General features: G+C 69.9%; 53 protein-coding genes and 2 pseudogenes (2 of these 55 running past the window's edge). 24 read left to right on the forward strand and 31 right to left on the reverse strand.

Annotated elements, in window-relative coordinates:
- Positions 1-470 carry the final stretch of an alpha-lytic protease prodomain-containing protein gene (locus BLR21_RS01095; RefSeq protein WP_090003746.1) on the forward strand. Its footprint begins 844 nt before the window's first position, so the window shows 470 of its 1314 coding nt (coding positions 845-1314); the start codon falls outside the window, past its left edge; its stop codon occupies positions 468-470.
- 226 nt (positions 471-696) lie between these two features.
- Here the strand turns inward: BLR21_RS01095 and BLR21_RS01100 are convergent, their stop codons facing one another.
- Positions 697-2148 carry a hypothetical protein gene (locus BLR21_RS01100; RefSeq protein WP_143027567.1) on the reverse strand — a complete coding sequence of 484 codons (1452 nt, stop codon included), beginning with the start codon at positions 2146-2148 and terminating at the stop codon, positions 697-699.
- Positions 2149-2265: 117 nt separating this feature from the next.
- Between BLR21_RS01100 and BLR21_RS01105 the strand changes: the two genes are divergently transcribed.
- On the forward strand, positions 2266-2874 hold the full coding sequence (locus BLR21_RS01105) for a hypothetical protein (RefSeq protein ID WP_256334366.1): 609 nt from the start codon (positions 2266-2268) through the stop codon (positions 2872-2874).
- 21 nt (positions 2875-2895) lie between these two features.
- A complete protein-coding gene (locus BLR21_RS01110; protein ID WP_176929396.1) occupies positions 2896-5136 on the forward strand; it encodes a GH92 family glycosyl hydrolase in 2241 nt (746 codons plus the stop codon).
- Here BLR21_RS01110 and BLR21_RS01115 read toward each other — a convergent pair.
- Complete coding sequence (locus tag BLR21_RS01115) at positions 5133-5594, reverse strand: hypothetical protein (protein WP_090003749.1); 462 nt, start codon at positions 5592-5594, stop codon at positions 5133-5135. The two genes, BLR21_RS01110 and BLR21_RS01115, sit on opposite strands and share 4 nt — an antisense overlap.
- Positions 5594-7849, reverse strand: a complete 2256-nt coding sequence (locus BLR21_RS01120; RefSeq protein ID WP_090003750.1) for a molybdopterin oxidoreductase family protein — start codon at positions 7847-7849, stop codon at positions 5594-5596. Before BLR21_RS01120 ends, BLR21_RS01115 begins: the two co-directional genes overlap by 1 nt.
- A gap of 96 nt (positions 7850-7945) precedes the next feature.
- Here BLR21_RS01120 and BLR21_RS01125 point away from each other — a divergent pair, with 96 nt between their 5' ends.
- Both BLR21_RS01125 and BLR21_RS44585 read left to right on the forward strand, forming a co-directional pair.
- The gene (locus BLR21_RS01125; RefSeq protein ID WP_090003751.1) at positions 7946-8953 is read left to right on the forward strand and encodes an NAD-dependent epimerase/dehydratase family protein; all 1008 of its coding nucleotides are present in this window, start codon (positions 7946-7948) and stop codon (positions 8951-8953) included.
- Between the two features lie 194 nt (positions 8954-9147).
- A pseudogene (locus BLR21_RS44585) lies at positions 9148-9408 on the forward strand (phosphatase PAP2 family protein); the annotation flags it as partial.
- A 202-nt stretch (positions 9409-9610) separates the two neighbouring features.
- On the opposite strand, the gene BLR21_RS01135 reads toward BLR21_RS44585, so the two are convergent.
- The 3 genes from BLR21_RS01135 to BLR21_RS01145 are packed head-to-tail and all read right to left on the reverse strand — an operon-like array spanning position 9611 to position 12182.
- Positions 9611-10207 (reverse strand): flavodoxin family protein, encoded by a 597-nt coding sequence (locus BLR21_RS01135; RefSeq protein WP_090004424.1) that lies wholly within the window; start codon positions 10205-10207, stop codon positions 9611-9613.
- Entirely contained in the window at positions 10207-11001 is a 795-nt protein-coding gene (locus BLR21_RS01140) for an SDR family oxidoreductase (RefSeq protein ID WP_090003753.1), read from the reverse strand. The genes BLR21_RS01135 and BLR21_RS01140 overlap by 1 nt, the downstream gene beginning before the upstream one ends.
- Positions 10998-12182, reverse strand: coding sequence for a cytochrome P450 (locus BLR21_RS01145; protein WP_090003754.1), 1185 nt, complete (start codon positions 12180-12182; stop codon positions 10998-11000). The genes BLR21_RS01140 and BLR21_RS01145 overlap by 4 nt, the downstream gene beginning before the upstream one ends.
- A gap of 81 nt (positions 12183-12263) precedes the next feature.
- Here BLR21_RS01145 and BLR21_RS01150 point away from each other — a divergent pair, with 81 nt between their 5' ends.
- From BLR21_RS01150 to BLR21_RS01160, 3 genes are read left to right on the forward strand one after another with little or no spacing between them, the layout of a single operon-like run.
- Positions 12264-12590: a plasmid stabilization protein gene (locus tag BLR21_RS01150; protein WP_090003755.1), complete on the forward strand. Its 327-nt coding sequence runs from the start codon at positions 12264-12266 to the stop codon at positions 12588-12590.
- A gap of 1 nt (position 12591) precedes the next feature.
- Positions 12592-13254 carry a hypothetical protein gene (locus BLR21_RS01155; RefSeq protein ID WP_090003756.1) on the forward strand — a complete coding sequence of 221 codons (663 nt, stop codon included), beginning with the start codon at positions 12592-12594 and terminating at the stop codon, positions 13252-13254.
- 12 nt (positions 13255-13266) lie between these two features.
- Positions 13267-13821, forward strand: a complete 555-nt coding sequence (locus tag BLR21_RS01160) for a hemerythrin domain-containing protein (protein ID WP_090003757.1) — start codon at positions 13267-13269, stop codon at positions 13819-13821.
- Positions 13822-13909: 88 nt separating this feature from the next.
- Here the strand turns inward: BLR21_RS01160 and BLR21_RS01165 are convergent.
- Positions 13910-14400, reverse strand: a pseudogene (locus BLR21_RS01165) (MFS transporter); the annotation flags it as partial.
- Positions 14401-14458: 58 nt separating this feature from the next.
- Here BLR21_RS01165 and BLR21_RS01170 point away from each other — a divergent pair.
- Complete coding sequence (locus BLR21_RS01170) at positions 14459-14803, forward strand: PALP domain-containing protein (RefSeq protein WP_090003758.1); 345 nt, start codon at positions 14459-14461, stop codon at positions 14801-14803.
- Here BLR21_RS01170 and BLR21_RS01175 read toward each other — a convergent pair.
- A complete protein-coding gene (locus BLR21_RS01175; protein WP_143027568.1) occupies positions 14775-14954 on the reverse strand; it encodes a DUF3040 domain-containing protein in 180 nt (59 codons plus the stop codon). The genes BLR21_RS01170 and BLR21_RS01175 overlap by 29 nt on opposite strands.
- A gap of 378 nt (positions 14955-15332) precedes the next feature.
- On the opposite strand from BLR21_RS01175, the gene BLR21_RS01185 reads away from it, so the two are divergent.
- Positions 15333-17927 carry an ABC transporter substrate-binding protein gene (locus BLR21_RS01185; protein ID WP_090003761.1) on the forward strand — a complete coding sequence of 865 codons (2595 nt, stop codon included), beginning with the start codon at positions 15333-15335 and terminating at the stop codon, positions 17925-17927.
- Between the two features lies 1 nt (position 17928).
- Here BLR21_RS01185 and tsaA read toward each other — a convergent pair whose 3' ends face one another.
- Positions 17929-18324, reverse strand: coding sequence for a tRNA (N6-threonylcarbamoyladenosine(37)-N6)-methyltransferase TrmO (gene tsaA / locus BLR21_RS01190; RefSeq protein ID WP_090003762.1), 396 nt, complete (start codon positions 18322-18324; stop codon positions 17929-17931).
- Complete coding sequence (locus BLR21_RS01195; RefSeq protein WP_256334367.1) at positions 18324-19721, reverse strand: protein adenylyltransferase SelO; 1398 nt, start codon at positions 19719-19721, stop codon at positions 18324-18326. Before BLR21_RS01195 ends, tsaA begins: the two co-directional genes overlap by 1 nt.
- Before the next feature lie 262 nt (positions 19722-19983).
- Here BLR21_RS01195 and BLR21_RS01200 point away from each other — a divergent pair, with 262 nt between their 5' ends.
- A complete protein-coding gene (locus BLR21_RS01200) occupies positions 19984-20430 on the forward strand; it encodes a hypothetical protein (RefSeq protein WP_143027569.1) in 447 nt (148 codons plus the stop codon).
- A gap of 19 nt (positions 20431-20449) precedes the next feature.
- Here the strand turns inward: BLR21_RS01200 and BLR21_RS01205 are convergent, their stop codons facing one another.
- Both BLR21_RS01205 and BLR21_RS01210 read right to left on the reverse strand, forming a co-directional pair.
- The gene (locus tag BLR21_RS01205; RefSeq protein ID WP_218130703.1) at positions 20450-20830 is read right to left on the reverse strand and encodes an HNH endonuclease; all 381 of its coding nucleotides are present in this window, start codon (positions 20828-20830) and stop codon (positions 20450-20452) included.
- Complete coding sequence (locus BLR21_RS01210; protein WP_090003764.1) at positions 20814-21743, reverse strand: LysR family transcriptional regulator; 930 nt, start codon at positions 21741-21743, stop codon at positions 20814-20816. Before BLR21_RS01210 ends, BLR21_RS01205 begins: the two co-directional genes overlap by 17 nt.
- A 109-nt stretch (positions 21744-21852) precedes the next feature.
- Between BLR21_RS01210 and BLR21_RS01215 the strand changes: the two genes are divergently transcribed.
- The 5 genes from BLR21_RS01215 (at position 21853) to BLR21_RS01235 (ending at position 26199) form a co-directional block, all read left to right on the forward strand.
- Positions 21853-22836 carry a TDT family transporter gene (locus tag BLR21_RS01215; RefSeq protein ID WP_256334368.1) on the forward strand — a complete coding sequence of 328 codons (984 nt, stop codon included), beginning with the start codon at positions 21853-21855 and terminating at the stop codon, positions 22834-22836.
- Between the two features lie 12 nt (positions 22837-22848).
- Positions 22849-24195: a hypothetical protein gene (locus tag BLR21_RS01220; protein ID WP_090003765.1), complete on the forward strand. Its 1347-nt coding sequence runs from the start codon at positions 22849-22851 to the stop codon at positions 24193-24195.
- Positions 24196-24347: 152 nt separating this feature from the next.
- Complete coding sequence (locus tag BLR21_RS01225; protein WP_420843846.1) at positions 24348-25409, forward strand: MFS transporter; 1062 nt, start codon at positions 24348-24350, stop codon at positions 25407-25409.
- Positions 25406-25825: a Dabb family protein gene (locus tag BLR21_RS01230; protein WP_090003767.1), complete on the forward strand. Its 420-nt coding sequence runs from the start codon at positions 25406-25408 to the stop codon at positions 25823-25825. Before BLR21_RS01225 ends, BLR21_RS01230 begins: the two co-directional genes overlap by 4 nt.
- On the forward strand, positions 25825-26199 hold the full coding sequence (locus tag BLR21_RS01235; RefSeq protein WP_090003768.1) for an ester cyclase: 375 nt from the start codon (positions 25825-25827) through the stop codon (positions 26197-26199). The genes BLR21_RS01230 and BLR21_RS01235 overlap by 1 nt, the downstream gene beginning before the upstream one ends.
- On the opposite strand, the gene BLR21_RS01240 is transcribed toward BLR21_RS01235, so the two are convergent.
- Positions 26186-28810 (reverse strand): AAA family ATPase, encoded by a 2625-nt coding sequence (locus BLR21_RS01240; RefSeq protein ID WP_090004428.1) that lies wholly within the window; start codon positions 28808-28810, stop codon positions 26186-26188. The genes BLR21_RS01235 and BLR21_RS01240 overlap by 14 nt on opposite strands.
- Before the next feature lie 179 nt (positions 28811-28989).
- Between BLR21_RS01240 and BLR21_RS01245 the strand changes: the two genes are divergently transcribed.
- On the forward strand, positions 28990-29439 hold the full coding sequence (locus BLR21_RS01245) for a DUF6292 family protein (protein ID WP_090003769.1): 450 nt from the start codon (positions 28990-28992) through the stop codon (positions 29437-29439).
- 39 nt (positions 29440-29478) lie between these two features.
- Here BLR21_RS01245 and BLR21_RS42195 read toward each other — a convergent pair whose 3' ends face one another.
- Genes BLR21_RS42195 through BLR21_RS01260 form a run of 4 tightly spaced genes read right to left on the reverse strand, consistent with a single transcriptional unit; the run spans position 29479 to position 33699 of the window.
- A complete protein-coding gene (locus tag BLR21_RS42195; protein ID WP_176929397.1) occupies positions 29479-29637 on the reverse strand; it encodes a hypothetical protein in 159 nt (52 codons plus the stop codon).
- Positions 29634-29951, reverse strand: a complete 318-nt coding sequence (locus BLR21_RS01250) for a hypothetical protein (RefSeq protein ID WP_090003770.1) — start codon at positions 29949-29951, stop codon at positions 29634-29636. The genes BLR21_RS42195 and BLR21_RS01250 overlap by 4 nt, the downstream gene beginning before the upstream one ends.
- A gap of 45 nt (positions 29952-29996) precedes the next feature.
- On the reverse strand, positions 29997-31802 hold the full coding sequence (locus BLR21_RS01255) for a ricin-type beta-trefoil lectin domain protein (protein WP_090003771.1): 1806 nt from the start codon (positions 31800-31802) through the stop codon (positions 29997-29999).
- Between the two features lie 40 nt (positions 31803-31842).
- Positions 31843-33699, reverse strand: a complete 1857-nt coding sequence (locus tag BLR21_RS01260) for a discoidin domain-containing protein (protein WP_090003772.1) — start codon at positions 33697-33699, stop codon at positions 31843-31845.
- Positions 33700-33798: 99 nt separating this feature from the next.
- On the opposite strand from BLR21_RS01260, the gene BLR21_RS01265 reads away from it, so the two are divergent.
- Positions 33799-34800, forward strand: coding sequence for a LacI family DNA-binding transcriptional regulator (locus tag BLR21_RS01265; protein ID WP_218130704.1), 1002 nt, complete (start codon positions 33799-33801; stop codon positions 34798-34800).
- Here the strand turns inward: BLR21_RS01265 and BLR21_RS01270 are convergent.
- Genes BLR21_RS01270 through BLR21_RS01280 form a run of 3 tightly spaced genes read right to left on the reverse strand, consistent with a single transcriptional unit; the run spans position 34797 to position 37309 of the window.
- Entirely contained in the window at positions 34797-35252 is a 456-nt protein-coding gene (locus BLR21_RS01270; protein ID WP_090003774.1) for a hypothetical protein, read from the reverse strand. The two genes, BLR21_RS01265 and BLR21_RS01270, sit on opposite strands and share 4 nt — an antisense overlap.
- Positions 35253-35284: 32 nt before the next feature.
- Positions 35285-35770, reverse strand: coding sequence for a universal stress protein (locus BLR21_RS01275; protein WP_090003775.1), 486 nt, complete (start codon positions 35768-35770; stop codon positions 35285-35287).
- A 15-nt stretch (positions 35771-35785) separates the two neighbouring features.
- Positions 35786-37309, reverse strand: a complete 1524-nt coding sequence (locus BLR21_RS01280; RefSeq protein WP_090004429.1) for an MDR family MFS transporter — start codon at positions 37307-37309, stop codon at positions 35786-35788.
- 102 nt (positions 37310-37411) lie between these two features.
- On the opposite strand from BLR21_RS01280, the gene BLR21_RS01285 reads away from it, so the two are divergent.
- Positions 37412-37993, forward strand: a complete 582-nt coding sequence (locus BLR21_RS01285; RefSeq protein WP_090003776.1) for a TetR/AcrR family transcriptional regulator — start codon at positions 37412-37414, stop codon at positions 37991-37993.
- On the opposite strand, the gene BLR21_RS01290 is transcribed toward BLR21_RS01285, so the two are convergent.
- From BLR21_RS01290 to BLR21_RS01330, 9 genes are all read right to left on the reverse strand, one after another.
- Entirely contained in the window at positions 37981-39582 is a 1602-nt protein-coding gene (locus BLR21_RS01290) for a PucR family transcriptional regulator (protein WP_090003777.1), read from the reverse strand. The two genes, BLR21_RS01285 and BLR21_RS01290, sit on opposite strands and share 13 nt — an antisense overlap.
- Positions 39579-39836, reverse strand: a complete 258-nt coding sequence (locus tag BLR21_RS01295; RefSeq protein ID WP_218130705.1) for a hypothetical protein — start codon at positions 39834-39836, stop codon at positions 39579-39581. Before BLR21_RS01295 ends, BLR21_RS01290 begins: the two co-directional genes overlap by 4 nt.
- A 136-nt stretch (positions 39837-39972) precedes the next feature.
- Positions 39973-41484 (reverse strand): RICIN domain-containing protein, encoded by a 1512-nt coding sequence (locus BLR21_RS01300; RefSeq protein WP_090003778.1) that lies wholly within the window; start codon positions 41482-41484, stop codon positions 39973-39975.
- Positions 41485-41573: 89 nt separating this feature from the next.
- The gene (locus BLR21_RS01305; RefSeq protein ID WP_090004430.1) at positions 41574-42458 is read right to left on the reverse strand and encodes an alpha/beta hydrolase family protein; all 885 of its coding nucleotides are present in this window, start codon (positions 42456-42458) and stop codon (positions 41574-41576) included.
- A 148-nt stretch (positions 42459-42606) separates the two neighbouring features.
- The gene (locus BLR21_RS01310; RefSeq protein WP_090003779.1) at positions 42607-43647 is read right to left on the reverse strand and encodes a rhamnogalacturonan acetylesterase; all 1041 of its coding nucleotides are present in this window, start codon (positions 43645-43647) and stop codon (positions 42607-42609) included.
- An 11-nt stretch (positions 43648-43658) separates the two neighbouring features.
- Complete coding sequence (locus BLR21_RS01315; RefSeq protein ID WP_090003780.1) at positions 43659-44684, reverse strand: glycosyl hydrolase 53 family protein; 1026 nt, start codon at positions 44682-44684, stop codon at positions 43659-43661.
- Positions 44685-44712: 28 nt separating this feature from the next.
- Positions 44713-46023: a poly(ethylene terephthalate) hydrolase family protein gene (locus BLR21_RS01320; RefSeq protein ID WP_090003781.1), complete on the reverse strand. Its 1311-nt coding sequence runs from the start codon at positions 46021-46023 to the stop codon at positions 44713-44715.
- 222 nt (positions 46024-46245) lie between these two features.
- A complete protein-coding gene (locus tag BLR21_RS01325; protein WP_090003782.1) occupies positions 46246-47280 on the reverse strand; it encodes a LacI family DNA-binding transcriptional regulator in 1035 nt (344 codons plus the stop codon).
- A gap of 192 nt (positions 47281-47472) precedes the next feature.
- Positions 47473-48480 carry a hydroxyacid dehydrogenase gene (locus BLR21_RS01330; protein ID WP_218130706.1) on the reverse strand — a complete coding sequence of 336 codons (1008 nt, stop codon included), beginning with the start codon at positions 48478-48480 and terminating at the stop codon, positions 47473-47475.
- Between the two features lie 168 nt (positions 48481-48648).
- Here BLR21_RS01330 and BLR21_RS44345 point away from each other — a divergent pair, with 168 nt between their 5' ends.
- The 5 genes from BLR21_RS44345 to BLR21_RS01355 all read left to right on the forward strand — a co-directional run bounded on the left by BLR21_RS44345 (position 48649) and on the right by BLR21_RS01355 (position 54842).
- Positions 48649-49620 (forward strand): ABC transporter permease, encoded by a 972-nt coding sequence (locus BLR21_RS44345; RefSeq protein ID WP_218130707.1) that lies wholly within the window; start codon positions 48649-48651, stop codon positions 49618-49620.
- The gene (locus BLR21_RS01340) at positions 49617-50495 is read left to right on the forward strand and encodes a carbohydrate ABC transporter permease (protein ID WP_090003784.1); all 879 of its coding nucleotides are present in this window, start codon (positions 49617-49619) and stop codon (positions 50493-50495) included. Before BLR21_RS44345 ends, BLR21_RS01340 begins: the two co-directional genes overlap by 4 nt.
- Positions 50496-50525: 30 nt before the next feature.
- A complete protein-coding gene (locus tag BLR21_RS01345) occupies positions 50526-52166 on the forward strand; it encodes an extracellular solute-binding protein (protein WP_090003785.1) in 1641 nt (546 codons plus the stop codon).
- A gap of 70 nt (positions 52167-52236) precedes the next feature.
- Complete coding sequence (locus BLR21_RS01350; RefSeq protein ID WP_090003786.1) at positions 52237-53304, forward strand: glycoside hydrolase family 43 protein; 1068 nt, start codon at positions 52237-52239, stop codon at positions 53302-53304.
- 227 nt (positions 53305-53531) lie between these two features.
- On the forward strand, positions 53532-54842 hold the full coding sequence (locus BLR21_RS01355) for a cellulase family glycosylhydrolase (protein ID WP_256334369.1): 1311 nt from the start codon (positions 53532-53534) through the stop codon (positions 54840-54842).
- Positions 54843-54862: 20 nt separating this feature from the next.
- Here BLR21_RS01355 and BLR21_RS01360 read toward each other — a convergent pair whose 3' ends face one another.
- Positions 54863-55876 (reverse strand): LacI family DNA-binding transcriptional regulator, encoded by a 1014-nt coding sequence (locus BLR21_RS01360; protein ID WP_256334370.1) that lies wholly within the window; start codon positions 55874-55876, stop codon positions 54863-54865.
- Between the two features lie 124 nt (positions 55877-56000).
- Positions 56001-56813, reverse strand: partial view of a DUF2264 domain-containing protein gene (locus BLR21_RS01365; RefSeq protein WP_338061027.1) — the final stretch only. Its footprint extends 1152 nt past the window's final position; only the last 813 of its 1965 coding nucleotides appear in the window; the start codon falls outside the window, past its right edge — the gene reads right to left on this strand; the stop codon is at positions 56001-56003.

A 56813-nucleotide genomic window follows, 5' to 3' on the forward strand; every position in this document is an offset into this window, starting at 1 on the left:
GCCGTTCCGGCTCCACCACCGGCTGGCGCTGCGGCACCATCCAGCAGAAGAACGCCTCGGTCACCTACCCCGAGGGCACCATCACCGGCCTGACCCGCACCAACGCCTGCGCCGAGCCCGGTGACTCCGGCGGCTCGTGGCTGACCGGCGACCAGGCCCAGGGCGTCACCTCCGGCGGATCCGGCAACTGCCAGAGCGGCGGCGTCATCTACTTCCAGCCGCTGACCGAGATCCTGCAGGTCTACAACCTGCGCCTGGTGACCTCCGGCGGCCCGACCACGACCACCCAGCCGACCGGCACGACCACGTCCACGACGACGCCGCCCAGCGGCACGTGGGCCGCGTACACGGCCTACGGCAGCGGCGCCCAGGTCACCTACGGTGGCGCGACCTACCGCATCATCCAGCCACACACGTCCGTTCCCGGATGGGAGCCGCCGAACACCCCTGCCCTCTGGCAGCGGCTCTGACGGCTACACCCTTTTCACCGCCCCCCGACGGCTGCCTCCGCCGGGGGGCGGCCCCGTGCCCGCTAGGGTCTGTATCGAAGTCTGGTCCGCGATAGCCGGGCCCGAGGCGGCCCCTGGCGGCACGGCCGGACGACCCACATACAACACCGGTATGCGGGCCGTCCGCCCGCACCACCAGGAACCACCTCAAGCTCGACTCTCATCGCACCAGACTTCGATACAGACCCTAAGGCGCCCACTCGGGTGGCAGGTCGTGGGAACACGTCGGCGCACCGGCCGCCCGCGCCCGCCGCAGGTCGAGGTACGGCCCGGCGATCTGGTCTCGCGGCAACGGTGCCAGCGCCGTGATCGCGTCGCCCGCGGCCAGCACCTGGCGCCGCATGCGGTCGTGGTCTACCGCTCGAGCGCCGAACGACGGTGCCCAGAGCGTCCACGGCCCGGAGATCATCGCCATCGTCGGGATCAGGTGCGAGTGGAAGTGCGTGCCGATGCCGCCGAACGAGCACTGCGGCGGCACCCGGCCCGGTACCGGCGGATCACTGCCCGGCAGGACGAAGGTGCGGTCGACCGAACGCCCGGCCAGCGCCGTCGCCGCCGTCCGCGTCAGCACCGGACTGCCCGCGAACCAGCCGGACGGCTCGGCCAGTCCCGTCGGCTGGAGGGAACCGTCCCGCGGCAGGAACTCCCGTGTCCCGAGGTGTTCCAGCACGAACGCGAACGCGACGGAACCCGAGTCGTACTCTGCGTCGAGCGCGCGGGCGCGGAACTCGCTGCCCTCCGCCGGGCGGTGCAGGTGGCCCGTCGCGAACACGAACTCGATGGTGCGCGGCCGGCAGCGCAAGGGCAGGCGCGCGAAGTGCTCGGCCAGTGCCAGCAGCGCGACGGTCCCGTTCTCCTGCACCCATCCCACGCCGTCGGTGTTGGTGTCGAGGACGATCCGCTCGCCGCTGCGGCCGGGCAGCGTCGCGACCAGCGAGCGCGTGACGGCCGGAACGCGCGCGGCGAGGACGCCGATGGTCGTCCGTGTGCCCGGTGCGAGTCTCGCGGCCGTGTCGGAGCCTACGAACACGCCCGGCACGCGGTAGTGGGTGCCGAGGTGCGGGTCCCAGTAGCCCTTCACCTGCTCGTGCGGGAACGGGAAGGCGACGACGAGCCCGGCGGCGCCGGCCTTGCCCGCGTCGACCATGTCCGCGTCCAGCAGCGGTTCGGCGAGGTAGCCGCGGTCGAGGGCGGGGAAGTCGCGCAGGACGATCTTTCCACCGGCGTTCGCGGCGGTGATCGGGGTGCCGGTGGGCAGGCGGACCAGTTCGCCGGAACGCAGGCCGGGAGCGGAGTAGGGGATCGCGGCGGCGACCGGCACGACGCCGCCCGCGAACAGGAGACCGGGACCTGGTCGCCAGCGCTGGATCGCGAAGGGCTCGGACCGCACGGACACGCCCGGCAGCCGGTCCACGCGGCGTTCCAGCCAGGAGATCAGGCGGCTGTGGTTCGGGCTGCCGGTGGCGCGGACACCGAAGCCGGCGACGGTGGCGTTGAGGGCGCGAAGCTGCGGAGCCGTGGCGAACGACCGCTCGTCGACCGTGGGGGAACAGCCGGCCGACGCGAGGGCCGGAGTGGTCAGTTGGAGGGAGAAAACCGTTACGACACCTATGAATGCGATGCATCTGGCGGGCTGCACGAGGCTCACTGTGAACCTGGTGGGCGGCCCTCACAATCCGCTGTCCAGGTAACCAGGTGAGACCGTGTCAACGGTGAACGGAAATGGTTTAAACCAATGTCCGCTACGGTCCGCCAGATGCGCTTGGAATCGACGTTCGGCCGCGTCGCGGTGATCGCGTGCGCGGTGCTGTTCACGCTCAGTTCGACGGCGGCGGCGAACGCCTCGCACGGCCGCGAGTGCGCCACCCCGTCCATCGACCGGTTGCAGCAGTGGATCGCCAGTGGTGAAGGTGCCACGGAGCCCGCGACCGGCAGCATCCTCGTGCCCAAGGGACGGCACGGGCACACGGCGAAGATCAGGTTCCTGGCCGACGACTGGGCTGTGATGGTCGTGTGGCTGGGGAACAGGTTCGAGGCCGAGGCGGACCTGTCCGAGTCGGCCGGTTTCTGGATGACCTACCGCGCCACCGACGACCTCCACATCCAGTTGCGGCCCGCGTCGTTCTGGAGCGGTGGCGACAAGTGGGTCACCAAGGTGCCGTCCACGGGCGGCAAGCTCGTGCAGCGGTTCTTCAGCTTCAAGACAAAGAACTGGACATATCTGCCCGCGCTCGGCAAGCCGTCCTACCCGCTCGCCGACGCGCTCGACGACGCCCGTGGCCTGGTGTTCGTCGGCAACACGAAGAACGATCTGGAGTTCCGGAGCCTGAAGATCGACGGCTACCGGCCACCCTGCGTTTACTGAGATCCGGTTATCGTCCCGGACGTGAGAGCGCTCCCGGTCTTCCTGGTCACTGTCCTCACCGCCGCGCTGGCGACTCCCGCGAGTGCGGCGGTGAGAGACGACACCCGCTACGTCGACCCGCTGATCGGCTCGGCGGGCGGCGGCAACACCTATCCCGGCGCGGTGCGGCCGTTCGGGATGATCTCGTGGAGTCCGACGTCGACCCGTGGCGACCAGACGAACACGGGCGCTGCCAACGGTTACGCCTACGACGCGACGAGGGTGCGCGGGTTCAGCCTCACGCACGTCAACGGCGCGGGCTGCCATCCCGGTGCCGCCGGGGACATCCCGATCATGCCGCACGTCGGTGACATCACCTCGTCGCCGACCGCGGACACCAGGGACCAGATCTTCGCGAGCGACTTCTCCCACGCCGACGAGAAGGCCGAGGCAGGCCGCTACCGGGTGGGTCTGAAGTCGGGTGCCACGGCCGACCTCTCCGTGACGACCCGAGCGGGCATCGGCGAGTTCACCTTTCCGGTCAACGGTTCGCTGCTGTTCCGGACGTCGAACTCGCTCAACGGCAGCGAGGACGCCGACATCATGATCGACCCGGCGACGAACTCCGTCTCGGGTTCGGTGCTCACCGGAGCGTTCTGCGGCCGGCGCGCGAACGGCGGCACGAACAACCAGAAGACCTACTACCGCCTGCACTTCACCGCGTCGTTCGACCGCCCGATCTCGGCTCACGGCACGTGGGTGAACAGCGAACTCAGGCCCGGCAGCACCACCGCGAGCGGCGGCGAGGGCTACCTGACCGGAAGTGCGCGCGCAGGCAAGGGGTCCGGCGGATACGTGTCCTTTGCGGACAAACAGGTGCGGATGCGCGTCGGCATCTCCTACACCAGTCTCGACGCGGCCAAGCGCAACCTCGCGACGGAGATCCCGAAGCGCGCGTCCGTCGCGGAGGTGGCGAAGGAAGCGAAGAAGGCCTGGGCGAAACAGTTGCGCGCGGTCGAGATCGATGGCGGCACCGCGGCCGAGCGCACGATCTTCTACACCGCGCTCTACCACACCTTCCTGCAGCCCAACGTGATCAGCGACGTGGGCCGCGAGGTGCGGTACGGCAACTTCTCCGGCTGGGACCAGTACCGCGCCCACACCCAGCTGCTCGCCCTGCTGGCACCGGACGTCGCGAGCGGCTACGCCCAGTCGTTGCTGCAGACCTCGCGCGAGAACGGCGGCGTGTGGGACCGCTGGGTCCACATCACCGGCCCGACGCACGTGATGACCGGCGACCCGTCCGCCCCGGCCATCGCGGGCATGTACGCCATGGGCGCCAAGAACTTCGACGTGCGCGCGGCCTACGACTCACTGCTGCGCCAGGCGACCGTCCCGCACCCGGACGGGCTGTCCGACAAGGGCTGCCCCGGCCAGTGCGAGGGCCAGCGCCCGAACCTCGCCGAGTACATGCGGCTCGGCTACGCCCCGCACGACACCTGCCACTGCTGGGGAGGCGCCGCCGAGACCCTCGAGGACTCCGTCGCGGACCAGGCGCTCGCCGACCTGGGCCGCAGGCTCGACCGCCCCAGCGAGGAGATGGAACAGCGCGCGGGCTGGTGGCGCAACACCTTCAACCCGGCCACCGGCTACCAGCAGGCCCGCAACGCCGACGGCACCTGGGTGACGCCGTTCAACCCGGCCTCGGATCGGGGCTTCGCGCAGGGCAGCAGCGCCACCTACACGTGGATGGTGCCGCACGACGTCCAAGGCCTGGCCGAGGCCATGGGCGGCAAGGAAGTCGCGGCTTCCAGGCTGGACGGTTTCTTCAAGCGCGCGGACGGCTCGTGGGCGACGGGCGGCGACGCGCTGCGGTACGACCCGACGAACGAACCGGGCATCCACACGCCGTGGATCTACAACGAGCTCGGGCAGCCACGCAAGACCCAGGAGACCGTGCGCGCGATGGCGAGGCTCGTCTACCGCACCGGTCCGTCCGGCCTGCCCGGCAACGACGACCTCGGCACCATGTCGGCCTGGTACGTCTTCGCTGCGCTCGGCCTGTACCCGCGCACGCCGAGCAGTGCCGAACTGCACGTCTCCAGCCCGATGTTCCCGAAGGCCCGGATCACCAAGAAGAACATCACGATCCTCGCCACCGGCACACCGGGCGTCTACGTGCAGGAGACGCGGTGGAACGGCCGCAGGATCGACCAGCCCTGGTTGCCCGAGGCGTTCGTCAAGCACGGAGGAGTGCTCGTCTCGCGTCTTGAAGGTGACTAGTCCTTCGCCACGATCAGCGCCTGCGGGGCGCTCTGCTTGATCCGCGTCTTCAACCACGCCAGCTGCCGTGCCGTGTCCTGCTCGCAGGCGCTCACGACGTCCATGAGCTCCCTGTCGCGCAGGCCCTGCGCCGCCTGGCCGACGACGGTCCAGGTGATGTCGGTGAACGACGACAGCGCGTACAGGTCCTGCAGGTCGCGCAGCAGGCCGACGCCGCCGGTGCGGGTCTGCTCGAACTCCGCGGCGTGCAGGCGTTCCGGCTCGGCCTCGCGGTGCTCGCCGTACCGGTCGACGATCGGCGAGAGCTGCTCGGCCTGGCCGTCGATCCGCGACGCGAGCACCTCGCAGGTGTGCTCGACGTCCGGCTCGTCGCCGTGGCCCTTCGCGACCTCGCGGAACGCCTCGGCGAGTGTTCCCAGCGAGGTGTGCAGCAGCCCCAGGTAGGTGGCGAGGTGCATCAGACCCTCCTGATCCGCACGGTGCTGATCTTGAACAGGGGCTGCTTGGAGACCGGGTCCCACTCCGTCGGCGTCAGCTCGTTGGCGGCCTGGAAGCCATAGTGGAACGGCAGGAACACCACGCCGTCGCGGCACCGTCCGATGCGGACCGGAACCTCGACGAAACCTCGTTCGGACTCGACCCGGACGACATCGCCCTCGCTCAGGCCGAGTTCGTCGGCATCGGCGGGGGAGAGCTCGACCCACGGATCCGGCGCCGCCTTCTGCAGTTCCGGGGCGCGACGGGTCTTGGTACGGCTGTGGAAGTGGTAGACCGAGCGGCCGGTCGTGCAGAGGAACGGGTATTCGTCGCTCGGTTGCTCCGGCGCGGGCGTGTACTCGGCGGCCTTCAGGAACGCCCGCCCGTCCGGCCGCCGGGCCTGGTAGTCGGTCGGCGTGGTCGACGCGCCGGTCAGCAGGTCGTGGCCGTAGTCCTCGCAGTAACCGGCGGCGGTGGGGAACACGCCGTCGGCGTAGAGCCTTTCGCCGCCCCAGGGGATTCCGCTGCCGCCGCGCAACCGTTCGTACGACAGTTCGCTGTAGTCGCACGGCCTGCCGCGACTGCACTCGCGCCAGGCGTCGAACGCGCCCTCCGCGTCCTTCCACTTGATCAGCGGATCGTCGTTGCGGTCGCGGAAACCCATGCGGTCCGCGTAGTCCAGGAAGATGTCGAGGTCGCTGCGGGCGCCGGCGGGCGGTGCGACGGCCTGCTCGGACAGGTGCACCACCCGCGACAGGTTCGTGAACGTGCCCTGCTTCTCGCCCCAGAGCGCGGCCGGCAGCACGACGTCCGCCAGTTCGGTCGTCTCGGTGCGGAACGCGTCCTGCGCGACGACGAACAGGTCCTCCCGGCGCAGGATCTCCCGGATGCGGCCCAGTTCCGGCAGCGAGACGGCGGGATTGGTCGCGGAGATCCAGAGGAACCTGATCGAACCCTGCTCGGCGTACCGCCAGATCTGCATCGCGTGCGTCGGCGGCGCCCAGTGCGGAATGGTCAGCGGATCGACGTTCCACAGCCGCGCGAGCTCCTCGACGTGCTCGGGGTTGTCCCAGTTGCGGAAGCCGGGCAGGTCGCCGTCGGCGCCGCACTCGCGGGTGTTCTGCGCCGTGGGCTGGCCGTTCATCTGCATCACACCGCTGCCGGGCCCGCCGATCTGGCCGCGCAGCAGGTGCAGGTTGTTGACCTGGCACGACGCCGCGGTCGCCTGATGGGACTGGTAGAAGCCCTGCAGCACGGTCGACAGCACCCGGTCCGACGTCCCGAAGATCTCGGCGGTCCGCACCAGGTCGGCGGGGGAGACGCGGCAGATCCCGGCCACGTGCTCCGGCGTGTACGGCTCGACGGTGGCCTTGAGCTCCTCGAAGCCGAGCGTGTGCTGATCGACGTAGTCGCGGTCCACCCAGCCGTTCTCGATCAGCGCGCGTACCAGGCCGTTCAGCAACGCCTGGTTCGTGCCGGGCAACGGCGCCAGGTGCACGTCGGCGGCCTCGGCGGTCGGTGTGCGCCGGGGGTCGACGACGACCAGCCGAGGCCTGCCGGGTCCCGCCATCCGATCGAGCACCCGCGCCCACAGCACGGTCTGGGTGGCGGCCATGTTGTGCCCGAACAGGAACAGGGCGTCGCACAGGTCGACGTCCGCGTGACAGGCGGGCTGGCCGTCCGAGCCGAACGACTCCTTGAGCGCCGCCGCGGCCGTCGCGGTGCAGAGCCGGGTGTTGCCGTCCATGTGCGGGGTGCCGATGCCGGCTTTCCCGATCATGCCGAGCGTGTAGTACTCCTCCAGGAACAGCTGACCGCTGGTGTAGAAGCCGTGCGACAGCGCCCCGCTCTCGGCGAGGAGGTCCTGGGAACGCCGGACGATCTCGCTCATCGCGGTGTCCCAGTCGGTTTCCCGCAGCTTGCCGTCCCGGTGGAGCAACGGCGTGGTGAGACGGTCCTTGCCATGGGCCTGCCACGAACCGTAGAGGCCTTTCGGGCCAAGCCTGCCGCGGTTGACGATGTCGTCCGCACGTCCGCGAACACCGACGATCCTGCCGTCCCTGACCGCGATGTCGCAGCCGCACCCGTTGCTGCACAGCACGCACGCCGACTGGACCCAACGGTCCACATCGGACTCCGCGATGCCGTCCGCGAGCTGCTGGTCGACCCGGACCGGCCAGTGCGTCCCACGTCCGTGCGGAGTGCGTGATCCCCATACGTCGGCGATGCGATCCACTCATCGGCAGTACCCGGCGTTGCCCGAACAAAACAGGCGGTTCTCGACGTCAGCTGAACGGGTACCCGCCTGTACAGGCCGACACTCGGAGGAACCATGCCAGCACGCAGGATCGTCGTCACCGGAGCGAGTGGCAACGTCGGAACGGCGCTGCTGCGCAGGCTGGCCGAGGTGCCGGACGTCGAGGTGCACGGCATCTCGCGGCGCCCGCCCGCGGACGCGCCGCCGTACCGTGGCGTGCCCTGGACGCCCGTCGAGATCGGCCGGGCCGGCGCGGAGGAGGTGCTGCGCGTCGCGTTCGAGCAGGCCGACGCCGTCGTGCACCTGGCATGGCTCATCCAGCCCTCGCGTGACGAGCGGCTGCTGTACCGGACGAACGTGGCGGGGTCCGCCCAGGTCTTCAGCGCGGCGGCGAAGGCCCGCGTGCCGCACCTGGTCCACATGTCGTCGGTCGGGGCGTACTCACCCGGCAGCAAGGACCGCCGGGTCGACGAGTCGTGGCCCGTCGACGGCGTGAGGACGTCCTTCTACAGCAGGCACAAGTCCGCCGTGGAGCACATGCTGAACAAGTTCGAGTCCGACCTGCTCATCTCCCGGCCGCGGCCCGGCCTGATCCTGCAGGATGACGCCGGCTCCGAGATCCGCGACTACTTCCTCGGCAGGCTGGTGCCGAAAGCCGTGTTCCGGCACCGGATTCCCGTCCTGCCGATTCCGCGCGACCTGGTGCTGCAGTTCGTGCACGCGGACGACGTCGCGGACGGGCTGGCGCGGATCCTGGAGCAGCGGCCGCACGGCGGGATCAACCTGGTCGCCGACCCCGTCATCACGCCCCGGGCACTGGCCGAGCTGCTTGGTGGTCGCCACGTCGCCGTGCCGCCGAAGCTGATGCGGTCACTGGCGAGCGTGACGTGGGGGCTGCGCCTGCAACCCACGCCGCCCGGATGGGTCGACCTGGCCCTGAAGTCACCGCTGCTCGACGCGTCGCGCGCCCGGACGGAGCTCGGCTGGCAGCCGAAGTTCGACGCGCAGGAGGCGCTCAGGGCGATCCTGCGGGGGCTGGGACAGGGGCGGGAGGTTCCGGCCAGCCCGGTTCTGGGCAGGTGAGCCGCATGACAGGTGAGGACGAACTGGACGAGGATTCTCTCCACGACAGCGACGCGTTGCCCACCAGGCGTCCGCACCCGATCATCATCGTGGCCAGCCTCACCGCACGGGGTGGTGCTCTGTGGCTGCCGGTCGCTGGGCTGCTCGCGTTGTGCGGCAAGAGGAAAACCGCGAAACGCGCGCTCACCGCGGCCATGATCGCCATGCCGCTGGGGCACCTCGTGAGCCTGGTCGTGCACCGGCGGCGGCCCCCGGCCGCGAACCTGCCGGCGCGGCGGGCCCTGCCGGAACACCCGGACTCGTCGTCGTTCCCGTCCAAGCACGCGGTGACGGCGGCCGCGTTCGGCACCGCCACCGCGCTGGCGGACCGCGAGGCCGCCTTGTTCGTGACACCGCTGGTCTTACTGGTCGCCTACAGCCGCCTCAGGACTCGTGTGCACTGGCCGACGGACGTCCTGGGCGGTCGGGGTCTGTATCGAAGTCTGGTCCGCGATAGCCGGGCCCGAGGCGGCCCCTGGCGGCACGGCCGGACGACCCACATACAACACCGGTATGCGGGCCGTCCGGCCGCACCACCAGGAACCACCTCAAGCGCGACTCTCATCGAACCAGACTTCGATACAGACCCCAGGCGATCGGCGCGCTCGTGGCGCTGGCTCAGGCCGGGATCGGGCGTTCCGCCAGGGCCAGGGCGACGGCGTGCAGGTTGGCGGCCATCGTGCGGCCGGTGTTCTCCGACCACTCGTGACCCTCGTCGGTGTCGGCGTAGCTCGGACCGGGGCCGGGGCCGCGGTTCCAGTAGGTCCACGCCTGGCCGGGGATCGTGTAGCCGATGTCGCCGAGAGCGCCGCAGATCTCGCTGATCACGTGGTGCGCGCCGTCCTCGTTGCCGGTCACCACCACGCCCGCGACCCGGTTGTAGGCGACCGGCCGGTCCTGGTCGTCGGTCTCGGAGATCATGGCGTCCATCCGTTCCAGCGCCCGTTGCGCGAGCGACGACGGATGGCCGACCCACGTCGGGGTCGCGATCACCAGGATCTCGGCGTCGAGCAGCAACTGGTGGATGTTCGGCCACTCGTCGCCGCCGCCGAGGTCGGTCACGACGCCGGGCGGGATCTCGTGGTCGGCCAGCCGGAACGAGGTGACCTCGACGTCCTTCTTGGTCAGCTCGTCGATCACCACCTGGGCGAGCAGGTCGGTGTTGGACTTCTCCGGTGACTTCTTCAAGGTGCAGTTGAGCACCACGGCACGCATCAGGTCTGCCTCCACTTCCCGTCGGTCATCAGCTGGCTCGCCTGCGGCCCCATCAGGGACATCCCGCCGTCCACGACGAACGACGCCCCGGTCACGTAACTCGCGGCCGGAGTCGCCAGGAACGCCACCACGGACGCGACCTCGTGCGCACTGCCGGGCCTGCCGAGCGGCACGCCCGGACGTGGCTGCGTGTGCGGGTCGACGTCCTCCTGGCCGGTCATCGGCGTCGAGATCTCGCCCGGTGCCACCGAGTTGACCGTGATGCCGTGCTCGGACAGTTCGAGCGCGAGCACCTCGGTGAGCGCGCCGAGCCCGGCCTTCGCGGCGCAGTACGGCGCTGCGCCCACGCGGGGCAGGTGTTCGTGGACGGACGTGATGTTGATGATCCGTCCGCCGCGACCGGCCTCGATCATGTGCCTGGCCGCACGCTGACAGCACAGGAACGCGCCGTCCAGGTCTACCGAGAGCACCGAGCGCCAGGTGTCGAACGGCATGTCCAGCGCCTTCTGGCTGCTCCCGGTGCCGGCGCAGTTCACCAGGACGTCGACGCCGCCCAGTTCGGCGGCGAGCTCGTCCACGACGCCGGCCGCGTCCGGCAGGCCGGTGAGGTCCAGTTGCCGCACCGCACAGCGCGCACCGGCCTCGCGGACCTCCTCGGCGGTCTTCTCGGCTCCGGGGGCGTCCTCGTGGTACGTGATGCCCACGTCGACGCCGCCGCCTGCCAGCGCGACGGCCACGGCCCTGCCGATGCCGGAGTCCGATCCGGTCACGACGGCGTAGCGGGGTGTGTTCATGAGACGCGAGTACCCGTCGGCTCGGCCGGTATGCGGAGGCCGAAGTGGTTCAGCGTGCCCGGCAGCGGAGCACTCAGCGTGGGGAACGCGAGGTGCTCGGAGAGCGTGTCCAGCATCGTCGCGGCGGTGGTCAGCACCAGGTCACGGCCGGGGCACTCGCCGGGCCCCGCGCTGAACGGCACGATCGCCGGGTCGCGCGGGCCGTCCCAGAGTTCGGGGGCGTACCGGTCGGCGAACGGCAGCCTGTCCGGGTCGCGGTGGAAGAACGGCGTGAACACGACGAACTCGGTGTTCTCCGGCAGCCACGTGCCGTGCCAGCGGGTGGCGATCGTGCTCTCCCGCAGGATCACCGGCGTCGTCGGCCACAACCGCGCGGACTCCAGGATGCCGTTCATGCCGCGCGCCCCGATGGCCAGCGCGCGCAGCGTGACGATCCCGGCCGCGTCGAACGCGAACAGCCAGTGCGGCACCTGACCGGACAGGTCGCCGGGCTGTGCGGCCAGACTGCCGTCCTCGCGCCGGGCCAGGTGCCCGTCGAGCCGGCGCTGGAAGCGCTCACGCAGCCCATGCTGCTTCGGGTGCAGGAAGGCCCAGTTGGCGTTCTCGCGCAGCGCCTTCAGGTCGTCGGTGAGCCGGTCGTCGGCGCGGGCGCCGTTGCCCAGGACGATCCTGCGCGCGATGCGCCACCACGCCTGGTTGAACGACTCCCACGTCAGCTCGCCGGTGCTCATCACGTGCCGGGTGAGCAGGTCGGCCTCGTCGCGCACGATCGCCTCCGCCGGCACGTTCTCCGGTCGCAGCGCGCGTTCGTTGAGCCGGCGCAGCCGGTCCCGTTCGGGCCCTTCCGAGATGAGCACCCCGTGCGGCTGGAAGTGTTTCAGGGCGGCCTTCTTCTCCTTCGTGGCCAGCGCGAACGGCTCCGGCGACCCGGCGAGCAGCCTGCCCACGTCGGTGGGGTCGACCAGCATCGCGACACTGCGACCGGTGATGCGCAGGCGCACCGGTTCCGGGCCGTAGCGGTCGCGCAGCCTCCGCATCGTGTCGATGGCCCTCGTGTCGGACTGGACCTTCTCGGCGGCCGCCATCACGCCGGGCCTGCGGACGATGACGCCCTTGGCGAGGGTGGGCAGCAGCACTGTCGCGAGCACGCGGGTGGTGTCGAGACGGGAAGAGATCGCCATGACCCTGGCTACCCGGTCGATCGGGTGTGAATCGTCCTGACCGGGGGTATTCGCGGACCAGCATCGAGTCAGGAGGTCGTGATGCCCGCGGGATCGAATGCGAAACGTGAACGCCAGTACGAGCACATCAAGGACTCGGCCGAGGACCGGGGCGCCTCGTCGAAGCGCGCGAAGGAGATCGCGGCGCGGACGGTGAACAAGAACCGTGCCCAGGCCGGTGAGTCCAAGACGGCGAGCAAGTCGTCCACCAAGGACATGTCACCGCAGAAGCGCGGCGGCCAGCGGTCGGGCACGAACCGCCCGAAGGGCCTCACCAAGGAACAGCTCTACAACGAGGCCAAGAAGAAGAACATCAAGGGCCGCTCCGCCATGACGAAGAAAGAACTCGCCAACGCGCTCGGACGCTGACGTGCAGGACGTGGACAAGGCGTCGGCGCTGACGATCCTGACGATGGAACACAACACGCTGCAGATGATCCGCACGGCGACGATCACCGACGCGACGGGACGGGCGGGCCACCTGCTGACGACGATCTCCGCGTCCATGATCGCTCTCGGGTTCGTCGCACAGGTGGTGACGCTGACGGTGCTGCTCACGTTGCTGCTGGTCGTCTTCACCGCGCTGTTCCTGATCGGGCTCGCCACCCTGTTCCGCACGGTGGAGCTGGCCATCGAGGACTTCCAGGCGGGCCTGGGGATCAACCGCATCAGGGCCGTCTACGCCGAACTCGAACCGTCCACAAGGGACGCGTTCGTGCGTCAGCTGCACGACGACACCCTCGGCGTCGAGGTCGACGGCGGCCAGACCGGCTGGCGCAAGGCCAGGCGGCCACGGCTGCTCGGCACCGCACTGGGCGTGCCCGGCCTGGTGAACCTCGTCAACGGGGTCAACGCCGGGGTCGTCGCCGGTGCGGTGGCAGGGCTCCTGAACGCCGGCCTGACGTTGGCGATCGTCATCGGGGCGGTCGTCGCGCTCGTGGTGATCTGCGGCTTCGGCGTGGCGCTCGACCGGATCGGACGGCGCGGTCTCGCGCCCATCTCCACGCGCTATCCGAGGAACCACCCGAACTGAAGGAGAACCACCATGCAGTACGACGTCGTCGACCTGATCATGCAGGACCATCGCGAGGTGGAGCGCCTGTTCGACGAGCTGAAGAACCACCCGGAGAAACGGCCGCTGCTCACCCCGGTCCTCTGCGGCCTGCTCGTCGCCCACAGCCGCGCCGAGGAGGGCGAGGTCTACCCGGCGGCCAAGGCCGCGGGCGGGGACGACGAGGTCCAGCACAGCCAGGAGGAGCACGCCGAGGCGGAGCGGTTGCTCGCGAAGCTCCTCGACACCGACTACGACTCGCCGCAGTACGAGAAGGCGCTGCAGGACGTCGTCGACTCCATCACCCACCACGTGGAGGAAGAGGAGAAGACGGTCCTGCCGGGCATGCGCAAGCGGCTCGGCGCGGAACGCCGCTACGAGCTCGGCGAGGCGTTCGCGCGCAGCCGCGCCGACCACCTCGGCGAGATGCCGGGCCAGGCCACGCGCGAGGAACTGCTCCTGCAGGCCAAGAACCTCGGGCTGGACGGCGTTTCGAGCATGTCCAAGGAGCAGCTGCGCAAGGAACTGCAGAAGGCCGCTTCCTCCTGAGTGCCTGGTACGAACGAACTCGATGTGGCGGCCTGCTCGCGGTATCGCGGGCAGGCCGCACGTCTGTGCCCGGCGTCGGCAGGCACCGTCATCGGCGCGGCCCGAAGTCGCGGGACGACGGTACGAGTGCGGCCAGTGCCGGTGCGGCGAAGCAGATCACCGCGCAGGCGGCCAGCACCACAGTGGCGCCGAACGACGAGATCGCCGGTGCGATCAGCGCCAGGCCGACGGGCGCGAGGCCGTAGGAGTCAGGAAGTCCAAAGAGGACACACGAGCGAGCTTCGAGGGCTCGACCTCGCGCTGGGTCGCGGTGAACCACGGCACGTTGAACAGCTCGATGCCCAGTCCCGCGACGACGTAGGCGGCGATCACGACGAACGGGTGCACCGGCAGCAGCAGGCTCAGCGGCGCGAATCCGTACAGCGCCAGGCCGAACAGCGCGGTCCAGCCCGCGTGGCGCGGCCGCCACCGTGCGATGAGGAGAGCGCCCGCCAGTGCGCCGAGCGTGTACGCCGTGAGTGCTCCGGCGAGCACTGCCTCGGTGTCGTAGCGGTCGCGGCTGACCAGGGAGATCATCATCGCCGGGATCGGCAGCTCGATCCCGTTCGGCAACGTCGACCACACGCTCTACGACACCGTGCACTGGTTCGGCTTCGACGCCGCGCTGTCCGGCGGCGTCGCCCTGCTGCGCGAACACGCGATCTTCGCCGGCCTGTCGGCGGGGGCGGCGTACCTGGCGGCGCGGTGGGAGCAGCGGCTGGACCCGGACCGGCACGTCGTCGTGCTGGCCCTGGACACCGGCCACCGCTACGTCGACGCGGCCTACTCCCGGCACGCCGAGGCCCCGGCGCCGGACGAACTGCGGCCACGGCAGATCAGCACGCTGAGCGACATGGACCTGCCGTGGTCCCGGATGCGCTGGAACCGGGCGGAGGCGCCGCCGAACGCGACCGTCAGCCGGCCGATCCCGGTCGCTTCCTGAACGCCAGCGAGGCCAGCACGGCGGCCGCGCGCTGACGCAGGTTCCTCTGCGAGTGGGGGCCTTCGCTCAGCGCGCGGGCCAGGTCCGGGTCGGAGACGCGGAAGCGGTCCTCGATGTCGATGAGCCGCTGGTGTTCCTCTCGACTGACCATGGCGCGCTCCAGGGTGGGGTCCGGCAGTGGCACCGTGCCTGTACCCGGCTTTTCGCGGTTCAAACTCCTAGGTGGGTTTTGGTTCCGGCGGTAGCGGATCCGGGTCCGGCCCCGGCGGGCGCAGGGGATCGGGGTCCGGGCCGGGCGGCTGGGGCTGGTCGGGGCCGGTGGGGCGTGGCTGGTCCGGGCCCGGCGTGGTCGGCACGGGCTCCGCTGGCGGCACTGGTTGGCTCATGGCCAAGGGGTACCCGCCGGTCAAACCCGTCCCACCGCATTCCCGCCCAGCTCGAATCAGCGTGATTGCGCTAATGCCGGAGCCGTCCTGATCGACAATCCGTCGAGGTTCCGTTTGGGACCGGCGGAACGGGGGCGGGGAAGATGGCGCTGTCCAAGATCACGTCACAGGGGTGGTTCCAGGGTTCCGAGCAGACTCGCGGCCTCCAGTTCGGCGGTGCGATCGAGCTGCTACGGCTGCTGGACCGCCTTTCCAGCCGCCCGCGCTGGCCGTCTCGCGACGTGCCGCTGCCGATCGTCTCCCTGCGCCGGCCGCCAGGTGCGCCGAAACCGCTCGAGGCCCTGGCGAACCGGCCCGCCGGCGCGCGTGGGCGCCAGGTTCCGTTCGCGCTCGTCGACGGCGCGGTGCAGTCCCGGCGCAAGCTACTCGAGGACGTGGTCGGGCAGCTCGCGAGCGAGGTGCGGGGCGTTGCCCGGTTGCGGTTTCCGCGGTTCGCACTCGTCATGTGGTTGCTCGATCTGACGTTGCCCGCCGGAGTCGAGGCGGACGAGGAGGAACGGGAGATCGCGCGGGAGTTCCGGGCCCACGTGCACCGGCGCATGCGGGTGACGCGGGACGGGATGCAGGACCTCGTGCAGGACTTCCCCTGGTGGATCAGGCTGCTCATCGGGGTGATGCCGCGCATCGGCCTGGCACTGACGGCGTTGCTGTGGCGCCCGGCGAAGTGGGTGGGCGAGCAACCGCTGGGTGGCCGGCCGTACCAGGGCCTCTACCGGCTCGCGCGAGCGGTCGTCAAGGACCGCTTGGCGGAGAAGCACGAGAACGACGTCGACGACATGCTCGTGCGCGCTCTGCTGGAGGACCTGCGGCGCTCGCACCGGCGCTGGACGGTGCGGGGGACGGGCCGCCGGCGGACCGGGTGTCCATGGCTGTTGCTCGACAACCACAACGGCGACTGCGCGGGGCAGTGGCTGGTGGACTCGATCGGCCGCGCGCGCAACGCCGAGCAGAGTGGGCAGACGTACCGCACGAACCCGTTGAGCCGGCCGGATCCGCTGCTCGTCATCGTGGCGACGGAATCGGCCGACGTGCCGGCGACGCACGCCGCGGACGCGCTCGCGGGCCACCACGACTGGCTTCGGCGCCTGTCGCGGTCGGAGAACTGGGTGCTGGAGCTGGACACCGACGCCACCGAGCCCGCGCGCGGCATCATCGGCGCGCTGTCCGAGTACCCGTCGCTGCACCTGCGCCGGGCCCTCGCCGCGCCGCTCGTGCTGCTGGTGCTGGCCGGATCGCTCGTGGCCGTGCCGTTCCTCAACCACGCCCGGTGCGACGAGTGGTGGTCGCCGTCGTTGCGCTCGCCGCTGCAGCGGGTCGGTGAGGAGTGCATCGGGGTGTCGGCGGACCCGTTGCGGTACTTCGTCCCCGACTCGGTGCCGGCCGACATCCGGCCCGCGCTGGAGGACGTCTACCGCCGGATCATGGCTGAGAACCGCAGGGCGGCACTGCGGCCGGACGCGATCACCATCGTGTTCCTCAGCGTGCTGACCCCCAGCACCGCCAACAGCTTCCACGCCCTGGTCGAGGAGTTGCGCGGCGCGTGGGTGGCGCAGAAGAACAGCGACGTGCCCATCAAGGTGCTGCTTGCCAACGGCGGCGAAGGACCGGGCGGCCGCGGCCTGGCCTCCGGTGACGTCGCCGCGGACAAGATCATCGAACTGGCGGCCCGCGACCGCAGCGTGGTCGCGGTGACCGGGCTGTCGATCAGCACCGACACCGCCAAGTCGGCGGTGAAACGGCTGGGCAGCAACGCTTTGCCGATCATCGGCACGCTGACGTCCGCCGACGACATGGCGAGCATCAACGAGTACTACTACCAGATCGGGCCGAACAACCTGCGCGAGTCGAAGGTCGCCGCCTACTACGCGCAGAGCCGGCTGAACGTGACGGACGTGGCGATCTTCTTCTCCGGCGACCCCGGCGACAGGTACAGCCAGAACCTCGCCGAGGACGCCCGGCTCTCCTTCACCGAGCGCGGGATCACGGTCAGCCAGTACAAGTCCTACCGGATCGCGAACGACGACGAGGGCCTGGCGCCGGCCAGCCTCGGCCAGGGCGCGTGCCCGGCTCCCGCCAAGCCCGGCTACGCGGTCTTCTACGCCGGCCGGGCCCAGTACCTCGCGGAGTTCCTGCGGGGCATGAACAGCAGGTGCCAGGGCGGCACGCCGCCGGTGATCGCGAGCGACTCGTCGACGCGGTTCATCCTCGAGGGGACCATGGCGCAGTTCCCCAACGTGCGGCTGGACTACCTGTCGTTCGCGAGCCCGGCCGCGTGGACCGACTGCGCGAAGGTGCCGTTCTACAAGAACTACCTCGACGTGTTCGGCAAGACGTGCGAGACGCTGGGGGATGGGCGTTCGGCCGCCGCCTACGACGCGATGCAGGTGCTGGCGGAAGGGATCCGGCAGGTGCGGCGGACGGACCCCGGCGCGCGGGTGCGGGAAGGGCTGCTCGCCGGGATCGGGAGCATCCGCCCGGACAACGCGATCCAGGGTGCGACCGGGACGATCGGCTTCGGGGCGAGCACGCGGCTGCCGTCGAACAAGGCCGTGCTGGTGTTGCAGGGCAACACCGACACCACGTCCACGCCTCGGTTGCTGTGCGGCGAGTTGCCGTTCCGCGACGACCTGGTGCCGGGGCTGGAGCAGGACGGGGGATGCCCGCGCGATCCCCAGTAGGTCAGCGTTCCGGGCCCAGGACCGGCTTGACGTCGATGATCGGCGTGCCGTCGATGGCCTCCAGGTGCGCCACCCGCACTCCGAGGCCGTCCACCGCCGTGATCCGGACGTGGTGCAGCCCGATGGGGTTCGGCCGGTCCGGCGACCGCGTGGAGAACACGCCGGCCTCCGGCCGGGCGGGGTCGTTGCGGGGATGCACGGCCAGCACCGACCTGTCGGCGCGGTCGAGCCAGGTGAGGACCAGGACCTCCTGGCCCGCTTGCAGTTCCCGCATCGCCCGTGCGTACTCGGGCGCGAACACGAGCAAGGCCTCCGGCGCTCCCTCGTTCGCCTGCCTGGGCGCGGCGGAGCGGTCGGTGAGGGGCGATTCGACGTGGCCGATCGGCTGCAGCTTCATCAAGTCCCGCAGTAGGTCCGGTAGGTGGCACTGAAGTCCTGCGGCGCAGGAGCCGCGAAGTATTCCAGGCCGGGCCGTTCCCCGAACGGGGAGGTAACCGCTTTCAGCAAACGGTCGAACGGGCCCATGTCCCCGTCCGCCCCGGCCGCCAGCGCCTCCTCCACGAGGTGGTTGCGCGGCACGTAGACGGGGTTGACCCGGTCCATCGCCGCGCCGTCCGGGCCGAGCTCACGCCAGCGCGCGAGCCACGCGTCGATGGCCGCGAGGTCCAGGAACAGGGAGCGCGCCGGCTCCGCGTCACCCCTGGCCGCCCTGCCGAGCAGGTGGAAGAACGAGGTGAAGTCGACGTGGTTCTCGTGCATCAGCGCGAGCAGGTCCTTGAGCAGGGGCTTGACGTCACCGGAAACGCCGAGCTTGGCCCGCATGCCGCCAGTCCAGGCCTCCTCGAAGTGCGCGTCGAACGTCCGCAGCGTCGTGAGGGCCAGCGAGACGGCCTCGTCCTCGTCGTCGGCGAACAGCGGCAGGAGGGCTTCGGCGAGGCGGGCGAGGTTCCACTCGGCGATGATCGGCTGGTTGCCGTACGCGTAGCGGCCGCGGTGGTCGATGGAGCTGTACTTCGTCGTCGGGTCGTAGGCCTCCATGAACGCGCACGGGCCGTAGTCGATGGTCTCGCCGGAGATCGTCATGTTGTCGGTATTCATCACGCCGTGGATGAAGCCGACGAGCATCCACCGTGCGACCAGGGACGCCTGGGCGGCGACCACGTGGGAGAACAGCTCCAGGTAGGTGCTGCCGGGGTGGTGCCGGGCGATCGCGTGGTCGGCGAGGCTGCGCAACAGGTCCAGGTCGCCGGTGTTGCGGGCGTACTGGAAGCTGCCGACGCGCAGGTGCGAGGCGGCGACCCTGGCGAGGACGGCGCCCGCCAGCGGTTCCTCGCGCTGCACGACGTGGCCGGTCGAGACGACGGCCAGCGCACGGGTCGTGGGGATGCCCAGGGCGTGCATGGCCTCGCTGACGACGTACTCCCGCAGCATCGGGCCGACCGCGGCCAGCCCGTCGCCGCCGCGGGCGAACGGGGTGCGGCCGGAACCCTTCAGGTGGAGGTCGCGCAGCCGGCCCTCGGTGTCGGTCAGTTCACCGAGAAGAAGCGCGCGGCCATCGCCGAGCCTGGGGGAGTAGCCGCCGAACTGGTGACCGGCATATGCCTGTGCGACGCCCTTGCCGCTCACGAGGAACGGCAGACCGTCGGCTCGCAGCCAGGCGGGATCGAGGCCCAGTTCCTTCGCGAGTGGCTCGTTGAGCGCCAGGAGTTCCGGTTCGGAGACGGTGACGGCCTCCCAGGAGACCGCCATCTCCGGCACCGCGTCCGCGAAGTCGCTGCTCAGGCTGATGTTCACACCTCCAACGGTACCGGGTGCGCTGCGCGGTGACTGTGACCGAGCTCTCACCTCGTACCCGGCTGAACCGTCCACTCAGGAATGAAAGAACATTGTGCCGTAAGCACTTCCAGGACGGATCGGCGAACTCCGGCCACCGCACAGGCCGCTCTTCCCGGACGGCCTGAGTCCTACCTCCGCGCATGACCCTGATCGGGTGAACGCAGGGCCGCCAGGGCATCCCCGGCTCTGGCGGCCCTGTCGTCTCGCTACGCTGCTCGGCATGCGCTACTCCGCTATTGCGCTGGCTTTCCTCCTGCTCGGGTGCAGCGCCGGGACCTCGTCCCTGCCCACGATCACCCCTGCTGTGACCTCGGCCACCGGCTCGCCGCTGCCGGACCTGCAGCCCCGGCTCGACGCGATCGGCGTCCTGCTCACGGACTGCGCTGCTCGCCTGCGCGGCGAACCCGTCGCCCCGGCCGACAACTGCAGCCACGTCATGCCGGACGTGACGGCGGTGATCGACGAGGTCGAGAAGCAGGCCGCCAAGCTGCCGCCCGCGGGCCAGGCCGCGATCAGCGAGGTGCGCCGCCAGCTCAGTGAGATCGCGCCGTGCGAGCCGTGGTTCGCGGCCGGCGGCCTGAGCGAGGACGGGCAGCTCGACGCCCGCTGCAAGAAGGCGTGGGACGCGCTCTACAAGAGCTACAACGCCATTCGCAACTCGGCCTGAGCCGGCCGGTCCAGCACCGTCACGCCTCCGGGCCGGCGGCGTCCGGTGGGATAGCGAAGCGGGCGGTCAGCTCGTTCGAGATCTCGTAGTGGCGCACCAGGAACGTGCGCTCGTCGAGCTTCTTGCGCCGCAGCCAGCCCGTCACCTCGGCGTTGCACTTGCTGGCGTTGCACGATCCGCACGCGGGCACGACGTTGCCGAGCGTGTAGCGGCCGCCGCGCGAGATGGCCTGCACGCAGTCCTTCTGCAGCGAACCGGCCGGAGCCGTGCAGTACGCGCAACCGCCCCACAAGGTCTTGAGGGCGTCCCACTGCGCGTCGGTGAGGTCGTGGACGACGCGAGCCATGCGCTTCTTGCGCTTGCGCGCGGCGCGAACCTGTTTGCTACCGCCGGTCGGCACGGTGGGTGAGAGTACGCGTCGCGATGGTCAACAGGTCGGAGGCGGGACCCCGGGGTGTCCGGCCGGACGGCCAGACCGCCCTCAGGTCGCGGTGCAGGTCCACCTCGCCGACCTCGACGCGGACGAGCGTGCGGGCGGCGATGTCCGTGGCCACGGTGTGGAGGCTGAGCACGGCCGGGCCGATGCCGCCGATCGCGGCCGCCTTGATCGCCGTGGTCGACGACATCTCCAGCAACGGCGCCGCGGACTCGCTGATGCCCGCGAGCCCCAGCGCGTGCTCCCAGGCCTGCCGCGTGCCCGAACCGGGCTCCCTGCTGACCATCGGCGTCGCGGCGGCCTTCGCGGCGGCGACCCGGCGGCGCCTGGCCCAGGGATGGGCGGGTGCGACGACGAGGACGAGCTCGTCCGTGGCGACGACGCGGCTCGCCAGGCCCGCCGGCACGTCGGTGCTCTCGACGAACCCCAGGTCGGCCTTCCCGGCCAGCACCTGCTCGGCGACGTGCACCGAGTTGCCCGCCGACAGCACGGTCGCGGTGTCCGGGCTGACGGACCGCAGCGCGATCAGCCACGCGGGCAGCAGGTACTCGGCCACGGTGAGGCTCGCGGCGATCCTGAGGTGGCTCTGGCGGTCCGCGCGCAGGCTGGTGATGCCGGCGTCGAGGTCCGCCGCGCGGACCATCACCTGCGCCGCCCAGCCGGCCACGAGCTGTCCCGCCGTGGTGAGCCGTGTGCCGCGCGAGGTGCGTTCCAGCAACGTCACGCCGACGCGGGCCTCGAGGGTCCTGAGCCGCTCGCTGGCGCTGGGCTGCGACATGCCGTGCGCCTTGGCCGCCCGGCCGATGCTGCCCAGCTCGGCGACGCTCAGCAGGAGGTCGAAGCTGGTCAGGTCGGAGACCCTGGACGGGAGAGGCATAGGGGAAGCCTATGTCCATATCGGTGACTGGTGTCTACCGAGGCAGGCCCGGCGCGACGATTGTCATGTCGTGACCGCTCTCGCACCTCGACCACACCGTGCCCCAGAGGTGCGACGAGCGGCGCCTTTCGGCCCGAACCTCTTCGCGTCCGTGATGGGGACGGGGATCGTCGCCACGGCCGGTGCCTCGATGCCCGGCCTGCACACCGCCGCCACGTACGTGTGGGCGCTGGACGCCGCGCTGCTGGCCTTCCTCGTGGCCGCCGCCCTGCGGCGCTGGACGTGGACGACGGTGCGCGCCCAGCTCGCCGACCCCGTGATGGCCCAGTTCTGGGGCGCGCCGCCGATGGCGTTGATGACCGTCGGCACCGGGGCGTTGCTGCTCGGGAAGGACTGGATCGGGCTGCCCGCGGCACTCGCCGTCGACTGGACACTGTGGACGATCGGCACGGTGCTCGGGCTGGCGACGTCGGTGCTGGTGCCGTTGCGGATGATCGGCAGCGGCGAACGCGCGTTCGCCGGGTGGCTGATGCCCGTGGTGCCGCCGATGGTGTCCGCCGCCTCCGGTGCGCTGCTGGCGCAGCACCTGCCGGAAGGATCGTCGCGGCAGGCCATGGTGCTCGGCTGCTACGCGTTGTTCGGCGTCAGCCTGTTCGCGACGATGGTGATCGTGCCGCAGATCTGGCAGCGGCTGGTGCAGCACGGCCTGGGCGCGGCCTCGACCGTGCCGACGCTGTGGATCGTGCTCGGGCCGCTGGGCCAGTCGATCACTGCGGCGAACCTGCTCTCGGGCGTGCACGTGGTGCCGGGCCAGATCGCGTTCGGCGTGTTGTACGGCACGATCACGTGGGGCTTCGCCCTGCTGTGGGTCGCGCTCGCGGCGGCCGTCACCGTGCGGACCGCGCGGCGCGGGCTGCCGTTCGCGTTGACGTGGTGGAGTTTCGTGTTCCCGCTCGGCACGCTGGTGACCGGGACGAGCGCACTCGCGGCCCGGGTGCCGTCGGCGATGTTCTCCGGAGTGGCCGTGGTGTTGTACGGCGCGTTGGTGGTCGCGTGGGTCACCGTGGCCGTTCGCACGGTGGTCCAGCGGTAGAGTATCCCGGATATGGGGGACTACAGCGCCAGCGAAGAAGACCCGGACGTCCGGTACGTCGTCGTTCACGTTGAAGGGCAACGGCTTCCGTTCGCCGTCGTGCGGCTGACCGGTGAGGCCGAGGAAGCCTTCACGCACGACCTGCGCTGGGATCCGTCCGATCTGCTGAGCCGCGTTCCGTCCGAACCGGACTGGCAGGCCCGTGACGCGAACGTCGGCCACGCCAACGGGTTCCTGGTCGAGATGGTCAAGACGATCCGCGCGCGGACGTACGAGTCGGAGCTGACCGACTACACGTACTACGCGTCGTTCAAGAAGGCCATCGGCGTGCTCGACCTGACCACTGTGGACCGGTTGATCCGCCGGCCGGAGGGCGAGGTCGAGGAGGAATACGCCGGGCACGAGACGTGGGAACCCAGCGACAAGCTCCACCGCATCGACTTCGGCCACGACGTCCACGAGGAGCACATCGCGCTGAGCCTCACCGAGGCGGCGTACGTCAAACGGCTGGTCGACGCGCAGTGGGACCGTGGCTGCTCCCACCACGTCGTCCTTGTGGACGGCCTGCCGGTCGCCGCGGTCACCAGGGTGGTGGACGACCCGGACAGTGAGCTCGCCTTCACCGGTGAGCCGGAGCCACAGCCGTCGAGGCTGCTCGCCCAGGCCACCCGCGAACCGCGGATGACCGCCGTGCAGACGTCCATGGCGAGCGTCGTCGAGACGATGGCGCGCCTCACCCTGCGCTGGCGGACCAGGACGCGGGCGGAGGAGACGGCCGGGTACGCGGTCTTCCACCGGCTGACCGACGTCCTCGACCTCGACTCGGCCTACGACGTCGTGCCGAAGCTCAAGCCCCGGCACGAGTTCTCCGTGCCGCTCACCAGTTCCGAACGCGACGACCTCGCCGCGCGCCTGCGCGTCCGCAACGCCCGCCGGGCCGTTCGCCCGATCGGCGGTCACCTCTACTTCGCCGTGTTCTGGCGGCTGCGCGGGGTCACGAACCTCGACAACGCGTACTCGCTCGTCCGAGTCCCCGCCGACGGCTCCGAGCGGTGGGAGATGTTCCTGGGCGACGGCCGGTGGCTGCGCACGAGCAAGCCGCGGAAGCTGATCACCCTGCCGCTCACCAGGACCGGCCTCGACCGCGTCACGCGCAGGATCGCCTCGGCGGAGTCCCGCTTCTTCGAGATCCGCGACGAGCAGGGCCATGTCGCGTTGCTGCGCCTCACCGGCAGCGCCGAGGAGACCGCACAGGGCCACGGCTGGGTGCCGTCCGAGCTGCTGGGGCGGTGGCAGGCCGAACCGGAGTGGGTGATCTCCGCGGTGAAGCCCGTCGGCACCGAGCAGCTGACTCGCTGAGCGTCCGGCACGCCTACGTACCTCCGCGATCTACGTAACGACCACCGACGCGAACCACCCACCCCCGGCGCCAACCTGGGGGCGTGACAACACGAACCGCACCAACGCGAACGGCCCGGGCGGTGGTCCTGGCCTCCGCCACTCTCACGATCATGGCCGCGGCGATCATCGCGCCGAGCCTTCCCGCGATGGGCGAGGTGTACGGCGAGGGGGTCCTGGTCCGCCTGGCCCTGACCATCACCTCGCTGGCCATCGCGGTCAGCGCGCCGCCGGCAGGCCTCGTGGCCGACCGCACGGGGCGCAAACCGCTGCTCACCGCCAGCCTCGTCCTCTACGCCGTGTCGGGCACGGCCGGTTACTTCGTCACCAGCCTGCCGGTCCTCCTGGCCACCAGAACCCTGCTGGGTCTGGCGGTCGGCGGCATCATGACCGCGGTCAGTGCCCTGATCACGGACTGGTTCGAGGGCGCGGAACGAGGCAGGTTCCTGGGCTTCCAGCAGGCCGCGGCGAGCCTGGGCGGAGTCGTGTTCCTGCCGCTGGCAGGCGTCATGGCGGGAGTCGACTGGAGGCTGCCGTTCTGGCTCTACAGCGTGGCGGCACTGATCGCGCTGGCCGCGGCGACCGGCCTCACCGCCGAACGACGCACCGGCCGGCACACCACCGGACCTGAGGTGTTCCCGAGGAAGGCCGTCGGGATCTACCTGCTGGCCCTGATCGCGACCCTGGTGTTCTACATGGCGCCGACGCAGCTGCCGTTCCTGCTGCGCGACCTGAACGCCGGCCCCGCCACGATCGGCCTCGTCATCGCGGGCAGCACCCTGACCAGCGTCGCCGGCGCCCTGGTCTACCCGAAACTCACCACGACGAAGATCACCGCGATCAGCGTCGCCCTGCTGGGTGCCGGCTGGGTCGTCATCGGCGCGGCCAACGGAGTGGTGCTGGTCGCCGCGGGCCTGCTGATCGGCGGGTTCGGTGTGGGGCTGGTGGTCCCGAACCTCAACGTGGGCCTCGCGAACCTGGCCGAACCGGCACAACGCGGCCGTGTCCTGAGTGGACTGGTCGCCGGCGTCTTCCTCGGCCAGTTCCTGTCACCGCTCGTCATCGCACCCCTCGTCCACGCAACGGGCATCGCCGCCGCGTTCGGCTGGACGGGGGTCGTCACCACCATCGCAGGGGCGGTCCTCGCCCTGGGAAACAAGGAGAAGAAACGATGATCTACCACGGCAACCGCTTCACGCTGCGCAAGGACGCCTCGCCCGAGCAGGTCGAGGAGGCGCTGGAGAGCCTGCGCAACCAGGGTCGCGTCATCCCGTCCGTCAGGTCCTTTGTGGTCGGTCGTGACTTCGGTGGCGAGTACGAGTGGGGCGCCACGTTCGTCATCGACGACCTCGACGGGTACTGGGAGTACTTGATCCATCCGGCGCACCGCAACACCGACCGCGTCGGCTTGCCGCTCGTGGACAAGTTCGCCTCGTTCGACATCACCGACGACGAGGACCCCGAGATGGGCGCGAAGATCGCCGCCCTGCACCAGAAGCGGTACGACAGCGACCCCGAGCTCACGCAGCTCGTGTCCGGCCTCGGCGAGTACACCGGCAGCGCTGCCCCCGGCCAGCACGGAGACAGGTGATGAGTGACCTCACGCAGGCGTGGATCGACTTCTGGAACGGCGACCTCGCCCAGGCCGAAGGCATCGTCCACGAGGACTTCGTCCGGCACGTCGCCCCGCTGACCGGCGGGCCCTCACAGGACCACACCGGACGCGATGGACTCGTCGAGTGGGTACGCGGCTCCCACCAGAACATGCCAGGGCTGACGTTCACCGTCGAGGTGGGGCCGATCTTGCAGGAGCCGTTCCACGTGCTGCGCTGGTTCGCCGAGGCCGGTGCGGTCTCGTTCCACGGCACGGACATCCTCCGCGTCGAGAACGGCAGGATCGCCGAGTACTGGCTCAACGCGGACGGCCTCTGGGCGGCTCAGCAGCTCGGGATCATGCCGAGCTGAAGACGTCCCTGAGCTGACGGCGCGAGTTGATGCCCACCTTGCGGAAGATGTTGCGCAGGTGGGCATCGACCGTGCGGGGGCTCAGGAACAGCCGCGCGGCGACCTCCTTGGACGTGGCCCCGGTCGCCACCAGCCGCGCGATGTGCGTCTCCTGCATGGTCAGCTCGTCGGTGGCCTGGGCGGAACGGCTGCGCGCGACCTCGCCGGTGGCCTGCAGCTCCAGCGCCGCGCGGGCAGCGAAGGCCTCCATCCCGATGGACGACAACAGGTCGTGCGCGGTGCGCAGTTGCGTGCGGGCGTCGACCCGGCGCCCGGCGCGTCGCAACCACTCGCCGTACACCAGGTGGGCGCGTGCGAGATGAGGCCTGGCCGTGCTCGACCCCAGCTGCCGCAGCGCCGTCACGAACGACTCTTCCTCGCCCGTGACGAGAGCGTGCGAGTAAGCCGCGACACCGGCGGCCCACGAGGTCTCGCACGGTGAGGTGCGGGAAACCAGGTCCTCCAACGCCTCCGCGGCCACAGCGGTCTCGCCGCACCGCACCGCCGCCTCGATCAGCTCGGGCAACGCCATCCCGGCGAGGTAGAGGTCGCCCGGCGCGACCGCCTCACGAGCAGCGGCCAGAGCCACCGGGTAGTCGCCGAGACCGTTGTGCAGCACGGCGGACGCCCAGTGCGTGTTCGCGATCAGGCACCCTGCCCGCCGGGAAGCCTCCCGCAACGAGTGCTCGGTCTCGGCCAGCACCTCCTGCTCCTGCCCGCGGAATGCCGCCAGGTGCAGTCGCGAGTAGCGCAGTGGCGGCATCCCCAGGGCATCGGCGATCGCCTCTTCCTCCGCGATGGCGGACACGGCCTTGCCGAACTCGCCGGTGATCACCGCCCCGACCGCCCGCTGGGCGAGCCCGAGCCGCAGCACGAACGGCGATCCCGCCTGCTGCCCGGTCTTCATCAGCCAGCCGGTCACCGACGAATGCACCTCGGTGTCCCACAGCTCACCCGCCAGCATCGTCGCCAGCGCGGGATGCCGCGTCCACACCTGGTCGTCGCCGGAGAAAACCCTCTGCAGCAACGGAACGGCAGCCTCATGCCCCTCGTCCGCGAGAAGCACCAACGCCTCCAAGGCATCCGAGCCACGATCGAGCCCGCGAGCCTCCCGCACGACGGCGTCCAGCACGCCACTGGGCCGCCCGAACGCGAGCGCGATCTCCAACGCGTCCAGCACACCGTCACGAGCGGCGGCACCGGTCATCCGCCGAGCCGCGCTCAGCACGAACGACGGCCCGTCGTTGGTTTTGTTGCGCACGAAGGCGATCCGCCCACGCAGCAGGTCCGCCCGCGGGTCGTCGGCGGGGAAGGTCGTGAGCAGCTCGGCCGCCACGTCCACCGCGCCCGCGTCGAGCTTCGCCTGGGCCGCGGCCAGGGTGCGCGCGGCCCGCGGCCCGGCGGAGAGCGACAACGCCGCCGCGCGCTCCAGGAACGCCGCCGCGGCAGCCACCCCACCGCGCGAGCGGGCACGGTCGGCGGACCGCTCCAGCTCCGCCGCCAGCGAGTCGTCCGGCCCGGTGCCGGCCTGCGCGCGATGCCACACCCGCCGGTCGGGATCGGTGAGCGGATCGGTGGCGGAGGCCAGCGCGAGGTGCACCGCCTGCCGTTGCGCGGGCGAAGCCGCCAGGTACACGGCAGACCGCGCGAGCGGATGGCAGAACCGCACCCGCGCCGAGATGCTGACCAGCCCGGACGCCTCGGCCTCCACCCAGGCGGAGGCCACGTCGATGCCAAGCTCGGCCGCCGCGGCCCACAACAGCTGCGGCTCACCGGTCGGCTCGGCTCCGGCCACGGTCAGCAGCAACCGCGCGTCAGCCGGCAGCCGCCCGGCCCGTTCCTGGAAGCTGCGCTCGATCCGGTTCGGCACCGACGCCACGTCCGGCAGCGCGAACCCACCCGCCTTGGGCAGCTCCAGCAACGCCAACGGGTTCCCGCGCGCCTCGGCGAGCAGCCGTTCGCGCACCTTGTCGTCCACCACCGCGGCCGGCCCGGACGCCAGCAACGCGCGCGCCTCGGCGTCGTCCAGACCTCGCAGTTCGAGTCCGGGCAACTCGTCCAGCCGCGACCGGGCCCACGGCCGGCGCGCGGCGAACACCAGCACCGCCGGTTCGGAGGCCAGCCGTCGCCCGAGGAACGCGAAGACCTGCGCGGAGGCCTCGTCCAGCCAGTGCGCGTCGTCCAGCAGGCACAGCACCGGACCCCCGCCGCCGAGCAGTTCCAGCGTGGCCATGCCGATGCGCAACACGTCCGGCTTTCCGCTCGCCAGCCCGAACGCGACCTCCAGCGCCTCCCGGTGCGGCCCGGACAGCGAGTCCATCAACGGAACGCACAGCTGGTGCAGCGCCGCGAACGGCAGTTCGGTCTCGAACTCCGATCCGGACGCCTCCAGCACCCGGAACCCGGCAGCCGACTCCCGCACGTGGCCGAGCAGCGCGCTCTTGCCCATGCCCGCCTCGCCGCGCAGGACCAGTGCGCCCCCGCGCCCGTCCCGGGCCGCCGTGAGCATCCCGTCGAGACAACGGATCTCGTCGTCCCGTCCGAGGAGCGATGCCGATGTGAGCGCGTCCATGACGTGCACGTTATGCGAGAGCCGGGGACCGCCGTCACCCGTTCGGCCCGCATCCACGTGGCCCGCGACGGTCTGGTGGAGACCCCACCGTACGAACGTCCTGAGAAGCGTTTGGCCTAAACCCCGCGCGGGTATCCGACCTGCGCAGAACAGGGGTGTACGGCTGACGGAGGCACGGCATGGACCGCGACATGGCGATCGACTTCGGCTTCGACTTTCCCTTCGACATCGACTTCGACGATTCAGTGGCGCGCGATGTCCAGCGTTACGTCGGTGAGGTCGTCTCCAAGCTCGGGTTACGCGGCGACAGCTCGTGCGTCGAGTTGACGCCGCACGTCAGTGCGTACGTGGCGCTGGACGGGCGGCTGCCCGACTTCCCCGATCACTACGTGGCGCTGGTGTGGAACGAGCAGAGCGGCTGGTCGATGGCGGTCGAGGACCGGCTGGGTGAACTGGTGGAGGCGGCTCGGCTCGGTGGTGAGCCGCGCCCTTCGCCCGCCGCGGTGGCCGGCTGGGTGGACCGCCTGCTGCACCAGGACCAGGACCAGGGCCATGAGCAGGTGCGGGCGCAGGCCAACCGCGACTTCGCCGCCTTCATGCCGGTTCCGCGGGCCGGCGCCCTGTCGTAGGTCCCGGCGGGCAGTCGTGCCGGCTCGCGCGTGAGGGCATTACATGCCGCCCTCGTCGCGGGGCTCTGACTCGTCGCGCCCCCGGTGCGGCCCGCCGGGGTTCTCGTCGGCGTAGGTCGGCCTGGTGTGCTCGTCGCCGATGTCGGCGTCCTCGAGTTCGCTCTCCGCCGTCACGCGGTCGGGTTCCGGCGTGCTCATCGCCATTCCTCCTGCCAGTCGTGGTCGGTGTCGTAGGCGGCGGCGAGCAGCCGCAGGACCGCCTCGTCGTCGCTGCGTTCCACCTCGGTGCGGAGCTGGGTGAGCTTCTCGGGGAACGGCACGGGGTTCCGTTCCGCCGCCGCCTGGATCGGGCCGGGCAGCAGGAGCAGGCCGGCGCCGTCGTCGGAGCGCGTGATGCGCAGCCTGCCCCGGCCCTCTGCCTCGTCGAGCAGCGGCAACTCGCCCCGTGCCAGGCGCTGCTCGTCCTCGGTCAGCCGATCGAGGACGAAGCGCCGGAGTTCCTCGGTGTCCATGGTGCGGAGGTACCCGCTGGACGGCGGGCCATGCCTTCCTCTCACCTACGCGGGCACGGTCCACCGCTGGTTGGCCCCGCCCGTGCAGGACCAGATCTGCAGCTTCGCGCCGTCGCCCGTGTTGTGGCCGATCACGTCCAGGCACTTGCCGCTGCCGGCGTTCACCAGGGTGCCGCCGGTGGCCGTCCACCTCTGGTTGGGACCGCCGAAGCAGTCCCACAGCTGGACCGCCGCACCGTCCGCCGTCCCGTTGCCGGTGACGTCGAGGCACTTGCCGAGGCCGCGCACCGTGCCGTCCGCCTGCAGGGTCCACGTCTGGTTCGGGCCGGCGAAGCAGGTCCACAGCTGTGGCAGGGTGCCGTTCGCGGTCGAGCCGTCGGTGACGTCGAGGCACTTGCCGCCCAGGCCCGTGATGGCGCCGGTGCGGCCGCCGGGGTCGAGCGTGCCGGGCCAGGTGAACGTCGCCATCGCGCCGGCAGGCAGGGTGTAGCCGAACGTCTGGCCGCCGTAGGAGACGCGGAAGTTCTGCTGACCGCCCGAGTTCAGCGCGACGAGCACGATCTGACCGTTCGGGTTGCGGAACGCGACGTTCTGGACGCCACCCTCGCCGTAACCGGTCGAGTCGATGCGGACGGCACCGGGCTGCACGAACTTCGACAGGTGGCCGAGGACGTAGTACTCGGCGTTGTACGTGACATTGCCACCGCTGGTCGTGACGACGCCCGTGCAGTTGGTGCAGCTCCCGATCACCGGGCCGTTGTTCTGGTCCAGCGCCATGTTCCAGATGGCGACGCTGCGCGCGTGGTTGCGCGTGGCGCCGATCGCCAGGTTGATGCCCTGCCAGCGCAACGTGTCGCGGAACGTCGCCGCGTCGTCGGCCGACCTCGTGCCGGAGCACTCGGTGAAGAAGATGTCCTTGCCGGGCTGGTTGTTCTTCACGACGGACTGGCCACTCGGGTTGCCGCCGTAGCAGTGCCACGCGGAGCCGATCACGTTGCCGCCCGCGCCGTTGTTGACGGTCTGCGCGTAGCCGACGTTGTCCCAGTTGTGGTCGTAGCCCAGCAGGCGGGCCTGCTCGCCGGCGGCCCGCAGCTTCGGCACCAGGGTGTTGATGACGGTGACCTGCTGCTGCGGCGACATGTACATGCCGGGGTAGCCCGGCGGTTCGAAGAGCGGTTCGTTCTGCACGCTCAGGTAGTCGATCGGAATGCCCGCGGCCCTGTACGCCTGGGCGAACCTGACCAGGTAGTCGGCGTAGACCCCGACGCGGCTGTCGTTGAGCGAACCCCGGATGAGGTTGTTGTTGTTCTTCATCCACGCCGGGGCGCTCCACGGCGTGGCCATCACGGCGAGCTGCGGGTTGAGCTGCTTGGCCTGCTGCAGCAGCGGCAGGATGTACGGCCTGTCGTGGTCGATCGAGAACCGCGAGAGCGACGGGTCCGCCGCGCCGTCGTTGTAGGTGTAGAAGCTCCTGGAGAAGTCGGTCGCGCCGATCGGCTGGCGGAGGAAGCTCAGGCCGATCCCGTTGGTCTTGTCGAACAGGTTGTTCATGATCTCGTTGCGGCGCGGCGAGTTGAAGATGTTCCACGCCGCCGCGTCCGTGAACGACGCGCCGAAGCCCACCATGGACTGGTAGGTGGAGTTCGGGTTCACGGTGATCGTCGGCCCGGTGCCACCCGAGCCGAACGTCACGTCCGCCTGTTTGGTCAGTGCGTTCGACCTGTCACCGGTGGTCAGCCACACGCTCGCGTTGGTCGCCGCGGTGGCGGCCGGGGAGACCAGCGTGCTTCCCGCCGTCACCACGACGGCTGCGATCGCGATGCCGCGCCAACGTTCTGTCGCCTTTGACATAAGCGCTCCTTGCAGGGGTTTGGGCGCCCGACAGCAGTTTTCAGTTGTACAAACGGAAATCGGCGATGCTCCACCAGTTGCCCGCGGCAGCGGTGGACGTGACGCGGACGTACCGCGCGCTCGTGCGGCGGACGTCGATGTTCGTCAGCTGGCCCACGCCCGCACCGGACGCGATGGACCGCCAGGCGGTGCCGTCGTTGCTGACCGAGAGCTCCCAGCCGCGCGCGTAGTCACCGAGGTTGCCACCGGAGTCCACGGCCACGCGCCGGAAGTCCTTGTGGCGCCCCAGATCGACCCGCAGGAACTGACCGGGAGCCTGGGCCGCGCCGTTGGACCAGCGGGTCGACGCGTCGTCGTCGATCGCGAGCGCGCCGTCGGGAGAGGCGGTGGCACCCTTCAACGACACGGCGTCGAGCTTGCCGCGGAGCCGGCTCGTCCAGGTGAACGTCGCCAGCGCGCCACCGGGCAGGGTGTACTCGAAGGTGCGGTCGCCGACGTTGACCGCGAACGAACGCGGGTCGTCGTGCTGGTTGTGCACCACCAGGGCCGTGGAACCGTCCGGGTTGCGGAACGCGGCGTCCATGATCTGGCCGTTCCAGCCGGTGGTGCCGAACGACGTGCTGGCGATGCGGCGCGCGCCGGGCCGCACGAACTTCGAGAGGTGGCCGATCGTGTAGTACTCGGCGTCGGCGACGACCGACCCGTCCGGCTGCACGGTGACGAGGCCGGTGCACGTGCCGCAGCCGCCGTTGTGCGGGCCGCCGGTGCTGTCCAGCGCGATGTTCCAGTTGACCGCGCTGCGGGCCCAGTTGCGGGTGGTGCCGAGGACGACGTTGCGGGCGTGCCAGCGCAGGGTGTCGCTGAAGACCTTGGCGGGCGGGTCGGTGGCGCCCTTGGAACCCGAGCACTCGGTGAACCAGATCCCCTTGTCCGGGAAGGCGTCGCGCAACGCGGTCTGCGCGCCCGGGTCGCCGTAGTAGCAGTGGTACGCGGTGCCGGCGAGCCACTTCGCGGCCCTGCTGTTCAGGATCTGGTAGGGGTAGTCGGCTTCCGCCGTGCCGTCGTTGGGGTGCGTGGCCCAGTTGTGGTCGTAGCCCAGGATCTTGGTGCGTGGGCTGGCGAACCTGAGCTTCGGGCCGAGCGCCTCGATCACCTTGATCTGCGCCGCGACGGGCATGTCCGTGCCGGGGTAGGCGTCGGGCGTGCGGTTCTGCGGTTCGTTCTGCACGGACAGGAAGTCGACCGGCACGCCGGCCTTTGCGTACGCCTGCACGAACTTCACGAGGTAACGCGCGTAGGCGTCGTAGACCTTCGGGTCGTCCTTGAGCTTGCCGCCGACCAGCGAGTCGTTGTCCTTCATCCACGCCGGCGGGCTCCACGGCGTGGCCATCACCTTCAGCCGCGGGTTGAGCCGCTTCGCCTCACGCAGCAACGGAAGGATCTTCGCTTCGTCGTGCCGGATGCTGAACTGCCGGAGAGGGAAGTCGGTCTGCCCGGCCGGCACGTCGTCGTAGGTGTAGTGCTCTTTCGCCGCGGTGAAGTCGGACGAGCCGACGGGCTGGCGCAGGAAGCTGACACCGATGCCGTGCACGGGGTCGAAGAGCTTGCGCATGGTCTCGGCGCGGACGGCCGGGGCGAGACCCGCGAGCAGTTCGGCGGACGAGTCCGTGATGGACGCGCCGAAACCGTCGACCTCCTGGTAGCGGCGGCCGGGGTCGACCACGATCGTCGGATGCGCCGACTCGCCGGTGCCGAAGGCGACGCGCGGCCGTTCGTGCATCAGCTCCGCACGATCAGGCGTGGTCACCCACACCCGGACCTGAGGCGCGCCGGACGCTTCGGCGGTCGGCACTGCGGCCAGGCCGATCACCAGGGCGACGATCGCGGTTCGTCTCATGTAACACCCATTCATCACTGTGAAACATCAGCTTCCAGGATGAAACACCCGACCGTGGCGAGGGTCAATGGTCTGGCGGAGTTCCGGTACATTGACCTGGTGGAACGCAAGATCGAACACGTGAAACAGCGCGCGAGTCTCCGTGACATCGCGGCGGAGACGGGCGTGTCGATCGCGACCGTGTCCCGAGTGCTGAACGATCACGTCAGCGTGGCCCCGCGAACCCGTGACCTGGTGCTCCAGGCCGTAGAACGGCGCCGGGAGACGCCCGCAAGGCTCAGGACCGTCTACGTCCGATGCCCGTACGTGCTCACCGACTACTTCGGCCTGATCGTCTCCTCGATAGCCGAGACGCTGAAGCTGCACGGCCTGCGCCTGCTGCTCGACGCGGGGGAGTCGGGCCAGCACAGCGACGCACTCAAGGCGTTGCCGCACGAGGCCGGCGTCGACGCCGCGATCCTCATCCTGCCGCCGGAGGAGGGCGACGAGCTGGTCGCCCTGTCCGAGTCGGGCTTCCCGTTCGTCGTGGTCGACCCCCGCACCCCGCCACCGCCGGACATCGCCGCGATCTCGGCCGCGCACTCGTCCGGGGCGCGGGCCGTCGCCGGCCACCTGATCGGCCTCGGCCACCGCGACATCGCCGTGATCGCCGGGCCGGAGGAGTGGCTGGCGGGCGACGCGCGCCTGGCGGGCCACCGCGCGGCGCTGGCCAAGGCGGGCGTTCTGCTGACACCGGACCGCCTGCGGCACGTCGAACCCACTGCCGCGCACGGCAAGCGCGCGGCGGCGGAGTTGCTCGACCTGGAACCTCGCCCCACCGCCATCGTCTGCTTCAACGACAAGGTCGCCGTCGGCGCGTTGCAGGCCGCGCGGGAACGAGGGCTGCGCGTACCGGAAGACCTGTCGGTGGCCGGGTTCGACGACATCGACCTGGCCGAGGCGACCAGCCCGGGGCTCACGACGGTGCGGCAACCGTTGCAGGAGATGGGGAGGATCGCCGTCACGCAGCTGATGCGCGTGCTGGACGGGCATCAGCCCGAGGCGTTGCACATCGAGCTGGCGACGACGTTGGTGGTGAGGGACTCCACCGCCGCCGTTTAGTGAAAGACGGCCCAGGTGCGCACCTCGGGGTCGACCAGCATGGGAATCTTCTCTCCGGGCCGACGCGAGGAGCACTCGGCGCGGGAGCACCGGTGTGTGACCGAGAACCCGCCCTGAGGCAACGGAATCCACAGCGTGAGGTCGTAGTAGACGTCGTCGCCGGCGTCGTACAGGCTCTTGTCCGTGAGCTCGCCGAGCACCTGCGTCCCGGCCGCCGCCAACGCGGCGGTCTCCTTCGCGGAGTCGCCGGCCGTACCCCAGATCGCCAGCATGAGGAGCACGACGAACAGCAGGCCGAGCTCCCACAACAGGATCGCCCACCACGGTTGGCCGGAGAAGGCGAGCACGATCATGCACGCGACCACACCGGCGATCGACAATCCGGCGAGCACGCGCTGCACCGTCGCCGAACCGCGGCTCGTCAGGCTCACTTCGGCAGGGTTCGCGGTCACCGGCTGATCTTAGGCTCGTCCGGGGTAGGAGGTCAGGGCACTACGAGAACCGGCCAGCGACCCGACCTGATCAGCCGCGTCGCCACCGACCCGGCGAACCGGTGCCCCGCCTGCTGCGACGCCCCGACGACCACCATGTCGGCCTGGCACTGGTCCGCCGAGTCGCGCAGCACCGTGTACGGGTCGCCGAACGCCTTCACGAACGTCACCGGCACGTCGAGCTCCTCGGCGGACGACCGGACCTGGTCGCTCAGCTCGGCGTGCAGCCGGGCTGTCGCCTCGTGCTCGAACACTGACGCGACGGCCGGGCTCAGTGCGGCCAGGGACGAGTGGCACGCCACGAACGTGACGACCAGACGGGCTCCCTGGCGGCGGGCCAGGCCGAACGCGGCGGCTGCCGCGCGCATCGCCGTGTCGGTGCCGTCCATCCCGGCCATGATGGTCCTCGACGACGGCCGGGGAGCGGGACCGAAGCAGTCCACTGTGGACTCGAAGGCGTTGTTCAGGCCGGCGCTCATGGTGAAACTCCTCGGTTATCGTGCGGCCGCTGAGTCTGCTTCCTTCTGCTCGAGATCGATCGTCGTGCGCAACGTGATCGGCTTGAGCAGCAGGGCCGCGATGATGCCGACGACGCCGACGGCGGCGGAGATCAGGAAGATGTGCGCCGTCGCGTCGCCGTAGACGGTGTGCACGATCGTCTGCACCTCGGGCGGCAGGGCGGAGAGGTTCAACGCGCTGGTGCTGCCGGTCGACTGGCCCGCCGGCACGTGCAGCGCGGCGGAGAGGTCCGCCGTCACGCGGTTGGCGAGGACGGCGCCGAGCACCGACACACCGATCGTGCCGCCCAGCGAGCGGAAGAACGTGACGGACGCCGAAGCGGCGCCCAGTTCGCTCAGCGGCACGCTGTTCTGCACGGCGAGCACGAGGTTCTGCATCGTCATGCCGACGCCGATGCCCACGACGGCCATCGCGACGCCGATGATCCACAGCGCGGTGGCGTGGTCGACGAAACCGAGGCCGAGGAAGCCGAGCACCAGGATGATCGTGCCCGAGACGATGTACGGCTTGATCCTGCCGGACCGGCTGATCATGCGGCCGGAGATCGTGGACGACAGCAGCACGCCCGCCATCAGCGGGATGGTCAGCAGGCCGGCCTCGGTCGGGCTGTAGCCGCGGCCGATCTGGAAGTACTGGCCGAGGAACACCGCGCCGCCGAACATCGCCATGCCCACCGAGAGGCTCGCGATGATGGCCAGGGCGGGGGTGCGCTGGACGACGATGTGCAGTGGTACGACGGGTTGCTCGACCCTGAGTTCGACGGCGATCGCCGCGCCCAGCAGCACCAGGCCGCCGCCGGCCATGGCCCCGGTCTGCCACGAGATCCAGTCGAACGAGTTGCCGACGAACGAGACCCAGATCAGCAGCACGCTCACGCCGGCGGCGATCAGGGTGGCGCCCAGGTAGTCGATCTGCACGTTCTCCCGGCGCACTGTCTCCAGCTTCAGCGTCGCCTGCAGCACGACGAACGCCAGCGCGGCGATCGGCACGGCGACCCAGAAGCACCAGCGCCAGCCGAGCCACGACACGTCGACGATGAGGCCGCCGAGCAGCGGGCCGCCGACGGTGGCGACGGCCATGACCGCGCCGAGGTAACCGTTGTAGCGGCCGCGTTCGCGCGGCGGGATGATCGCGGCGATCACGACCTGCACGAGTGCCTGCAGGCCGCCGACGCCGATGCCCTGGAACGCGCGGGCGGCGATGAGCTGACCGGTGTCCTGGGCGAGGCCGGCGAGCAGCGAGCCGATCACGAAGAGCACGATCGCGGCCTGGACCAGTGTCTTCTTGTTGAACAGGTCGGCCAGTCTGCCCCAGAGCGGGGTGGTGGCGGTCGCCGTGAGGAGGGTGGCCGTGACCACCCAGGTGTACTGCGTCTGCGTGCCGTTCAGCGAGCCGATGATCCGCGGCAGCGCGGTGGAGACCACCGTGGAGCTGACCATGGCCACGAACAGCGCGAGCAACAGTCCGGACAGCGACTCGAGCACCTGCCGATGCCCCATCGCCCTTGTCTCGATCTTCACGTCCCGCCCCTTCGTCACGGCAATTCTTGCGCGTTGTGCAAGTTTGCGCAATGAGCAACTTACACCGCTACGCTGAACGGCATGGAGACGCTCACCACGCGGCGCGAGCAGAACAAGGCGGTGACCAGGCGGTCATTGGCCGGGGCGGCGCTGCGGCTCGCGATGGAGCACGGGCTGGACGGGGTGACGGTCGAGGACATCGCGGACGCGGCCGGGGTCTCGCGCAGGACGTTCTCCAACTACTTCACCAGCAAGGAAGACGCCGTGCTGGACGCCGACCGCGAGCGGCTCAGGGCGCTGGTCGCGATGGTCGAGGCGCGTCCGGCCGGGGAAGGCGCCTGGCAGGCGCTACGCGCGTCCACGGCCGAGCTCTACCGCGTCCGGCCCCTGCCCGACGTGGAGTGGATGGCCCAGCTCCGGCTGCTGCGCCGGCACCCGTCGCTGCTCGCCCGTCAGGCCGGCGACCAGGTCGGGCTCGAACGCGACCTGGCCGCCGTTCTCGTGCTGCGCGAACCGGACGAGGAGGCGGCCCGGCTGATGGCGGCGACCTTCCTCACGACGATCCGCACCGGCATCGCGCTGTGGCTGGAGGGCGCCGGGGCGCAGGAGCTGCCCGACCTCGTGGACCGCCTGCTCGGGCGGGTGCGGGTTCAGGGCACCTGAGCACCCGGCCGCCACAGCCGGAGCTGCAGCATCGCCGCGAACCGCGCGTCCGGATCGCCGAGATCGATCTCCCCGACCTCCGAGAGCCGCCGCAGCCGGTAGCGGAAGGTGTTGGGGTGCACGAAAACGGCGGCGGACGCGGCAGCGACGTCACCGAACGCGTCGAGCCACGCGCCGAGCGTCTCCACCAGGCACGCGCTGTGCTTGCGGTCGTACGCGATCAACCGCGCGACGGGCCCGGTCAGTGTGTCACCGCGTTCGGCGATCAGGTCCGACAGCTCCAGCAGCAACCCCTCACTGTGCACATCGGACACCCGCGCCACCGACCGGGACGCGCGCCCGGCCCGTAACACCCGCAGCACCAGGTCGGCACCGGCCCGCGACCGCGACAACGTCAGGCCGTCGGACACCTCGCCGACGCCCACCAGCACGGGGTTGCCGATGCGGTTGCGGAAGTCGGTGGCGATCCGCAGGGCCCGGTCGTCCGACTCCGCGGGCAGGATCGCGTAGGCGACGTCGCCGATCAACGCGGCGGCGGCACGGGGATGCACGGCCGTCAGATGCATGGCGAGCGCGTCGGCGACCTGCTGGCGTTCGGCCAGCAACCGGGCGTGTGCGGCCGGGTCGTCGCCGTGCGAGTGGGCGAGCGCCAGCGCCAGCACCACGCACGCCTGGTCGGCCAGGCCCAGCCGCCGTACCGCCTCCGCCGCGCCCGCGCCTCCCTCGACCGCGGTCGAGACGAGGTCCGCGCGCAGCCGCCGTTCTACGTCGGCGCCCGCCCGCTGGCGCATCATGTGCAACGCCACGAGCTTGGCCGCGTCACCGAAGGTGGTGGAACTGTCCGGGGACAGCGGCGCGCGGACCGCCGCCCAGATGGAGCCGAGGAACTCGTCGCCCGCGCGCACCGCCACGGCGAGGCGCGGCAGGCACAGCGAGCCGTCGTCGGCGGGCAGACCCTCGATGTAGACGGGCTGGTCGCTGCGGTAGAGCTGCTGGAACACCCCGCGCGCCTCCAGCATCTGCGTGTAGCGCGCGGGCACCTTCCTGCCCAGGATCGTCTCGACGCGCGACGAGTCGGCCTCGTCCTGGCGCCCCGAGAACGCGAGCACGCGCGAGCTGCGGTCCTCGATCGTCACCGGGGCGCTGATCAGCGACGCCACCGCGTTGGCCAGCGCGAACAGGTCCCCGGCCGGCACGCCGCCGAGCGTTTCGGACGGGTCGACCTCGCCCTCGGCCAGCAGGGACCGCAGCATCGCGGCGAGCTGGGTCCACGACGCGCCCGGCGCCAGGCCGAGCAACGCCACGCCGGAGCCGTCGACGGCCTCGGAGAGTGCCGCGGTGAGGACGATCGGGCCGCGCACGACCAGCGCGGCCGCCCCCTCCTGGCCCAGCTGGGTCAGGAGCGGGGCGGGCTCGCGCACGCCGACACCCAGCACCAGCGCGGACGGCGGCAGCACCTGGTCGTCGTCCGGGTCGTGGATCACCACGCCGCCGATGCCGGTGGCACGGCCCGGATCACCACGCACGAGGTCGATCAGCGTGGTGCCCAGGTCGTCCAGCACGCGGGTGAGGCCTGTTCGCGAGCTCATGCCACCACCTTGCCACCGTCTACAGAGGAATAGCGATTGGTGCGCACGCTGATCTGGCTGTAGCGGTCGACCCACGGGGTCAACCAGCGGCCGGTCTCGAACGGCTCGTCCGGCAACGGTGTGAGCAGCGGCCGCTCGATCGCGAAGTGCTCACCGACGGTGCGCGACCGGCCGCCGATCCGCGGGCTCTCGTCGTCGGCGTCCCACTTGTCGATCATCGCGTTGAGCTCGGCCGGCGAGTCGGCCTCGGGCACCGGCACCGGGTGGTTGCGGCGGAACCAGCCGATCTGCCCCTCGAACCCGGCCTCGGTCGGCGTTCGGGTTGTACACGCCTCCGAGGGAGAGCTCCCAGCCGTTGTTCCCCGTTTGCGAGGCCCACCACAGGGTGGCTCAGGCCCAGCGCCGCAGCAGCCGGTCGTACTCGGCCTGGGTGACCGGCAGGACGGTGCCGTGGCGCGGGCGGCCGGGCATGGTGTAGCCGGAGAGGGGCGTCCACTGCCGGGTGTTGAGGTCGGTGGCCGTGAACGGGACGTAGCCCCGGCCGCCGTACTCGTCGATGAACATGTACCAGCGCTCTTCGGTGTTCGACTTGAAGACCAGCGGTCCCTCGCCCTGCCTGATCGCGTTGTTGCCGATGCAGTCGGTGACGAACGAGTAGTTGCGGTTGAGGATCGTCGCCGATTTCTCCGCCAGGACGAACTTGCCGCACGGAGACTGCGACGCCCCCCGCTCGTCCTTCGTGAAGCGGTAGTAGGTCCCGTTGTGCCTGGCGAGGGTCGAGTCGATCGTCGAGTATCCCTTGTCGACCCAGACCTGTGCGGCGCTGAAGGTCCGGAAGTCGGGCGTTGTTGCGTACATCATCCGGTTGTAGGTGCTACCGGTGTGGTTCGGATCGTTGGGGGAGTACAGCTTCGAGGCCCAGAACACGACGAACTGACCGAGGGTTTCGTCGTAGTACGCCTCAGGGGCCCAGGTGTTGCCGGCGGTGTCCGGTGAGACCCGTGCCAGTCGCGGCACGCTCCAGTTCACCAGGTCGGTCGACTCCCAGACCACAAGGGACTTGCTGCCGGTCCGCTGTACCTGGTCCCAGTTGCCGTTGCCGTACATTCGCAGGTCGGTGGCGATCTGGTAGAACTTGTCGCCCCGCGGTGAGCGGATGATGAACGGGTCGCGCACGCCGCGGGTTCCGATGGCCGAGGTCAGCACCGGTCGTCCGCTGTTGAGCTGCCGCCATCGCGTCGGGTCGTTTCCCTGGCTGAGCGCGAAGTAGACCTGTTCACCGGTGGAGGACCCCTCGCCGGTGAAGTAGCTGAACAGGTAGCCGGCGTACTTCGGTGCCGGTGCCGTACCGACCCGGACGAGCTGCCACTGCTGGTTGACGGCACCGGTGTCGGTGTACTGGGAAAGCCTCGCTCCGTCCGCAGTGGACTGATCCCGCACGTCGAGTGCCTTGCCGCTGTTGCGGTTGATGAGCTTCACGTATCCGCTGTCGGTGTCGGTGACCCGGAACTGCTGGTTGGTGCCACCGTTGTCGGTCCACTGGACGACGTTCGCGCCGTTCGCGGTGGACGCCGAGGCGACGTCCACCACCTTGCCGCTGTGGCGGGCGCGGAGCTTGTGGTAGCCGCTGCCGGCGTCGACGAACTGGAACTGCTGGCCGGCCACGTCGGCGCGGGCTCGCTCCTCGACGACGGCACCGTCGGCGGCCGACTGTCCTGCGATGGCCACGGCCTTACCGCTGTGCCGCGCCACGATCTGGTAGTAGGCCGCCGGGTCGATCACCGCAGCCTGTGCCGGTAGTCCCGCGACGCCGCTCGCGATCAGCGCGCCGGCGAGGACGAGTGCGGTGCGGAGTCTGTGCCGACGTCGCGGTGAGGCGTTCTCGTGGAAAGACTGTGTCATCGGGCCCGTCCAATGTGGTTGCGATGGGTTGTCGGCGCCACGCCGGGGCACCACCCGAGCGGTGCCCCGGCAGGTCTCGTGTCCGCGTGTCAGCCCAGCTGGGCTTCCCACCTGGTCCTGGGCCCGGCCGCGTCGGCCGGGAGGCGGTCCCGTGCGGCGTTGTCGCCGTACATGGTCCAGCGGGCCCAGTCGACGACGGTCTTGGGAAAGCGCTGGTCGCTCCAGAAGCTGGTGTGGCTGCCGCCGACGAAGGTGAGGAACGCCTTGGGCCACCTCATCTCCGTGTATGCCTGCCGGGCCGAGGAGTACCCGGTGGTCGAGTCCCGGTCACCGTGCACGAACAGGACCTTCGCCGAGACCGAGGCGGCCGGGTTGCCCATGTCCACACAGGACTGCGGGTTGGCCGAGATGATCCGGCTGTCTGCCCAGCGGGTCAGCAGGCCGTGGGTGACCATGCCGCCCAGGGAGTGGCCGGAGACGCCGACGCCGATGCCGGTGTTGATGCGCCCGGCCAGCGGACCGCTCGCGTTGAGCGCGAGGGTGTTGGTGAGGACCTGCGAGACGTCCTTGGAGGTGTTGCCGTTGTTGACGTCGTTGAAGTTGTGGTTGAAGTGCGGGGCGGGGACGACGAAGCCCGCCGAGGCCAGTGCCCGGATGATGAACAGGGAGTTCTGCGGGCTGCTGCCGAAGCCGTGGGTGAAGTTGTAGACGGGGAAGACACCGGTGGCGGCAGGGGCGTTCGTCACCGGGTTGCCGCCGGCGGTGCCGGTGGCCGGGTAGTAGACGTAGGTGGTGATACGGCGGCTGCCGCGCGTCCAGCTGTACCGGCGCACACCGACGGCGAACGGCGTGGTGGGCGCGGTCCCCAGAGACCAGGCGGGGGCGGCACCGGCCAGGCCGGTACCGAGCAGGGTCGCGCTACCCACGGTCGCGGCGGCGACCGAGCTCAGCCTCAGGAAAGAACGTCGTTGCATCGACACGATGACTCCTTGCAGGGGTGGTGAGGTGTGCGGAGGTGGCGGCGAGGGACTTGGCCGCGGTCGGGCGAGCCGGGTCGGTGCCGCCGACTCGCCTGACCGCCGGGTTCAGCGGACGTGGATGTTCGGTTGTGCCTCCTCGCGTTCAGCGCAGGTAGCCGGTCAGCGGCAGGTTCAGCTCCCGGACGCCCTGCACGACGAGATTCGCCATCTCCGCGCCGCCGCGCTCGGAGAAGTGGGTGTTGTCGCCGGTTTCCCTGGTGAGGTACAGCGCCTGGGATGCCGACGGCCCCATCGACTCGACGAGGGCCTTGCTCTTGGCGGTCAGGTCGATGACCGGCACGTTGGCGCTGCGGCCGAGCGCCCGCATCACGGCAGGCAGGTCCACGCCCTTGCCGTTGATGTGCAACGCGGTCCCGGTGAGCTTGCTGCCGCTGAACTGCCTGCGCACCGGTGGTGTCACCAGCACCGGAACGCCGCCGCGCTCGCGCACACCGTTGACCAGCCGGGTGAGGTTGGCGCGGAAGGCCGTCGCGGTGGTCTGCTTGTCGTTGTGACCGAACTGGATGAACACCAGGTCCTTGCTCTTGATCAGCGGCTTCATCGTCGGGAACAGCGCGCGGTTGGACAGGAAGCTGCCGGAGCTCTCCCCGGAGTCGCCGTAGTTCGCGATCACGGCACCTTCGCGAACCCTCGCCGGCAGGAACTGGCCCCAGCCGGCGTAGGGCACGTAGAACTGGTCGCAGGTTGTCGAGTCACCGGCGAGGTAGACCGCGAGGGGAGCCTGAGCCGGGGTGACGGTCAGCGAGCCGATCGCGGGTGCGCTGCCGCTGAACGTGATCTGCAGGCCCGGGGTGCCGGTGCCGCCCTGGCCGGTGGGCTGGCCTTCGGGGTTGCGGACGTTGACCGTGGCCTTGGTGCGGACGACTTGGCCGGCGGTGGTGGAGACGGCGTTCAGGACCTGCCTGCGTGCCTCCACCGACATGGAGGTGTTGGCGGCCTTGGTGGTGCTGCCCAGTTCCACGGTGACGTCGTAGTTGCCCGGCGCGACGGTGAAACTGCACTTGATCGGCGCGGTGCCGGAACACTGCGGCGGTACCGCCGTGGTTCCCGCCACGGCGGGGACAGGGGCCAGCACGGCCACGTTCAGCGCGGCCGTGAGGAGCGCGAGACGCTTGAGGGACATCGACTCTCCAGTCACACGTTGAGGAAGCCGTCCATGGCAGCGGTGGGACGGCGGTTGCTGGTCCAGGCGGTCATGTCGTAGCCGGTGAACGGCGAGTAGCCGGCTGGTTCCCAGAAGAACGTGCCGAGCCCGCCGAACCCCTTGGTGCCGGTGATGAACTGCCGCAGTCCGTCGCGGACCTGGTTGGCCCTGCCGACCGGTCCTCCGTATTCGACGTGCATGACCGGCTTGCCGTAGGTGGACTGGATGGTCCGCATGCTGCCGAGAACGGGCGCCACGTTGCTGCCCTGGGCGTAGGAGGACAGTGCGGTGACGTCCCACTTGCCGCCGTTGCCACGGTATGCGTTGAAGAACCGCTGGATGCTGTCCATCTTCTGCGGCTGGGCCAGGTGCACCATGACCGGCGTCGTCGGGAAGACCTGTTTGGACACGTCGTAGGCGCCGTTGAGCAGACCGGCCATCTGTGACGGATTGCTGACGCTGCCGACGGGGGAACAGATGCCGCTGTTCTGCTCGTTGCCGATCTTCACCCAGGCCGGCGTCACACCGCCGGCCTTGAGCAGCCTCAACGAGTCGTCGACGTACCTGCGCAATGCGTCCCGCATCTGCGGATAGCTCATGTTCGCCCAGGCTTTGGGCGGCTTCTGCACGCCGACGGAGTTCCAGGTGTCGCCGAAATGGAAGCCGAGCAGCACCTGCATGCCCGCATCACGGCAACGCTGGGCCATCTTGACGGTTTCCTGGATGCCGCAATGCCCGTTGGCCGGGCTGTTGGACGGGTTCACCCAGGTGCGCAGGCTGATCGCGGTGATGCCGTAGCTCTCGAGGATGGTGAACAGGTCCTGCCGCACACCGGACTTGTTGAGCCAGTAGTAGCCGTTGGCTTCCATCTGCGGCATCCAGCTGATGTCCGCGCCCTTGACGAACGTCGCAGCCGACGCCGCGGGAACCGGACCGGCGCCCAGCGCGAGCGTCCCGGCACCGGCGGCCGCGCCGATCAACACACTGCGGCGGGACACGCCAGAAGTGTCGGTCATGGCCAAGTCCTTTCCTGGCAATGGCTTCTCATGATCGTTTGATCCAGATCTGACCGGAGCCGCCGTTGCAGGTGGTGACGATGACCGGCGCGTTGTCGGCGGTGCCGCCGGTGTCGAGGCACCCTGCGGACGCCGCGTTCGTCACCGTGCCGTTGGTGCCGACCGTCCACTTCTGACCGGAGCCGCCGTTGCACGAGTTGATCGTCACCCGAGCGCCCTGCCCGGAAGCGTCCATGCACTTCGAGTTGCCGTAGATCCGCAGCTCGCCCGCTGCCGTCCGGGTCCAGTGCTGGTTGGCCGCGCCGTTGCAGGTCCAGATGATCAGCCCGGTGCCGTTGGTCTGGACCCGGCCCGGCACGTCGACGCACTTGCCGGAGGCGGAGCCCGCCAGGCTGAAGGTGGTGCCGGGGTCGTTCGGCAGGAGCGGACAGCTGTTGCGGTACGACCTGATACCGGTCCAGTCCTGCAGCGGGCACAGGAACTGCGTGTAGCGCGTGTCCTGGTCGATGAAGATCTTCATCCAGGGGATGACCTTCCGCGTCACCACGGAGTTGTTCGAGGTCGGGAAGCCGTGCCCGGCGCCGGTGAGCTCGAGGTACGCCTTCTCGGTCGAGGCCGGGATGTTGTTGTGGAGGGTGATGATGCTCGCCGGGGTGCTCGTCCCGTCGTTCTGCCCTGCCAGCAGCACGGTGGGGACCTGCATGCCCGTCGTGGTCTGCGAAGGGCTGTACGGGGCCAGGCCGATGGCTGCCTTCAGCGTCGGCCGGCGCAGGGCAGCCGAGATGGTTCCGCCACCGCCCATCGAGTGGCCCATCACCGCGAGGCGGCTGGGATCGACCCTGGTGCGCACCGAGCTGCGCTGGGTCAGGTAGTCCAGCGCCGCCAGCAGCTGGGTACCCCGTGCGACGTCGAAGTCGTTGCGGTTGATGGTGTCGATGCCGATGACCACGAAACCGAACGAGGCCAGCCAGTGTCCCATCCAGGCGCCTTCGGCGGCCCAGGTGGCGGTGTAGCCGGGCGAGACCGCGATGGCGCCGAACGTGCCCTGGCCGGTGTCGGTCGGATAGTAGATCTTCGCTGCACCGAAGCCGTTCCCACTGCCCACGCTCGTCTCCGCGGTGGCGAAGGTGCCGCGGTTCGCCGAGATGCTCGCCTGGCTGGGATTCGGCCCGCGCTGGTGAGGATTGTCGGTGGCGGACGCCGATCCCGGGTCCACAGTGGACGCGAGGAGGCCGAGAACGGCCGCGCACGCGATCGCTGCTCCTCGCAGCGGCCCGCTGACGTGGCCACTTCCTCGCTGGACGGGTGGCTCCGGTGAGGACAGCTGGATCTGGGACATGCTGAAGTACCTCTTCTTCGACAGGGCGGTGAAGAGAAGTCGGAACGGGGCCGATGTGGGATCAGTACCACGAGCTGTGAACGTGCACGGTCTCCCTGGAATGCACGATTAGCTCTGATAGAACCGTATGTATGTGATCATTTCAAGGCCGTCGCAATGGAATCCTGTGAACGTGCACAGTCTCGACGAAATTCGACGGCGCATTCGACCACACCGGTTGAATCAGGCGGATTCGCGGACGACGAGCTCGGTCGGCAGGATCACCGTGGCCGGCCCTTCGCCGTCGATCTGGGCGAGCAGCTGGCGCACCATCATCTCGCTGATGCGATTCCACGGCTGCCGGATGGTGGTCAGCGGGGGACGGGCAGCGGTTGCGGCCGGTGAGTCGTCGAAGCCGCCGACGGCGATGTCATCGGGCACGCGCAGGCCCGCCCGCTCGATCGCCGTCAACGCGCCGTCGGCCATCAGGTCCGACGCCACGAAGACCGCGTCGATGTCCGGTGCACTGGTCAGCAGTTGCTCCATGCAGGCCTCACCGCTGGCCCGGCTGTAGTCGCCGACCGCCACCAGCCGCTGGTCGTGGGCGATGCCGTGCTCGGCGAGCATTTCGCGGTAGCCGTCGAGCCGTTCCAGTCCTCCGGGCGTGTCCCGAGGGCCGGCGATGGTCGCGACGCGCTTGCGGCCGGACTCGAGCAGGTAGCGCACCATGGCCCTGGCGCCCTCACGGTCGTTGGCCGCCACGTAGGACACCGCGTCACGCTCACCGAGCGGCTTGCCGCAACACACGAACGGCAGGTTGGCCTGCCGGAGGTGGCCGATCATCGGGTTGCCGCGGTGCGAGGAGACCAGCAGCACGCCGTCGACGTGGTGCGCCGACAGGAACGGGGCGATGCGGCGGCGTTCGGCCTCGGTGCCCGCGGTGATCAGGATGAGCGGCAGGTCGTGCTCGGCCAGAGCGGTGGTGCAGCCGCGCAGCAGAGTGGTGAAGTTGGGGTCCTCGAAGAACCGCTCCTGTGGCTCTGACAGGAGGAACGCCACCGAACCCGCGCGCTGGGTCACCAGACTGCGGGCCGCCCGGTTCACCACGTAACCCAGCTTGCGGATCGCGGCGTGGACCGCCTCCTGCGAGGCCGGACTGACGTTGTGCCCGCCCTGCAGAACGCGGGAGACGGTGCCACGCGAGACGCCGGCGTGCGCGGCGACGTCGAGAATCGTCGGCGGCCGCTTCATTCGCCGTTGTGGCGCGGTGTCCGTCATCTATCCTCATCCGCCGTGACCGGTGGTCACGACTTTACGGCCCCTGTCAGCAGGTCGACGCGCCAGTAGCGCTAACCCGAGGAACAACGCGATCAGGGGAATGATGGACAGCAATGCGCCAGTGCGATGACGGTATGGGCAGCCTGCACGTGCCTGCGGGCGGAGTCCGTGTCTTCTTCCGAACGTGGTCAGTCAGGCGATCCGGTGCAGGTCGCTGGAACAGATGGTGCCGTGCAGCGGTTCGCCTCCGACGAAGCGCGCGAGCTCGGCCACGGTGAACTCGCCCAGGCGCCGCAGCTCGCGTCCCTGTGAACCGGCCAGGTGCGGGGTGACGAGCACGTTCGGCAGCCGCAGGAGCGGGTGATCGGGCGGCAGCGGGCTGGGATCGGTCACGTCGAGCACGGCGTCGATGCGCCCGGTCGCGCAGTGGCGGGTGAGGGCGACGGTGTCCACCAGGGATCCGCGCGCGGTGTTGATGAGCGTCGCGCCGTCCTGGAGCAGGGCGAGCCGCCGGGCGTCGAGCAGGTGGTGGGTCTCCGGCAGTGCCGGCGCATGCACGGAGACCAGTTCGCTGCGGCGGCACAGCTCGTCCGTGCCGACCAGTTCCGCGCCGAGTGCGCGGGCTTCCTGGGCGGTGACGAAGGGATCGGCGAGGAGCAGCCGGACGTTGTGCGGACGCAGCCGATCCAGGACGAGCCGACCTGTCCGGGAGGCGCCGATGATCCCGATCGTGCGGTCGAAAAGCCCGGTGCCGGCACCGGAACGCCAATCACCTGCCGTGCGGTCGTGTGCGTACCAGTTGGCTCGGGCGAACACTCGTTTCGCCGCGAAGACGATGGCGGACACCGTGTATTCGGCTACCGGCACGGCGTTCGCCTGTGCGGCCGACGAGACCGTGACGCCGTGCGCGAAGACCGCGGGGTCGACATGTCCTTTGACGGAACCGGCCGAGTGGATCACGGCGCGCAGCCGCGGCGCGGTGGCGAGCACGGCGCTGTCGATGCGCGGGCAGCCCCAGCCGGTCACCAGCACGTCCGCCTCGCGCAGCACGGACACGGCTTCCTCCGTTCCGAAGGACGTGAGGGCTGGACCCGGTTCCAGTCGCACCAGGGTTCGCAGCTGTTCCAGCAGGTCCGCGGGGAACAGGTCCGGCAGCGCCCAGGGCTGCATGGCGAGCACCGCTACGGGACGTTCCGGCACGGATCGATCCCCTCCGTGAGGCATGGCTGAGTTAAAACGTTTTACCATGGCACGGGCCCTAGTTGTCAAAGGGTACGGCATCCATGGTTGACCTGAGGATGTAAGCGTTTTATCTTCGGGGTCGCTGGGTTTCGGTCGAGGGCGATCGTCACGACGGGGGGCACCGAGGTGAGTGCGGTCGAGACCAGGCGGCCATCCCGCGAAGTGCGCCGGCAGACGTCACACGCCCAGGAACGGGGACACCGCAGGCGGATCCGCCGGGACCGGGTGCTGCTGGCCGTGATGGCGCCAGGCGTCCTCTACTTCCTGGTCTTCCACTACGGCGCGCTGTTCGGGAACGTGCTGGCCTTCGTCGACTACGTGCCGTTCCTGGGTCTCGCGGACAGCGCGTGGGCCGGACTGGTCAACTTCGAGCAGATGCTCGGCGATCCGCGGTTCTGGAACGCGGTCGCGAACACGGTCGTGATCGCCGGCCTCCAGCTGGTGTTCTTCTTCCCGGCTCCGCTTGCCTTGGCGCTGCTGCTGCACAGCCTGGTCGGCACGACCGTCAAACGGTTCGTGCAGAGCGTGGTCTACCTGCCGCATTTCCTGTCGTGGGTGATCGTTGTGGCGCTGTTCCAGCACATGCTCGGGGGTGCCGGAGTGGTCAACGGCTGGATGGGCGAGTTCGGTCTCGGGGCGATTCACGTCATCGGCAACCCGGACGCGTACAAGCCGCTGGTGGTCGCGCAGCTGATCTGGAAGGAATGCGGCTGGGCCACGATCATCTTCCTGGCCGCGCTGTCCCAAGTGGACGATCAGCAGTACGAGGCGGCGGCACTGGACGGCGCGGGCTGGTGGCGCAGGCTCTGGCACGTGACGCTGCCGGGCATCCGCCCGGTGATCGTGCTCCTGCTGATACTCCGGCTGGGCGAGTTCCTCGAGGTCGGCTTCGAGCAGTTCTTCCTGCAACGGCAGGCGGTCGGGCCGGAGGCGGGCGAGGTGCTGGACACCTTCGTGTACTTCACCGGCTTCGCCAACGGCGAGTTCGGCTACGCGGCCGCCGCCGGGCTGTTCAAGGGGCTCATCGGTGTCGCGCTGGTGTACACGGCGAACAGGGTCGCGCATCGGCTCGGCGAACAGGGGGTGTACCGGCGTTGAGGGCGACATATCCGGCGTGGCAGGGCAAACCAGGGCCGGGGCTGCGGCTCGCGAAGGCGGTGGCGCTCATCGTCATCGTGCTGCTCGTGTTGTTCCCGTTGTGGACCGTCGTGGCGACGAGCCTCGCCTCACCGCAGGACGTGATCGCCAACGGTGGCTGGGTGGTGTGGCCGGAGCGGTTCACGCTCGGCGCGTACACGGAGATACTCGACGGCGGAGTCGTGACGCGGGCGCTGCTGGTCAGTGGCGGCGTCACGGTGATCGGCACGGCGCTCAGCCTGGTCTGCACGGTGGGCCTCGCGTACGCGCTGTCGCGGCCCCACGTCTACGGCGGCCGGCCGATGTTGTTGCTGATCCTGTTCACGTTCCTGTTCCCGCCGGGGATGATCCCGCTGTTCCTGGTGGTGCGGACCACCGGCCTGTTCGACTCCTACGCCGCGCTGGTCCTGCCGTTCCTGATCAACGTGTTCAACCTGATCGTGCTGCGGGGCTTCTTCCAGTCCATCCCGGCCGAACTGCTGGAGGCCGCCCGCATCGACGGCGCCGGCGAACTGACCATGCTGTGGCGGATCGTGCTGCCGCTGTCCAAGGCGGTGCTGGCGGTCGTCAGCCTGTTCTACGCGGTCGCCTACTGGAACCGCTTCTTCGAGGCCATCATCTACTTCAACGACCAGACGAAGTGGCCGATCGGCACGGTGCTGCGTCAGTACGTCACCGGGGGAGCCGACCTCAGCGGTGACTCGACGGTCACCTCCGCTCCGCAGTCGACCCAGATGGCGGTGGTGGTCCTGGCCGTCGCGCCCATCGTGTGCATCTACCCGCTGCTCCAACGCTATTTCGTCAAAGGCGTGCTCACCGGCGCTGTCAAGGCCTGATCCACCCTTCACGAGAGGAAGGAGCCACGCATGTCTTCTCACCTCCGCCGACGGTCGTTGCTGAAGCTGGCCGGTGCCGGTGCGCTCGCCACCGTGGCCGGACCCGCGCTCGCCGGCTGCGGCAGCGGATCCACCGGCAACGTCGGCAATGCCGGCAAGAATGTGGTGCCGTGGCCCACATACGTGCCGTTCGCGGGTCCGACACCCGATGCGCCTGGCGACAAGTCGGGCGTGCAACCGCTGTACCTGAACTACCCGCAGAATCTTGTCCGGTCGGTGCCGGAAGCACCGGGCGACGGTTCGGACGTGACCGCGGTGGTCGTCACCTACGGCGCTCCGCCCAAACCGTTGGAGAGCAACCAGTTCTGGCAGGCGATCAACAAGGCGCTGAACGTCAACCTGAAGGTCGTGGTCGTCCCGGACGCCGAGTACGGCCAGAAGATGGCCACGCTGATGGCCTCCGGCGACGACCTGCCCGACATCATCATGTTCAGCAACCTCCAGCTGCCCCGCTCCCACGAGTTCGTCCAGAGCCGGTGCGCCGACCTGTCCGACCTCGTCGGCGGGGACGCGGTCAAGGACTATCCCAGTCTGGCCAACATCCCCACGTACGCCTGGCAGGGCATGGGCCGCGTCGGCGGCCGGATCTACGGCGTGCCGCTGGAGCGTCCGAAACCGGGCAACAGCCTGTACGTCAACCGCACGGCGTTCCAGCAGGCCGGTGTAGCGCGGGAGTGGCGCACAGAGGAGTTCGTCGCCGCGATGACCGGGCAGTCGGGCGGCGGGCGGTGGGGGATCGGCGGCTCCAAGAGCCTTTTCGGCGGCTTCGGCTCGATCGCCTACCACGCCGGTTCGCTCGGTGCGCCGAACGCCTGGGAACTGCGCGACGGCCAGTTCGTCAGCACCCTCACCACGCCCCAGTTCGAGGAGGCGCTCGGCGTGATGCGCCGGCTCGCCGAGAAGGGCGCCTACCAGCCGGACAGCCTCACGCTCAGCGCGACCGATCTGAAGACCTTCTGGTACAACGGTTCCATCCTGTCGATCACCGACGGTTTCGGCGCGGTGGCGAGGGAGACGATGGACGGCATCAACCGCCGGTTCGCGTTCGACCTCGCCCGCCCGTACGGGCCGAACGCGACCCCCTGGCAGGGCACCGGCATCTTCGGCTACGTCACGTTCAAGAAGGCCGGCGCGGACCGGATCAAGCTGCTGCTGCGCGTCTCCAACTACCTCAGCGCCCCGTTCGGCACCTCCGAGTACGAGCTGGTCAACTACGGCGTGGAGGGCACGCACTTCACCAAGGACTCCGGCGGAATCAAGACGACCGACTTGTTCAAGGTGGAGAACAACGTCAACCTGCCGATCAAGTACCTCGGGGTCGCGCCGGCCGTGCTGCACCTGCCTGGCTACCCGGAGGCGGCCAAAGCCGTCCACGAGTGGGAGAAGGCGGTGCTGCCGGGGAGCGCGGCCGATCCGGAGGCGGGGCTGCGGTCCGCGACCCGCACCAGCAAGGGCGCCGAGCTGACCCGGACCGTCGGCGACGCGATCGGGGCCATCGTGTTCGGCCGCAAGCCGGTGTCCGCCTGGAAGGACGCGGTCACCCAGTGGCGGCAGGCCGGCGGCGACAAGGTGGCCGAGGAACTGGCCAAGGAACACGCCGCCGCCAAGTAACGCCTGAGCCCTCTGGGTTGTTGTCGGCTGTGCCGGAACGCCCCACCCGTTCCCGTCACCAGGAGTGCCCATGATGCTCGTGCACCGGCGCGGTGCGGGCCGGCGAGTCCTGTCGCTCGTCGCCGCGCTCATCGTCGCCCTGTCCATGATCGCGGCGGGCCAGGACCGCGCGGACGCCGCGCCCGGCCCTTCGTTCACCAATCCCGTCGTCCCCGCGCCCAACAGCGCCGACCCGACTTTGGTGCAGTACAACGGCCAGTACTACTACGTCGCCACCACGTGGACGTCCAACATCCTGATGCGCCGGTCGTCCACCATCGCCGGCCTGCGCAGCGCTCCGGAGCGGCGGGTCTTCACCGCGACCCAGAACACGGGCTGCTGCACGATGTGGGCTCCCCACCTGGAGCAGATCAACAACCGCTGGTACATCTACTACTCGGTGGCACCGCGGCCTGGATACGGATCGCGCCGCACGCACGTGCTGGAGAGTGCCGCGAACGACCCGATGGGCCCCTACACCTACCGGGGCGTGCTCAACCTGATGCCGAACAACGGCTGGGCGATCGACGGCGCGGTGCTCAAGCTCAACGGTACCCTGTACTTCCACTACTCGGCCTTCCACGCCGACAAGCTCCAGTCGATCTACATCGCACCGATGAGCAGCCCGACCTCCGTATCGGCCTACGGCACCCGCATCTCGGCGCCGACGCTCGCGTGGGAGCGACAGGGCCAGCCGGTCAACGAGGGATCGTTCGCCCTGCAGCGCAACGGCCGCACGTTCCTCACCTACTCCGCCAGCTACTGCGGCACACCGGACTACAAGCTGGGCATGCTGGAGTACCGCGGCGGCAACCCGCTCGCGGCGTCGTCCTGGACCAAGTTCCCCACCCCGATCTTCCAGCGCAGCAACGCCAACGGCGTCTACGGCCCCGGCCACCACTCGTTCTTCACCTCACCCGACGGCACCGAGATCTGGATCGCCTACCACGCCAACTCCTCGGCGTCCCAGGGCTGCGGCACGACCCGGACCACGCGCGTGCAGAAGATCTCCTGGAACGCCGACGGCACCCCGAACCTCGGCGTCCCGGTCCCCACCTCCAAGGTCCTCGCCGGTCCCTCAGGCGAGACCGGCGGCTGAGTCCGCAACATCCGCCGGCAACGCACGACAAAGCTCCTGCCCACACCCATCCCTGCACCCGATTGGTCAATCAGATGTCACCGACACGTACCCGCAGCCGGTCAGCACCTCACACCCGTTCCCTGCGCCGCACTCTGGTCAGCGTTCTCAGCACGTTGGCTCTGCTGCCGGTGGTCGCACTGACCGGCGCATCACCGGCCAGCGCGGACACATCCCAGTTCCGAGGCGTGAACTGGGCTGTGCGTGGCGACAACTTCGTCACAGGTCCGCTCGTCCTCGACGGGCTGAACCAGTCGGACAGCTACTCGACCGTCCGGGCCAAGGCGGACGCCGTCTACAACGGGTTCAAGAACCAGCTCGGCGTCAACACCGTCCGGTTGCCGGTCAACACCCACACCGTCGGTACGTCGTGGTGGAACGCCTACCGTGGCACGATCGACGCCGCGACCGCCCAAGGCTTCAAGGTCATCCTCGCCTACTGGGAGGACGGAGCCGCGTCCGGCGGCCGGATCACCAACATGAACGCCTTCAACTCGATGTGGAACACCGTCACCGCCCAGTACGGCTCCAACAGCCTGGTCTACTTCGAGCCGATGAACGAACCCCACGGCTACAGCGCCTCCCAGTGGATCAACCTCGCCGTCTCGTGGATCAACGCTCGCGCGTCGATCCCGAAGGGCCGGATCCTGGTAGGTGGCACCGGTTACAGCCAGGACGTCAGGCCGGTCTGTGCCGACACACGTCTCGACGGGACGCTCCTGTCCTATCACCACTACGCCTTCTTCTACGGCGAGATGGACTACAACGGCTGGGTCCAGAGTTTCCGGCAGCGACTGGGCAACTGCGCCTCGCGCTCGGTCCTGACCGAGTTCGGCGCTCCGATGGACACCGGCCTGAACTACAACAATGCCAACAGCTCCAACAACTTCGTCCGGTACCTCCGCGCGGACACCGACTCCCTGCGGGCACTCAGGATGGGCGCGGTCTACTGGCCCGCGCTCGGTGGCAAGATCACCGCCGGACAGAACTACGACTGGTACTCCATGTTCGCGCTCCACGGCAGCGGCACCAACCTGAGCGTGAGCATCCGCAGCTCCACCGGCGCTGACCGGCTCAGGCACGGCTGGGGCGCTGACGGCCCGCAGCCGGGGCAGCGTTACGAGGCGGAGTCCGCTCCCGCGGTGTGTGACGGCACGATCGATACGAATCACGCGGGCTATTCGGGCAGCGGGTTCTGCAACGGCAGCAACGCCGTCGGGGCGGCAGCGCAGTTCACGGTGACCCCGGCGGCGGCGGGTACGGCGACGGTAAGCGTCCGGTTCGCCAACGGCTCGGCTACGCGGCCGGCGAACGTGATCGTCAACGGGACCACAGTGGCTACCGTGTCGTTCGAGTCGACGAGCTCATGGTCGGCCTGGTCGACCAAGTCCGTGCCGGTGTCGCTCAACGGCGGCAGCAACACCATCCGGATCGCCCCGACCACGGCAGCCGGACTACCCAACGTCGACTCCCTCGACGTCGGAGCTGCCGCTGCCTGACCTCCCCTGCTTGGAGGGCGTCAGGACACGCGGGGACGGACCGAGTCGCGGATCACCAGGTGTGTCCCGAGAACGACGTGCGGAGGTGTGCCGCCGCGTGCCTCGTGCTCCAGTGCGAGGCGCACGGCGGTGCGCCCGATCTCCTCATGTGGCAGGTGCACGGTGGTCAGGTTGAGGTCGAGCGAGGGCTGCAGATCGTCGAATCCCACCATCGACACGTCGTCGGGTACCCGGAGCCCGTGCTCGGTCAGTGCCCGGCAGGCACCGCTGGCGATGAGGTCGTTGAGGGCGAAGACCGCGGTGAAGTCGCGAGGACCGGTGGCCAGCCGCTCCTTCATCATCCGATAGCCCTCGTGCCACTCCATCGTCGTGCCCTCGACCTCGAGCGCGGGGTCGTGCGGCACGCGGTGCGCGGCCAGCGCCTTGCGATACCCGGCCACCCGGCCGTCCTGCGTGGTGTAGCCGGGACGCCGGCCGAGGCACAGGATCCGCTCGTGTCCGGCGGACAGCAGGTGGCTGGTCGCCGCGAACGCGCCACCGGCGTTGTCGTACTCCACGACGACCGCGGGCACATCGGGGCCGAGCGGCGGGCGGCCGCACAGCACCAGCCGGGAACCGATCGCGGTCAGGGCGTGCGCGTACTGGCCCATGCGCTTGTGGTACTTCTCGTCGGCCACCACGTTGCCGACCAGGATGACCGCCTCGGCGTGCTGCTCCCGCATGAACTTCACCATGGCGAGCTCACGCTCGGCGTCGCCGCCGGTCGTGCCGATCAGGCACAGCCGGCCTTCGACGGCGGCCTGGGCCTCCACACCCTGCGCGACATGCGCGTAGTGCGGCGAGATCACCGAGTTGAGGACGATGGCGATGCTCTTGGCGGACGTGCCCGCGAGCGCGCGGGCGTGGGCGTTGGCGACGTAGTCGAGTTCCTCGACGGCGCGCATGACGCGCTTGCGGGTGGCGGGGGAGGCCGGGTAGTCGCCGCTCAGGATGCGCGAGACGGTGGCGACGGACACGCCGGCCCGTTCCGCCACCTCGCGGATCGTGGACCGCCGCCGGCCGTTCACTGGTTCGCTCGCCCGTCGCGTCATCGTCCACCGGCCCTTCCCGTGACTCCGTAACCGGGAACATTGTTTCAGAAAGCGGTTACCGAATCAGTTATACCCCGGTGCCGGCGGCGTCGTCCGCAGGCCACCGTACGGGCGCGCCGTCCACGGGATAGCGCGCGTAGGTGACCTGGGCACCGAGCACCACCTCGATCCGCTCCCCGTCCGGCAGTCGCATCGTGGCTCGGTCACCGGCGACGGACGCGGTGACCGACTCTCGCAGCGCGGCGGGATCGACCCGATCGCCGGTGAGCACGATCAGCGAGACGTAGACGGCGCTTCCGCCAGGATGATCAGGCGCTACCAGGTACGGCGTGGCGGAACACACGCCGAACGCGTTGGCGTCCATGGCTTCGGTGGTCGCAGCCGCACAGAAACCGTGCAGAGCGACCACGACGCTCGTCAGGCCGTCCGGCACACCGACTTGGCCCCATCGGTCACCGGTGCCCACCGACGGTGGGCGGGAACCGGCCAGTGCGTAGCCGCCGTCCCGGACGACATGGCCAGGTGGGGCGGTCACGCGGTGGACGCGCAGTTCCCACGGTCCGCGCACGATCGACGCCGTCTCGACCCGCACGGGGCCGTCCTCGTAGGCCGACGCGGCGAACCGGTCGTGGACCGCGATCGCCTCGATGCGCCGCCGGCGGGAGACGACGCCGTCTGGCCCGATCACCGCGAGATGACCGTCCACCGCCCGCACACGAGCATCTTCACCGACTTGGGGAGCTGCATGCGACGAGTACCCGAACCGGGTGTAGTGCGGGTCGTCGATCCCGTCCGCGGACAGGTGACGCGCCCGGTCGCTGCCGTGGTTGACCACGCGCACCACCCCGTCGTGACGGGTGGCGTGCAGCAGCCAGCCGGG

This window comes from Lentzea albidocapillata subsp. violacea, from assembly GCF_900100275.1.
GTDB classification, from domain to species: Bacteria; Actinomycetota; Actinomycetes; order Mycobacteriales; family Pseudonocardiaceae; genus Lentzea; species Lentzea violacea.

Coding starts and splice junctions, on each gene's coding strand:
- BLR21_RS01105 (WP_256334366.1), top strand. CDS start 2,266: ATGCGCTTGGAATCGACGTTCGGCCGCGTCGCGGTGATCGCGTGCGCG.
- BLR21_RS01115 (WP_090003749.1), bottom strand. CDS start 5,594: ATGCACCTCGCCACCTACCTGGGGCTGCTGCACACCTCGCTGGGAACA.
- BLR21_RS01125 (WP_090003751.1), top strand. CDS start 7,946: ATGCCAGCACGCAGGATCGTCGTCACCGGAGCGAGTGGCAACGTCGGA.
- BLR21_RS01135 (WP_090004424.1), bottom strand. CDS start 10,207: ATGCGTGCCGTGGTGCTCAACTGCACCTTGAAGAAGTCACCGGAGAAG.
- BLR21_RS01140 (WP_090003753.1), bottom strand. CDS start 11,001: ATGAACACACCCCGCTACGCCGTCGTGACCGGATCGGACTCCGGCATC.
- BLR21_RS01145 (WP_090003754.1), bottom strand. CDS start 12,182: ATGGCGATCTCTTCCCGTCTCGACACCACCCGCGTGCTCGCGACAGTG.
- BLR21_RS01150 (WP_090003755.1), top strand. CDS start 12,264: ATGCCCGCGGGATCGAATGCGAAACGTGAACGCCAGTACGAGCACATC.
- BLR21_RS01160 (WP_090003757.1), top strand. CDS start 13,267: ATGCAGTACGACGTCGTCGACCTGATCATGCAGGACCATCGCGAGGTG.
- BLR21_RS01175 (WP_143027568.1), bottom strand. CDS start 14,954: ATGGTCAGTCGAGAGGAACACCAGCGGCTCATCGACATCGAGGACCGC.
- BLR21_RS01185 (WP_090003761.1), top strand. CDS start 15,333: ATGGCGCTGTCCAAGATCACGTCACAGGGGTGGTTCCAGGGTTCCGAG.
- tsaA (WP_090003762.1), bottom strand. CDS start 18,324: ATGAAGCTGCAGCCGATCGGCCACGTCGAATCGCCCCTCACCGACCGC.
- BLR21_RS01200 (WP_143027569.1), top strand. CDS start 19,984: ATGCGCTACTCCGCTATTGCGCTGGCTTTCCTCCTGCTCGGGTGCAGC.
- BLR21_RS01210 (WP_090003764.1), bottom strand. CDS start 21,743: ATGCCTCTCCCGTCCAGGGTCTCCGACCTGACCAGCTTCGACCTCCTG.
- BLR21_RS01220 (WP_090003765.1), top strand. CDS start 22,849: ATGGGGGACTACAGCGCCAGCGAAGAAGACCCGGACGTCCGGTACGTC.
- BLR21_RS01225 (WP_420843846.1), top strand. CDS start 24,348: ATGGCCGCGGCGATCATCGCGCCGAGCCTTCCCGCGATGGGCGAGGTG.
- BLR21_RS01230 (WP_090003767.1), top strand. CDS start 25,406: ATGATCTACCACGGCAACCGCTTCACGCTGCGCAAGGACGCCTCGCCC.
- BLR21_RS01235 (WP_090003768.1), top strand. CDS start 25,825: ATGAGTGACCTCACGCAGGCGTGGATCGACTTCTGGAACGGCGACCTC.
- BLR21_RS01240 (WP_090004428.1), bottom strand. CDS start 28,810: ATGGACGCGCTCACATCGGCATCGCTCCTCGGACGGGACGACGAGATC.
- BLR21_RS01245 (WP_090003769.1), top strand. CDS start 28,990: ATGGACCGCGACATGGCGATCGACTTCGGCTTCGACTTTCCCTTCGAC.
- BLR21_RS42195 (WP_176929397.1), bottom strand. CDS start 29,637: ATGAGCACGCCGGAACCCGACCGCGTGACGGCGGAGAGCGAACTCGAG.
- BLR21_RS01250 (WP_090003770.1), bottom strand. CDS start 29,951: ATGGACACCGAGGAACTCCGGCGCTTCGTCCTCGATCGGCTGACCGAG.
- BLR21_RS01255 (WP_090003771.1), bottom strand. CDS start 31,802: ATGTCAAAGGCGACAGAACGTTGGCGCGGCATCGCGATCGCAGCCGTC.
- BLR21_RS01260 (WP_090003772.1), bottom strand. CDS start 33,699: ATGAGACGAACCGCGATCGTCGCCCTGGTGATCGGCCTGGCCGCAGTG.
- BLR21_RS01275 (WP_090003775.1), bottom strand. CDS start 35,770: ATGAGCGCCGGCCTGAACAACGCCTTCGAGTCCACAGTGGACTGCTTC.
- BLR21_RS01280 (WP_090004429.1), bottom strand. CDS start 37,309: ATGGGGCATCGGCAGGTGCTCGAGTCGCTGTCCGGACTGTTGCTCGCG.
- BLR21_RS01285 (WP_090003776.1), top strand. CDS start 37,412: ATGGAGACGCTCACCACGCGGCGCGAGCAGAACAAGGCGGTGACCAGG.
- BLR21_RS01290 (WP_090003777.1), bottom strand. CDS start 39,582: ATGAGCTCGCGAACAGGCCTCACCCGCGTGCTGGACGACCTGGGCACC.
- BLR21_RS01300 (WP_090003778.1), bottom strand. CDS start 41,484: ATGACACAGTCTTTCCACGAGAACGCCTCACCGCGACGTCGGCACAGA.
- BLR21_RS01305 (WP_090004430.1), bottom strand. CDS start 42,458: ATGCAACGACGTTCTTTCCTGAGGCTGAGCTCGGTCGCCGCCGCGACC.
- BLR21_RS01310 (WP_090003779.1), bottom strand. CDS start 43,647: ATGTCCCTCAAGCGTCTCGCGCTCCTCACGGCCGCGCTGAACGTGGCC.
- BLR21_RS01315 (WP_090003780.1), bottom strand. CDS start 44,684: ATGACCGACACTTCTGGCGTGTCCCGCCGCAGTGTGTTGATCGGCGCG.
- BLR21_RS01320 (WP_090003781.1), bottom strand. CDS start 46,023: ATGTCCCAGATCCAGCTGTCCTCACCGGAGCCACCCGTCCAGCGAGGA.
- BLR21_RS01325 (WP_090003782.1), bottom strand. CDS start 47,280: ATGACGGACACCGCGCCACAACGGCGAATGAAGCGGCCGCCGACGATT.
- BLR21_RS01345 (WP_090003785.1), top strand. CDS start 50,526: ATGTCTTCTCACCTCCGCCGACGGTCGTTGCTGAAGCTGGCCGGTGCC.
- BLR21_RS01350 (WP_090003786.1), top strand. CDS start 52,237: ATGATGCTCGTGCACCGGCGCGGTGCGGGCCGGCGAGTCCTGTCGCTC.